Raw genomic sequence first — 42,994 nt, 5'->3', positions numbered from 1 at the left:
CAAAAAATCACTGTCACCATTAACGGCACAGATGATAAAGCGGTGATTGCGGGTACTTCAACAGCACAGCTAACTGAAGATAAAGACGTTCACGGTGGACAACTCCGCGTTGACGGGACGTTAACCGTTACTGATGTCGATTCAGGACAAAACCAATTCCAAGCCACCTCACTACAAGGTCAGTTTGGTACTCTATCAATCAATGAATTAGGTCACTGGACCTATACCGCCGATAACTCGCAGCCGAGTATTCAAGGTCTTAAAACGGGTGGAACCGTTACCGATACAGTATTAGTTCATAGCGTTGATGGCACTGAGCAAAAAATTACAGTCACCATCAATGGTACTGACGACAAAGCCTTGATTGCGGGCACCTCAACCGCCAACTTAACTGAAGATAAAGACGTTCATGGTGGACAGCTTCGCGTCGATGGTGCGCTGACGGTAACGGACCTCGATGCAGGTCAAAGCCAATTTACCGCCACCTCACTACAAGGTCAGTTCGGCACGTTATCGATTAACAATTTAGGCCATTGGACCTATGCCGCCGATAACTCGCAGCCGAACATTCAAGGCCTTAAAACTGGCGAATCATTAACGGATACTCTCATAGTTCATTCAGTCGATGGCACTGAGCAGAAAGTTACCGTCACCATTAATGGCACTGATGATAAAGCCGTGGTTGCAGGAACAAGTACCGCACAATTAACCGAAGACAAAGACGTCCATCAAGGACAACTTCATGTCGATGGTGCCCTCACTGTTACTGATGTCGATACAGGACAAAACCAATTCCAGGCCACTGTGCAACAAGGTCAATTTGGTGCGCTTTCTTTAAATGAATTAGGTTATTGGACTTACACTGCTGATAATTCTCAGCCAGCGATTCAAGGTCTGAAAACTGGCGAGTCGCTCACCGATACGCTAGTTGTTCATAGTGTTGATGGCACAGAGCAAAAAATCACTGTGACCATTAACGGCACTGATGATAAAGCGGTGATTGGCGGTACAAGTTCAGCACAATTAACCGAAGACAAAGACGTCCATCAAGGACAACTGCATGTTGATGGCGCATTAACCGTTACTGATGTTGATAATGGTCAAAATCAATTCCAAGCCACAGTACAACAAGGACAATTTGGCTCACTGGCGTTAAATGAATTAGGTCACTGGACTTATACGGCTGATAATTCACAACCATCTATTCAAAGTTTAAAAACAGGTGAAACGGTAACTGATACCTTAGTCGTTCATTCTATAGATGGCACCGAGCAACAGATCACAGTCACCATCAATGGCACTGACGATAAAGCTGTTATTACTGGAATTTCAACAGGTGACGTTGATGAAGGTCATGGCAGTTTTGGCGATATGTCACCAGATTATGCACAACCTGGTATGGCTAAACTTGGACAAGCTGCATTAACCGCTGATGGCAAGTTAGATATTGTTGACCCTGATACTGGTGAATCACAGTTTGACTCTAAAGGCGGTGCTTGGAACAATTCATACCACGGACAATATGGACATTTATTGTTAAACAGTGATGGAACTTGGCATTATGACGTGACGGTTGGCAGCGTAGATTGGGTCGGCAATAGAAAAACAACTATTGGCTCTACTATAGATAAACTCGGAGAAGGACAAACATTAACTGATACAATCACTATCCAATCAAAAGATGGTACTTCCCACGACATTGTTATTACCATTCATGGTGATAATGACCGCCCTTACTGTTCATCTGAAGTTGTGATTGTAAATGGCAGCGAAGATACCCGCCAAACTCTGACTACCGCACAACTGCTGGCTAATACCGTGGACGTCGATACAAACGATGCTGGATTACTCACAATTGAAAACCTGCATGCCGACCACGGCTCCATTTTGAACAATGCCGATGGTAGCTTCACCTTTACGCCTGAAACAGACTATAACGGCTCGGTGCATTTTAATTACGATGTCAAAGATGCCCACGGCGGTATCACCCATACAGGTGCGTCAACCACGCTCGCGGCAGTGGGTGATGCTGCAATTATCACTGGCGTTGATACTGGTTCAATAACCGAAAACAGCGCGGGTGTCGACATGTCACCTGACTATGCTCACTCAGGCATAGCCACACTTGGCAATACAACACTCTATGCTGATGGTAAGCTGACCATCACAGACCCCGATGTAGGCGAGTCAGGATTTGAACGCCAAGGAAGCAATGGTTACGACTATCACGGCACCTATGGCGATCTAATCTTACTCACCGATGGCACCTGGCATTACCATGCCGATGCTGGGCATCTATCAGGTATAGGTGCTAGACCCACAACTCGCGGCACCGCAATTGACCAACTCGGCGAAGGGCAAAGCCTAACCGATACTATTACGGTTCACTCAAAAGATGGTACAACACACGACATCGTTATCACCATTCACGGCAGTAACGACAAGCCCTATTGTTCATCTGAGGTGGTGCTACAAAGTGGCAGCGAAGATACACGCCAAACCCTGACTACCGCACAACTGCTTACTAATACCGTCGATGTCGATAAAAATGATGCCGGTAAACTAACCATTGAAAACCTACACGCCAACCATGGTTCCATTCTAAACAATGACGATGGCACTTTTACCTTTACACCAGAAAAAGACTACAACGGTCAGGTTCACTTTACCTATGATGTCAAAGATGCCCACGGCGGTATCACCCATACAGGTGCGTCAACCACGCTCGCGGCAGTGGGTGATGCTGCCCAAATTGCTGGCGTTGATACTGGCTCGATATCTGAGAATACCGCGGGCACAGACATGTCACCCGACTATGCCCAACCAGGGATCGCCACACTTGGCAATACAACACTCTATGCGGATGGCAAGCTGACCATTACAGACCCCGATGTAGGCGAGTCAGGATTTGAACGCCAAGGCAGCAATGGTTACGACTATCACGGCACCTATGGCGATCTAATCTTACTCACCGATGGCACCTGGCATTACCATGCCGATGCTGGGCATCTATCAGGTATAGGTGCTAGGCCCACAACGCGTGGCACTGCAATTGACCAGCTTGGTGAAGGACAAAGCTTAACCGATACGATTACAGTCCATTCAAAAGATGGTACAACACACGATATTGTCATCACCATTCACGGCAGTAACGACAGACCTTACTGTTCATCTGAAGTGGTGCTACAAAGTGGCAGCGAAGATACACGCCAAACCTTAACCACCGCGCAACTATTAGCGAATACAGTCGATGTGGATGCCAATGACGCCGGTAAACTAACCATTGAAAACCTACACGCCAACCATGGTTCGATATTAATTAATGCCGATGGCACGTTCACTTTTACCCCAGAAAAAGACTACAACGGCGATGTACACTTCAGCTATGACGTCAAAGATGCCCACGGTGGTGTGACCCACACCAGTGCAACCACCAACTTGGCTGCGGTTAACGACAACCCTGATGTGACGCCTTTAACCGACAGTGTCAGTGAGGGGGCCGATAATCATCACACCCTCAATCTGCTATTAGGTGCCACAGATAAAGAGGGCGACGCTTTAACCATCAGCCACCTTGAATATGCCATCGATGGTCAACCTCAGTCGGGCCAACTTCCAACGGGCATTACCTTAGATACTGATGGTCATACATTAATTGTTGATGCCACCAATCCCGCATTTAACCATTTGGCCAATGGTCAGTCGCAACAAATCGCTATCACTTATCAAGTAGAAGATGGCCATGGTGGAAGTACGCAACAAACCGCCACGCTTACGATTGCCGGGACAGATGATAAAGCCGCACTGGTTTCTAATGTCATTCAGCTCACTGAAACACAAGCGCTGGATAGTGAATTTAAATTCTATAGAGGCCAGCTTCAGCTAATTGACCCTGATAGTGGTGATAACACTCAGTTTGTTTTTAGCGGGAAGTATTTAGGCCAAGGGTTTGAGCCTGGTCACCTTGATGTTTGGCCTAATGGCACTTATCAATTCAGATTAGAAGCTGTTACCAATCGTCATGCGGACGATCTCATTGGTAGCCTACATGCTGGCGAGTCGATGGAGCTCCCCTACGAAATCGAAACCAATGATGGTCAAAAGCTCACCATTATGGTGAAGGTGACCGGTGAAGATAACCAAGCAAAAATTGAAGTAACGCCCTACTCCAGCCTCAATAATCATGTTTACGAAGATCACACTTCCTTTGGCAATACCACTAATCAGCTCAGCAGTGGCGGCACGTTACAGGTCATTGACCCGGATCACGACCAAGCCGTTTTTATCGCACAAACCATCACCACCGCCGAAGGTGGTCGGTTCAATATCAACGCAAAGGGCCATTGGTCATACGATATTGACAATGATAAAGTCCAACATTTAGGCGCAGGGGAAAGCTTCCAGCAAACCTTTACCGTTGAATCTATTGATGGCAGTGCTAAAAAAGATATCACAGTGACCGTTCATGGCACCAATGATGCCCCAGTTGCATCAGCTGAAGTACGTTTAGCGAATGGCTTAGAAGATACCCAGATAGTCCTCACCCCAGCACAGCTACTGGCTAACACAACTGATATCGATGACAACGATATTGGCAAATTATCCATTGAAAACCTACAGGCTGATCATGGCGCTATTGCGTTAAATGCCGATGGCACCTTCACCTTTACCCCAGAAAAAGACTATAACGGCGATGTCCATTTTAGCTATGACGTTAAGGATGCACACGGTGGTGTGACCCATACAGGAGCTAGCACCACGCTCGCAGCGGTGAACGATGCAGCCCTGATCAATGGCCAGTCACAAGCATCATCGAACGTCGATATCTTCGAAGATGGTGCAACGAGTCGTCTGACGGGGCAGTTAACACTGACAGATGTCGACAGTGGCGAAAATCAGTTTGCCACAATCAGCCAGTTAGCGGGGCAGTATGGTTATCTGTCAATGGATCAGCAAGGCAATTGGTCTTATACCTTAGACAATTCACTCGCTACCACTAATGGTTTGGTTGCCGGGCAAGTTGTGACCGAAAGCTTTACCCTTACCTCACCGGACGGCACTGCTAGCCACACCATCAATGTGCAAATTCATGGCCATGATGACACGCCAAGCGTGAGCGTTAATGAAGGTGGTGCGGTTAAATCTCTCGATTTACTCGGTGGACTGAGCAGTGGCACTGTAAGCCACATGCAATTTTCGACCGACGGTGTTCATTACACTAATCAGGTACCCGATGGCTTTATGCTAGCCGGCGACGGCCATACATTACAGGTCGATCCGGCGCACAATAGCTACAACCATTTGGCCAACGGCATCGCCTTAAAAGTTGACATTAAGTATGAGCTACAACAAGGAGCTGGTAGCAATGTGCAGACATCGCAGCAGCAAGCTCAAGTCGTCGTCACAGGCACCAGTGATCGTCCAATCATCCACAGTTTTAACCCACATTCTCAGCAGAATAACGGCCCCGTTACAGGCAACTTACTGCAGGGGGCTACGGATGTTGATGATGGCGCACAGTTAGTGCTTGATGATGTGCAATTTCAAGACCCAGTAACGCATCACTATGTAACGGTTCAAGCTGGGCAAACTCATAACATTACTGGTGTTGGGGTTATCGCAATTTCAGCCAACGGCGACTACACCTTTACCCCAAACAGTCAATTTCGCGGGCAAGTGCCTAATCTTATCTACCGCGTCACAGACACGAATGGTGATTATGCAGACAATAGTCAGAACAACTTAACTATTCATATAGACCCTTATCAAGCCCCGATCATTATTGCGCCATTAGCAGTCTCGCTGGCCCATGATACCGGCAGCTCGGCCACAGACTTGATCACTCAAGATGGGGCGCTTAGCATCTCAGGTCAAACCGCTGGAATGCAGGTGGAGTATTCCACAGATGGTGGTGCCCATTGGAGCAGCCAATTTACTCCTGTCGAGGGACTTAATCAGCTACAGGTAAGGCAAACTGACAACGCTGGGCACACATCAAAAGCCACCAGTATTGATTTTACGCTAGACACTAATGTAGCAGCGCCACACATTAGCCTTGACCCTATCACTGCTGATGACGTGCTCAATCAGGCCGAGCTCAGTGGCAGCGTGCCAGTCACTGGTACTGTGGGGAGTGAAGTCAGCGTTGGCGACAATATCACCCTTACACTAGGCACACACACTTACACTGGCGCCGTGGATGCACAACATAGATTCTCAATCGACATCCCAGCCAATCAACTGAGCAGCCACACCAACATTAGCGCATCAGTCACCATAACGGATACAGCAGGAAACAACGCTACTGCGACGGATAATCATCACTACAGCACCGATACTAACGCGGCCATTAGGGTTAACCCAATCACTAGCGACAATATCATTGAAGCCAGCGAACACCAGCAAGCGGTTGATATAACCGGTACAGTATCTGGCGTTGAAGATGGGCAAACGGTTACAGTAACGATTGCGGGTCAGCAGCATCAAGCCGTGGTAACTCAAGGCGCTTGGCACACTTCATTAACCGCAGCGGAGGTTCAGGCGCTGCCAGGGGGAACGGTTGATGTCACCGCATCTGTTCAAGATTTAGCGGGTAATTTAGCATCAATACACAGCCCTCTGTTTATTAGCGATAGCGCTAACCCTGTACCCACTTTGAGCTTTAAGACCCCCCCCACACCAACAGGTAGTGGTAGCATTGGCTCACATATCTCAGGCGATCTGGTTGCACCTCCAATAATACAACAGCTCAGCCCTAGTTTATCTGGCGCTGGGTGGGCAATCACTGATGGCCACGGTCATACTTCAACCAGTTTGCAAGGCCAATACGGTACCTTAAGCATCGATCCCGTAACTGGCCACGTGGACTATGTTTATAGGCAAGCTCCGACTGCCGGTAATAAGGCGACAGGCGGCAGCCATTGGGCAGGGCAAACCACTTCAGAAGAACATCATGACGTATTTCAAGTTGTGTATCATGATGCACATGCGTCCAATGTTGATGTCAAAGTGAATGTAGATGTGACTTATGTTCATGGCCACAGTGGTCATAACCAAACCTCTACTCACCTTGTTGGCATGACAATCACACCCGATACATCTGCCGCTCCGCCACCTGCAGCGGACATGAACGACGTACCTGACGACATAATGACTTTTAGCGCAAGCATCACTGAAGATGAACCTTCATTTGATGAGGTGCTAGTGCATATTGGCGCTGATGATGAAAGCAGCCCCGAGCATCCCGAAGGTGCTCATTCACTTAACCAGTCCGGGGCGAGTTCTCCTATTGATCACTATCTACAGATGGTAGGCGTTAGTCATGCTGATATGAATCCAACTCCACAAGCAACAGTAGTGAATGATTTAGCTAATGTGGCGGAAACACTAGCGGCACCTGATGCCGATATGTTAGATGCCAATCAGGTCGACGCTTTTGAAAACCCGTTAGATGATGATAACCATCAGCAGCATAAAGATGAGTTATTGGCAGATTTAAATGACCAACCTGATCAAAGTGATACTAATCAGGCTAATGACGATGATTTGCTACATCAAGCATTAAATGACATGCACAATCAGGTCTAAAAAACTTTAGTCATAATAACTCTGTAATAGACTGAAAAGGCGCACCATGATGAATCATGGTGCGCCTTTTAAACATCGTTTTTTATAACCAGAATTAAAGCACTTTAGTGTAACTAATCACCCCATAGCCATGCCAGTCATCGACATCTGATTGATATTCTTTGCTATAAAAATCAAAGCTCCAACTCACAGACCATGTGGGAAATGCCCATATCACCCCTAAACTTGCTTGCGCTTGTTCATGCTTGATTTCAAGCGATGAGTCATAGGGTAAATCACCATCAATGGTTAAATCATTAAACCGATATCCAGCCTGCACCCTTGCATAAGCCGTCCAGCTACCATCAGAGTTAGCGGAATGAGTATAATTTCCTAAGTGACCAGCCTGACTTGAAAGTTGGCCAAAGGTTTGGTCTAAGTCATCACCCCAACGCAAGGTGAGACCGACACTCGATTGAGAACGAAAATTCCCAGCCATCGAATGATTAAATGCGCTTAAATCCCACTGACTATTTTCAAATGCTTGCTGACGAGTGAGTAAAGCTTCGACTTCATAGGCAAGTTGAAATGTCAGCTGATTCTCTATTTGATAATCCCAGCCACCCGGTTTAGTTGATGAGGTAATTTTATGCACCACTGATTGCAGCATTTCAGCCCCTGACGCAGGTCCCATAACACCAACAGACAACCAATTTTTTTGTGCCAGTGATGGGCTAAACACACCGGTATAGCTTTCTAACTCCAATAGACCTGCATAAGGTCTTTCTTCTGATTGTGGATAGTCATAGGCGATTTCAATTGGGGTCCACATTCGGCTATATAACTGAGCCCCACGGTGTGCTTGCTGTGTTTGTTGGGGGAATAAAAGTGCAGACTGCCATTGAAAGACCGATGCTGCCGCTGAAAAATTGTGTTCTGGCTTTGCATGCCAACCTATGACAAAACCATTGGAGTAATCACCATCTGAGCCGGTAACGATATCATTATCGAAGCTAAAATAAATTTGATCTGCTGTTACGCTAATCGGCGCTAAACTCGCTGATAACAGCAATACACCTGCCGCATTTAGGCTTTTTCTGCTCAATATACCCCCCTATCAAATACGTCAGCTCACTACGTTAGCTCGACAACGTAAAGTTATTTCCAAAATCTAAACATTACTGTCATTAAAATGAGTAAGCGATTTTAGTTTACCTCTTTAGCCTCCCCACTCAATGATCATTAATTAAACAGCCTCGGCAACGGCTTTTATAGTCAGCCCGCTCTACAAAGCATTCCAATTTAAGCAATATTTATGCAATTTACATTTCATTTAGCACAATAAAACGTCAAACATTACGAGATGTAACCATTAAATTACTGACAATAAAAAGCCGCGATTCACTCGCGGCTACATACGTTAAAATAAGCACTGGTCGCTAATATCATTCACTGTTAATGGCTGTAACCAGCACAAAAATCATCAAATGATAAAGGTTTAGAGTAAACATAGCCTTGAATAGAGTAAACACCATGCTCACTTAAATAAGCCACTTGCTCATGGCTTTCTACACCTTCTGCAATGATGTTTAAATTGGATTTTTGCGCAAATGAAATAATGGCTTCAATGGTTTTCGCATTAAAGTTATCTTGATGACCTATGGTATCAACAAACATTTTGTCAATTTTGAGGGTACTAATGCCTAAATTTTGCACATAACTAAAACCACCATAACCCGTGCCGGCATCATCTAATTTTAAATCTATGCCGATAGCATAAAACTTATCTAACATTTTACGCGCAGCAACTAAGTCACTAATAGGATGACGCTCAGTGATTTCTAATGAAATGCGATGTTGTTTCAACTCGCCTGATTCAACAACGCCTTTTAGCAATTGATACAAATCATCATTATCTAAATGTTCTGGCACAATATTAACGCTAAAAAATAATGGTTCTCGTGTAACCGCAAGTTGCTTAACATCATTAAAAACATGCGCCAACAACACCTTGGTCATATCAACAATTAAGCCATTGGCTTCTGCGTAAGGAATAAACTGATTCGGTGGCATTAAACTGCCATCTTGCCGTTGCCAACGCATGAGCACTTCTGCGCCAATGACTTTTTGACTGCGAGAATCGACAATAGGCTGATAAAAAGGAATAAACTCAGACCGCTTAATCCCTTGAATAATTTGGCTATGAACAGATTGACTATGGTTAAACCATAAACGGGCGATATACGTGACCCAAGCAGCCAAAATGCTGGCAATGATTAAAACACCCCACCATGAAAAGTAGGTATATTGCTCATAGAAATCACGATTACCAGATAATTCAAACTCCGCCTCAAAATAGGGCGAAGTTAGAGAGACCACTTCGCTAATAAAAGCTTCCTCATCAAAACTTTCAAAATCAAATACTAAAAAAGGTTTAGAGTCGAATGACATTTTATATTCTAAACAAGACTCACAGATCATAGGAACAAAATAACGCGGCGCTAAAGGGATTAAACTCGCGACGTAAAAAATATCCCCCATATTGCGAATAAGGATCAACTCAAGCTGCTCTTCAGTGGCAGACTCCAATACGCCTAAACTATAGGTTTCACTAATTTGATGATGTTTCACATTGTGAATTTCTCGAATAATCTCATTAGATTCACAATATATATTTAACCCTTTCGTTACGCCAACCCAACGAATAAAGTTTGCATCAAATACAGTGCGCTTTAACTGCGCCTCAGCCTGTGGGGTACACTCGAATGAATCAAAAGTGATTTCGGGTAATGTATTTAATTCTGCCGCACTGGTTTTAATTAAGTGCTCAAACTTATCCGTTAAAATTGCTGCGTCACGGGCAATGACTTGCTTGGCCAAGAAATGATCGACACCACGCAATAAACCAACACTGAGAAGTAATGCAACTAAAAAAATCAGGCAATATGTGATTCGTTCCATGACAGCACCTAAATCCTATAAATTAGTCACAATATAACCTGACTGAGTTTGTTACGGTAGTGTAAACATCTATATTAGTTGAAATTTAATTCATCACAGCACCAATCATTACTTTGCTGTGTAATAGGATCAATAAACTGTAATCGTTGTGCCAATAACTTTAGTGGATTAGCAAAGTTATCAGGTCCTTTCGGTTGTAGCACAGGGTAAAACCTGTCGTTAAGCAATGGCATACCAATGCTTTGCATATGCACTCTTAATTGATGAGTTTTACCTGTAATCGGACTAAGCTCAAACAAACCACTAATAGTGAGTCATTGGTCGACAGTCGTTCGTCACAGCTCATAAAATTCATATATTCAGCGCACTAAACAGTTATCGCTGCGCGTGACTCATGCTGATATAGCATTTAATCAAGCAGGTTAAAGAGCAAATTCAGCTTCATAGCCTTCGCAGCTCAGCTGACGCTCAATATGGCTAATCGGGTCAATAAACTGCAGTGATTTAGCAATTAACCGTAACGGTTTTGAAAAATCATCGGCACTCTTTGGCGCTAAAGTAGGATAATTAGTATCGTTTTCTAACGGCATTCCCAACGACATCATGTGTACCCTAAGTTGATGCATTTTCCCGGTTATCGGGCTCAGCTCAAATAAACCTTTATCGCCTTTTATGGCAATAAGGCTAATTTCAGAATGGGTATTGGGCTCACCTTCGGTCACTTTCATTAAAAAGCTTGGGGTTGAGCGCACCATCCTATTTTTAACCGTCCAGTGTATTGGCAAGGTTAATTCACCCGCTTGGGATTGTGCCAATAGTGCCGCTGTTAACTTAGCAATCGCTTGATATTGCTTTGTAATTTTGCCATCACTAAAAAGAGCATGATACGCATGCCTAGACTCAGGGTTAACTGTCATTAGCATGACGCCTGCAGTTGGCCTATCAAGGCGGTGGGCAGGAGTTATAGTGTCAATGCCGGTGGCAATCCTTAGCCTATGGATTAAGCATTCATTAACAAAGTTTCCGCTGGGGGTTACTGGCAAAAAGTGTGGTTTAAACACCAGCATACAATGCTCATCTTGATGCAAAATTTTCTGCACAAAAGGGATCTTGGTTTCCGCTGTCACTTCTCGGTAGTAATACACCCTTGTTGCAGGTCTATAGGCAGTATCGACAGTAATTAAGCTGCCATCTGCCCAATGCACTTTGCCGTCCTCAATCCGCTTTAACCACACTTGCGGTGGGATTTGCGCAAAATGCGACACTAAAAATTCCACCACGGTTTTTGGCGCTGTTGAACTTGCTGCTGCATTTTTCGAAGGATGAGTCAGTTGTGGTAACACCACATAAGAAGGTTGTGCAGCTCTAGCTGAGGTATCAGAAGACATAGTTACAATGATTAGTGACTTACATATCCCGTCAGTATAACGGACATGAGTAATATAAATGAACCTAAGCTTTCCTGTTAACGAGCCACTTGAAGTAAAATCCAGCACAGTTAGCCCAAACTTGGCGAGTTAAATACAATCACAGCGACTTGCTCGTCATTGCTGTAAAGCGGTAACTTAGGCATCTACATGAGACTTTAATAGCTGCAGCACAAAAGCCATAGTCTTGTGGCAATTAGGTTGCTCAACAAGCTGTAATTTATCCTTGTTATACATAGGTAACACTTCTAACCAACGCTGGCTCACCCAGGTGGCATCTTCTAAATGCACCTGATTATATAATTCCAATAAATCAGGGTTTACCTCATAGAATTGCTCTAAAGCGGCACTGATAATTTCAAACTTTTCGCCTATGGGTTCATCTTGCCAATTTTGACAGGCTAATGTGCGCGCAATCCAACTTCCATCCCTTAGTTGCGCCGCAGACAGAATTTTTACCCTTTGGCGACCTTCAATCACAATACTTAATGAGTCATCGTCGAGTTGATGAAAGTCGATAATCTCACACTCTGTTGCTGTGCTATAACATGGCGGACTGCTATTACCTTTACTGCTACTTTTACCGCTACTTTTACCGCTACTTTTGCTCGCAGCTAAGGCTAAGCGGTAGTCTCCTTTCAGCACACTAGCAACCATTAACAGCTGATTTGGCGATACCACTCTGATCTCTTGGCGGCCGCCAGGAAGAATAACCGCCTCTTGAATAACCAAGGCCATTTCTAATGTTTTCATAGCAGCCTCCAGACCATAGAAATGCTGATAAATATTCATTTAGGGCTTACACCACAAGGCGCAGCATATTTATATCGCCGATGACAACTAGCTCGCTTCAGCCTATATAATCAACTAGTTGTCACAGATATGAGCAAATTAAGTTTAGTGCTTGATAGTTTATTTGCTAGTCACCATCCGCTTATCATTCTTTTTAATGATAGCTGTAATTAACAAATAACGCAGACTTAAGCGATTAATTATTAGACAGGGTGTTTTACGAAATAGTTTCAAAAAGCGATCAGATAGCGCTTAAGATAACCCTTAAATAGGAGGTTAAAAACAATCAATAAAGCAGCTTAAAGCCGCTCTAAATGACTCATCACCGACTGGTTTTCAATGATGCCGGCAAACTCAATCGCCAGTTGCTCACTGCGCTTAACTGACTCGCGCCAATAAGCGATACGACTGTCGCTATCAAGCTTTTTAAAGTCTTCACGATCAGGAATTTTCTGGTAAGGCAAAGAAGCAATAAACTCTGGGGTCGGTGCCAGGATCAGCGCATTATGATAATGCTTTTTAGCACGGCGCCATTTTAGTGATTTATCGAACCAGCCAGGGCTCATGTAAGGATAAAAGTGAGGATATAAACTTAAGCCTTCTGCGGCAGGTAAAGGCATATCAAAGTGATAATCAGTAATGCCGCCATCGTAATAATGACCGTCACTAACGCCATTGATTTGGGTCACTGGCGAGAGCAGTAATGGAATAGAGCCAGTGGCTAGCAGCACTTGATTGATATTACTGCGAGTTAATTGAGCATGCTCGGTGGGCAGATCGGATAATTGTGAAAAAGGCGATTTAACTTGCTGATGACTAAATACCAGTCTTTCAAAGTGCCAAGCTAAACTGCGACGGCTAACAGCATTAGACACTGCAGTAGCAGCCAGCCCCATTGCTAATTTTCCCTTGGAACGCCCAGCATTTAAATGCTTGGCCTTACACACCACAAAATGACTTTGAATAATACGGTTATTGACTATATCCATGGCGCCATTAGCACCTAATATGCCAGCAATAATTCGCTCTACCTGCTCAGTCACCTCTTGACGAGAAGGCACAGTCTCGTAGCGCTGATCGATATAATAGTCTTCAAAGCGATGATAGGCCTCTAACGGATTCTTTTGCGCTAAACAGCTTAAACGCCAGGCTCCAGATGAAGCACCCATGGTATAAAGTGGTGCTTGCCTGTCACTAAAAAACTCACTGAACAAGTATTTATCGAGCCCTGCGACGCCAATCCATTTGGGGCCACCTGATGCTGCAAACAATTGAGTAAACATCGACTGCTGTATGCCGTTTTGTTCAATTTGTTCAAATGCCGTTTTGCCTGCTAATAATCGTAATGCTGCCACTTGATATCCTATTCATGTCAACCGCACTATCATCATAACCAACTGATCGCCGCTTTGTCTAAGCTGATTATTTTCACAGCCCTGTATAAATATATCTGTCATGGTGCAGCATGCTAAATTAAGCGATAATGACTTATCTTAACTTTTAGAGACTTATCATGATTGTCGATACCCTAGCAAATCATCAGCTTTATCATGCTATTAGCCCAAGATTAGCCACTGCACTTGCTCACCTCGCAGCCACTGATTTTAGCCAATATGAATTAGGTAATTACCCCATTGAAGGCAAAGATATATTTGCTATCGTCAATGATTACCAAACTAAGCCGAAACACACCGAGTCTTTTGAAAGTCATCAGCGTTATATTGATGTGCAATTTGTGGTTAGCGGTGAAGAAGAATTTGGCTATTTACCACTTGCAGATCAAGCGCCGTTAGCGCCTTATCACAATGAGCATGATTACAGTAAGTACGATTATGAAGCCAATAAAGCTAATGCGGCTTTTATACCCTTAAAGGCGGGTATGTTTGCGATTTTCTTCCCTGAAGATATGCATATGCCCGGCACCAGTGATACAGCCAAAGATGTCAGAAAAGTAGTCATCAAAGTGAGAGTTTGAGTTTCAGTCAGCTGTTGAGTTTACGTCTGCTTCAAAATCTGAAGCAAAACTTAAGCCTAGTCTGCTCATCACAAATAAAAAGGGAATAAGCGCTAACCGCCTTGTTCCTTTTTTTATCGTTCTTAAAATCAATAACAAAACAACTTCAAATCTTAGTTCACTCTAGTGACCTTTGGTTCCATACAAAGTTGCCGCCACACCAATTTAAAAACTCTCTTTACTAAAATGACAATTTATAGCTGTATTTTTTAATCTAAGCAAAAATGTGATCTTGATCGTTGTTATTAAGCTGTTAATATAACCACAAGAAATTAGTTATAACTAAAAGCTATATAACAACTAATCAACATGCGAGTCTTACCCCTATGAAAAGCGCCACTGAACTAAGCCAAATATATCTCGATGCTAATGCCACAACTCCTGTGCTACCCCAAGCTGCAACGGCAGCATTAACTACAATGGAAACCCTATTTGGTAACCCAAGTAGTAGCCATATCAGCGGCCTTAAAGCCAAAAACCTGATGGAGCAAACTCGGGTAAAAGCTAAACAAGTGATTGGCGCTGACACAGGTACCGTAATTTTTACCAGCGGCGCCACAGAAGGGATTCAAACCGCGATCATTTCCGCCTTAGTCGCGGCTAAAGCTGCCGCTAAAACTAGCCTCAAGCAAGATCAAACATACAGCTTGCTATATGGTGCCACTGAGCATAAAGCGGTGCCAGAATCCTTAAAGCATTGGAATGCCCTTCTTGAAATAAACGCAGAAATTAAAGCGATCCCCGTTGATCATATGGGTAATCTTGATCAGGACTTTATTGCTAAAGAAGCGCCCAATGCATTAATGATTTGCACCATGGCAGTAAACAATGAAACCGGGGTTTACCAAGACTTAACTCAGCTTGATCGCATCATCCGCCAAGCTAACCCTGATATTTATTGGTTAGTTGATTGTGTCCAAGCACTGGGTAAAACGGCATTAAACTTAGCCAACACCAGTATCGATTACGCGCCTTTTAGCGGACATAAACTGTATGCCCCTAAAGGCATTGGCTTTGTTTACATCCGCGAAGGTGCTCCATTTACGCCGATTATTGCTGGCGGCGGCCAAGAAAGCGGCCTGCGCTCGGGTACTGAAAACCTGCCGGGAATGGCAGCCATAAGTGTCATTTTCGATATGCTGTTAAATAACTCGCAATCGATGGGTACAAACCAGTTTGCCGATGTCGACACCTTAAGGGCTTATCAACAACAATTAATTGATACCCTTAAAAGTGCTTTTCCTGCTGTAGTGTTTAACCACAGTTTTAGCAATAGCGTGCCAACAACCATCAACTTTGCTATTGCAGGCTTTAGTAGCAAAGAGATTATGGATTTATTTGATGCCGCCAATATTCGCGTCAGTTCAGGCTCGGCTTGTTCATCAAAAGTCACCCGTAGCTTTGTATTAGATGCCATGGGATTACCCAAGTGGCAAAGCGAGTCAGCCATCAGAATGTCTTTTGGCCCCGCCATGACTCAAACGCAGGTGGATGAAGCCTGCATCAGAATTCAATCTGCCGCCAATGCATTAACCCATAGCTGTATGATTTTAGACAGTGGTGAAATAAGCGATAAACAGCCATTAAATGGTTTGGTTCAATTACGCTCAGGCCCGAGCTGTAGTTGGATTTATGCCGATCAACAAAGTAAGCAAGCAATCATCATCGATCCACTGCCAGAACTAAATGAACGCTTAGATACCCTATTGCAGTGTCAGCAACTTGAATTAGTGGCGGTGATCGACACCCATGGTCATGCCGATCATGTCTCTAGTCGCCAATACCTTGCCGACAAACATTTGCCGGATCAATTAAGCGATCATTTAGGCTGGCCGCAAAACTGCAGCAACGTCACCCAAGCGGGCGAGTTGTTTGAGTACATCACTATTGGCAATCAAGCACTGCTGAAAGTTGCCACCCCAGGCCATACCGCCGACAGTATTAGCTTGCTGTTATGTGACCCATTTTCTAATGAATTATCTAATGAATTATCTAATGAATTACCTAATAAATCGACTGATGAATTACCTAAGGCAGTATTAAGCTCTAAACCACTTAGCCAGCAATGCCGCTTTGCCTTTGCTGGCGACACGATTTTAATGGGCAGTCTCGGTAGAACCAACTTTGACAGCAGCTGCGCTAAAGCGATGTTTACCAGCCTTAAGCGACTGCATCAGCTTATCGGTGACAATACCCTGATTTGTGCCAGCCATGACTATAACAATGAGTTCACTACCTCATTAGCAGCAGAATCTAGCCGTAATGCACTGCTGGCCAACACCTTAAATGGCCAATTAAGCCAAAGCCAATTTGAAAGCCTAAAAGCCCAGCTTGATAGTCAGTTGTGTGATGAGTCTGGCAGTGAAATTCTTTGCGGCGCATTGCCAGCTAACGCTGCAGCTAAAGTGAATATTACCGAATACAACACAGAGAGCTTAACCAGCGCTTTATCAGCACAGCAAGTTAGCGTCATCGATATTCGTGAGCCCCATGAATACGCGCTGCAACCCACCAGTAGCACCACTGAGAATGTGCCACTAACCCGCTTAGTGCAGTTTATTCAGCAGCATCAACACCAAAAGCACAAGCCGTGGGTTTTAGTGTGCCGCAGTGGTAGCCGCTCCATGGTGGCCGCCCAAGCCATGCAGCGTTTAGGCTTTGATAATATTGCCCACCTTAAAGGTGGTTATGCTTTAAGTTAACAGCCATTGTGAATGCATTGACCACTGAGTAAATAACTAGTCAATAGCTGACAACTTAAGATGAATATTGCTTGATTTGAATCGCCTCAGGACGTTCTCTGGGGCTTTTTTATTGGTAAAGATTGGTCAGGCGGTTATTTCTTGTTAAAATCGCTGAAAATTTATAGGAGCGTACCAAATGGCAATGTATGTTGTGGGTCATAAGATCCCTGATTCAGATTCAATCTGCGGTGCAATCGCACTTGCTTACTTAAAAAATCAAATTGAAGAGCCTGCTATTGCAGCCCGTCTTGGTGAACTTTCACCTGAGACAGCGTATATCTTAGATAGATTTGGTTTTGAAGCACCAGAGTACAAAACAAGCTACGCTGGCGAAGAAGTGTATATCGTTGATCACTCTGAATTAACTCAAGCACCAGATGATATTGCCGAAGCAACCATCGTAGGTATTGTTGATCACCATAAATTAGGTGACTTAACCACTTCTACTCCGCTTGAGTGTTGGATCCGCCCAGTAGGTTGTAGTAACACAGTGATTAAAATGATGTACGATTTCTACCAAGTAGAAATCCCAGCTAACATTGCTGGCATCATGATGTGCGCTATTTTAAGTGACACTGTGATTTTCAAATCTCCAACCTGTACTACTGCTGATATCCGCTGCGTTGAAGCGCTGGCTGAAATTGCCGGTATTGAAGACTTCAAAGCAGTGGGCATGGAAATGTTTAAAGTTAAATCAGCTGTTGAAGGTACGCCAGCACGTGACTTAGTCATGCGTGATTTTAAAGACTTCAACATGAACGGTAACCTAGTGGGTATCGGTCAATTAGAAGTTATCGACTTATCAGTATTTGACGATATCAAAGCTGATTTAGAAGCTGATATCGCAGCGCTGAAAGCTGAAGGTAACCGTCACAGCGTATTATTATTGCTAACCGATATCATGAAAGAAGGCTCAGAAATGTTAGTGGTTTCAGATGACGCTGACTTAACTGAAAAAGCCTACGGTAAAGCAACCGTTGAAGGCCGAGTCTGGCTAGACGGTGTATTAAGCCGTAAGAAGCAAGTGGTGCCATCGCTACAAGATGTATTTGCTAACGCTTAATATGCGTTTTTAGCAATATAGCGAGTCGCCCAACTAAAAAGCTGAATCAATGATTCAGCTTTTTATTACCCTAAATTCATCAGTAAGCGGCTCTCACATAGCTTAAGGTAATGAGTTAACGATTCAATCGCTCCAGCCATTCAGCAGAGTCAGCCACCATAAATTTATAGGACTGATGGTTTTTAAGTTCCACTTTAATCGCATCTGCGGTAAGGGGTAACACTCCACCACCGGTCCCCCAACATTTTTCAACACTAACAATATCCTCAAGGTCTATCTCATAAGGACCCATTTCAAAGATTTTATTAAAGGCTTCAAAACATAACCGTGTTTCAGTCAAATATAGTTGTCCATCACCGCTAAAGGCACCGTTTTGCGCAGTAGCAAAAGTAGACTTAATCACGGTTTCATTGGCTAAATTGATGCTACCCATGTGTATATCCCTATGTTTACTCTTTCATGAAACAGTGAACGCCAACATGCTGATTGCATAGCGAAGCTTAACCAAGTAAGTTGACTTTAACTCTACTACGCTGCTGATTAAGTATAGACTTGCTATATGAACATGGCGTAATTAACAGCAAATTTTTAAGGCCTATATGAATCCAGTCAATCGCAGTGCCAGATTAATGGGGTTATTAATGATACTCATGCCAATAGGACTCACGGCTTGTATTAACGTCCCTCATTATCAAAGCGAACATGTGCAAATTTTATGGCAAGGACAACAGCTTGATGATTGCCAACTAAAAGGGCCAATAATTGGCTCCCAAGGGCATTGGTATGATTACTTGTTTATTTCGAATAAGGATTTAACTCAAGGGGCGATTAATCAGCTGAGAAATGAAGCATTAACGCTAGGGGCAAATACGGTTTATTTGCTTAAGCCGCAGTCGTTTACCACTTCAGTGACGATATTGGGCAATGCTTATAATTGTTCTAGTACTGTAGATTTGAAGTAAAGATTTAAAACAGATATTTAAAACACGCCTTAAATTCAAAGCTAATTCAATTTAGTAACAATTCATTTGCAGGATAATAAATGATTACCCACGAACCAAACCCTCAGTACATTGCCAGCGCCGAACGCTATCAAAAAATGGCTTATGCCCGTTGTGGTAACAGCGGTATTCGCTTGCCAAAAATTTCATTAGGCTTATGGCAAAACTTTGGCGCATCAGACCCCCAATCGAATGCGAGAAACATCCTGCAAACAGCTTTTGATGCCGGTATTACCCACTTTGATTTAGCCAATAATTATGGTCCCCATTACGGCGCGGCGGAGTCCACCTTTGGTGATATTTTCAAACAAGACTTTAAGCCATATCGAGATGAGTTGATCGTTTCTAGTAAAGCGGGTTACGACATGTGGCCAGGGCCTTATGGTATTGGCGGCTCGAGAAAATATTTGATCGCTAGCTGCGATCAAAGCCTTAAACGTACTGGGCTAGATTACTTTGATATTTTTTATCATCACTGCATGGATCCTGACACTCCCATTGAAGAAACCATGCAAGCGCTAGATTATATTGTCCGCTCAGGCCGGGCGATGTATGTGGGTATTTCAAGTTATCAGCCAGCAGAAACGCTGCAAGCGATCAGTATCTTAAAACAGCTAGGCACGCCATTATTAATCCACCAGCCACGCTACAATATGTTTGATCGCTGGATTGAAGATGGCTTAACCGAGGTATTAAAAGATCAAGGCGTTGGCTCAATTGTATTCTCGCCATTGGATCAAGGTGTGCTCACTGATAAATACCTCCATGGTATTCCCAAAGACTCGCGCGCAGCCCAAGCCCATCAAATCTATTTAGCTGATAACGATCTAACTCCAGAGAAAATCGCCAAAGTGCAGGCATTAAATACCATTGCCCAAACCCGGGATCAATCTTTAGCGCAAATGGCGATCGCATGGAACCTTAACAATGATGCGGTAACCAGTTGCTTGATTGGTGCAAGTCGCCCAGCACAAGTTCTCGATTCGGTGGCCGCACTAGATAACCTTAACTTTAGTGCAGCTGAATTAGCCGCCATTGATGACATTGTTATGTAATTGCTCAAATCCAAGGATTACAGATGAAAGGATTACAGATGAAAAACAGCATCATGGGAGCCGCGTTAATGACAATGGTAACCAGTAGCTTATTAAGCGTTAGTTTAGTCAATCCTGCAGCGGCGCAAATTGACCCAAGCCAGCTTGATAACATCAAAGCGCTCAAGCTCAATAACAGCCAAGTGATAACCGCAGGCTTGCCCACAGCAGAGCAATTTCAGACGCTTAAAAATTCAGGGGTAGAGGTGGTGATCAATTTAATCCCCAAAAACAACTCAAACTATTTGGCGGCTGAAGACAAACTGGTCACAGATGCAGGTATGGTTTACCACAACATTGAAGTCGACTGGCAGCAGCCCACCATGGAAGATGTAGCGCAGTTTATTAGCATCATGGAGCGCAATAACGATAAATCAATTTTAGTCCATTGTGCGTTAAATTATCGCGCCTCAGCTTTTTACTATTTATATCAACTGAGCCAAGGCGCTGATCACTCAGACAATGCCATGAGCCAAGCGTTATCACCTTGGGGCGATTTACCCCAAAGCTTTGCTAAATATCCGCAATGGAAGCGCTTAATCGATGAGGTGCGCGGCAAATATCAGCAATAAATACTGATATTTCAACAGTGAGTTTTTCAGTAGCTAGCTTTCAGTAGTTAGTGATCAGAACTCGCCAATACAGCAGCAATATTTACTTCATATATTGGCGCTGGGCTGCCCTCTGAGGTGATATAAAAACGGCTGGCATCGTGATTAAAGCTCACCGCTTCTGCTTGAAATAGTGTCGGAAAATCAATAATCTTTGGCGTGGTTGATAACAGTGTTAAAGCGCCTGTAGGCTGTTGCTGCTGAAAGTAATAAGCATGGCCATAGGTTAACACCACCGCAGATAAGCCATCCTTTGAAAAGCTCATTGCTGTCGAGTTTCCGGCAAAAAGTGCTAAGCGTATACTCCCGAAATAATCTGAGAATGATTCTGGTAATGCCGGCGGTGCCCCTAAAGGTGTTGCCACTAGCGTGTCCCTTTCTTGCTTAGGTAATGGCATAGGTAATTGCGAAGGAAATTCTGAAGGCAATAACGCCGGTGATTGCGCTAACTGTAACGGTAACGGCAATTGATATAGGGTTTGTGGGGTGTGCCGCTTACTCAGTAATACAATTTGCTGGTTAACCACATCAACAGCAACAGACTCACAATCCTTTGGACCATCTGGGTAATTAAATGCCAATGACACAAGCGGGGTGACCTTGATAGATGCGGCTAACGCAAGTTTACTGACATCAGGCTCTGCAATAATATGAATGAAATATTGACTGCGGTTAGCACTATTATCACCGACATCGGCGATTAACAGATACGCGTTACCATTAATAACAAACGAACTCATATCTTCCCAATCGATATTTTTTACCCCTTCAATGTTCACCGTCGCCAGCAAATCACCAGATAAATTTACCGCATACACTGCGGCGCTATCACCGCCATCATTGTGCAGCCACAGCACATCGTCCTGAATTTTTGAGTAAGCTAAGCCACTGGCTTCATCAATTTTTTTATAGGTAATATTACCCACTTGGCGAATGTTAGCTTGCTCGGTTTTGACCGAACATGCCGTAATAGCAACGGCAAATACTAAATATAAACAGAGACGTAAAAATTGATTTTGAAATTTTGCGGCCATGTGTCAAACCTAATCCATTAGCTGAGATGCGAAATTTGATAATGACACAGTTAGCGTGATATTTAACCACCTTGCTAATATTTAAATCTAGACTGTGCTAGAAAGAGATTAAATTCGATCTAAAAACAAACAAACAGACAGTGATAAATTAATCTTCAATTGGCTAATTTACGGGTTTTTCCCTTGGCCATTTGTTAGAATCCCAGCTTATTTTTTGGCAACTGTATTATTGCCACATTCTTTACCTAGCTCGGGCTGACAATCAGTTTAGTTCAGTGCACTCAAGTTTTACTATTAAAGGCAGGCTATGACCGTTCTTCTAATGACTCCACCTATGACCCAGTTAAATACGCCCTATCCGGCAACAGCCTATTTGACTGGTTTTTTGCGTACGAGAGGCTATGAAGCAGTGCAGCGTGATCCTGCCATTGAGCTTTTCCTAGAAATGATGACTGCGCCTGCGCTGGACATTATTCGTCAACATGTGGAAGCTAATTTCGAGCACTTTGAAGACGATGAATTACCTGATGCTATTCATAATTTTCTGGCTGAATTTGATCGTTATCATTTGACTGTTGAGAGCGCGATTCGGTTTTTACAGGGTAAAGATCCCAGTCTTGCACTGCGGATTAACTCGCGCCGATTTTTACCTGAAGGCCCAGCATTTGAAGCCATTGCGCAAATGGAAGCGGTATCAGGCGATGTACTGCAAGCCGCTTTTGGTAATCTTGGCGTTCAAGATAAAGCCAAATATCTCGCGACCTTATTTATTAACGATCTCTCCAGCGTCATCACTCAAGGGGTTGATCCTTACTTTGAAGTGAGCCGCTATGGCGAGCAGTTAGCTGCGGCTAATCCAAGCTTTGATAACCTTTACGATACCTTGATGGACGAGCCAACCTTTAGCTCAGAAATTTTAGCGCAATTGGTTGAGCACTATTTAGAAGAAACCCAACCTAGCGTTGTAGCCTTAACCGTGCCTTTTCCCGGTAATATGCTCGGCGCGTTACGTATTGCCCAAACCTGTAAAGCCATTAATCCAGAGATCCCCATCATCATCGGCGGTGGTTTTATCAATACCGAACTACGGGCACTCAAAGATCCTCGGGTATTTGAGTTTATCGACTTTATCTGTCTTGATGACGGCGAACGCCCGTTAATCACCCTGCTGGAATACTTTCAAGGCCAACGTGAAGTCGATGATTTAGTGCGAACTTACTTCCTTGCCGAAGATGACAATGGCGAGCCTTACGTTCACTTTAATGAAAACCCAGAACTCCACGATATCCCGCAGGTGGAAGTCGGCGCTCCGATATACGATGGCTTGCCATTGAGCGAATATCTGTCTTTGTGTGAAATGCTCAACCCAATGCACCGTATTTGGAGTGATGGCCGCTGGAATAAACTCACCATCGCCCATGGCTGTTACTGGCGTAAATGTAGCTTTTGTGATGTCAGTTTGGACTATATCGATCGCTACGATACTGCTGGCGCTGATATTCTGGTTGATCGCATTGAGCAACTCATTGAAGAAACCGGACAAACAGGGTTCCATTTTGTCGATGAAGCGCTGCCACCAAAAACCTTATTTGCCTTTGCAAAACGCTTAATTGAGCGCAACGTGGTGATCAGTTGGTGGGGTAATATTCGTTTTGAAAGAACCTTTAGCCAAGCCCGCTGCCAATTATTAGCCGACTCTGGTTGTATCGCGGTCAGCGGCGGCTTAGAAGTGGCCTCAGATCGTTTATTGAAACTGATGAAAAAAGGCGTCAGTGTTGAGCGCGTTGCCCAAGTCACTAAAGCCTTTAGCGATGCCGGTATTATGGTGCACGCATATTTGATGTATGGCTTTCCGACTCAAACCGAGCAAGAAACGGTGGATTCATTGGAAATGGTGCGACAGATGATGCAGCAAGGTTGTTTCCAGTCTGCCTATTGGCACCGTTTTGTGGCCACGATCCACAGCCCTGTTGGTATGAATCCAGAAAAATTTGGTATTACTCTTAGCGATCGCCCTGAAGTTTTATTCGCTGAAAATGATGTCGATTTTAGCGATCCTACCGGTACTGATCATGAGATGTTAGGTGAAGGGCTGCGTAAAGCGATTTACAATTACATGCATGGTATTGGGTTTGATCAGCCGATGAGTTTTTGGTTTGAACAAGGTGTCGCTCGCACTAGCATGAAAAAAGATCTGATCTCAAAAGCGATTAGCAATCTGATCGACAGCAGTGAAGAATGATCTGCTATTAAGGCTCATAGCTAACGAGCTAATTTTATAACTCACAGCGCTTATAACTAATAGCGCTAGCCAATAAAAAGGCCACTTTCTTGTTCCAAAAGAAAGTGGCCTGTTACTTTTACAGCTTATTTTACATACTGCATACAGCCTTTTGCAAAGCTGCCAACTTCTTTGTTAAGTCACGTAGTCTTAAATAACGCTTACTGATAAAGAAGCGTGCGATATTGGCGTGTTCCAAACACCTAGATATCACACTGTGCACTTGGCTTTTAGCATTTAAAGGATGAGGTAAAAATGCTAAAAACCAGTACCTGTTGTCACTCTGTTAATCGCGAACTCATTATCAATATTAGTATTGATAATCAAATTGCAGAGTGAATTCTGTGCCAGGCTCTTTCGCGTATACCACCACATCTTGTTGGTCGTATTCGGTGGTTTCACCTAGGATATTTTTCACTTTAAATTTCACCCCAAAGCTTTCAGTAGGTAAAAAGCTATAGCTAAAATCTAAGCTGTGAAAGGGTTGCTCGTACACATCATCTAAACCACCACGGCCACCATAAGCAATACGCTCACCAAACACGTTATACACTAAGGTGGCACTGTGAGACTCATTAGACGAATCAAAGCTTAACTGCATGTTGGCAACCCACTCAGAATGGCCTGTCATGCGGCGCTTATTATTGGTTGGGTCAATTTCACCATTACTGGCAATTTCAATTTCTGAGTCACTTAGGGTTAAGTTACCCGCTACGAAAAAGTCTTCCCAAACACTACCATTGCTGCCAATAAAGCCTAAGTCATGTAAAAACTCAGTTTCGATACCGTAGATATAACCTGACTCAGCGTTGTAAAACTTAAGCTGACGACCCGCTTCTGAGATACGTTGAATCGCTTCTATGGGTGCTGCAACGTCTTTATAAAAGCCACCAACACTTAAGTTTGCGCCATCTTCTGAGTAGTATTCCCAGCGTACATCTAGGTTATAGATATCTGAGCTTTCAAGTTCTGGGTTACCGAAGAAATCAAAACCGGTAATTGGGTCTTGAAACCGCACTGGCGCCACTTCACGTAAGTCTGGGCGAACCAAGGTTTTACTGGCACCAAAGCGCCATTGGCTTTCATCTGATGATTTCCAGGTTAATGCCAATGAAGGAAACCAGCCGTCTTCTGCGATAGCATAATCTTCAATATCGTAACGACCACCTTCATCTGAAACCTCACCATCTGGGGTTAATGGCAATGTCACGCGGCGAAAATCTTCATAACGCACACCTGCGGTTAAGCGCCATACATCATCAAAATCCACATCAAAATTGACAAAACCGGCGTCTATCATTTCAGCGGCGACATAATCTTCGGTGTCGGTTGAGGCGTCTTTTAATTCTAAATCAAGCGTGTCATTGGCAATGTTGTCATCAGAAAATATATTGTCAAAGTCACCCGCTAGAATATCGCCATTGGGGTCTGTTGGGCTTAAGCCGACATCAAATCCCAATCGCGTGGCATAGCTTTCACGGGTACGTTCAAAGTACTCATAACCACCACTGATTTTTAGCACGTTCATGCCAAACTCAAAGGGTAGGGTTAAATCAAATTTGTAGTTTTCGGTATTATCATCAAGGCGGCTATAAACATATTTAGGCGCATCTTGGGTATTTAAGTTACGGCTAGTAATGCTATCAGCATCATCAAGTATTACATTGTAAGTGTAAGATAATTCGCTCGGTGCATAGCGCTTTGATCTGGCGTTTGAATACATCCAGTTGGCTTCTAAATCCCACAGATATTCAAAGAAATGCTCACCTTGAATTTGATTGCTGATAAGGTTACGTTCTTCATAAGCAATATCATAAACCTGCAACGCATTAGGCTCGGCGATGGTATCAATGGTTTCTTCGATGGCCACTGAAACATCATCAGATGTATCACGTAAATAAGTCGAGAAGGTTTGAATTTTATGGTCGTAACCAATTTCTAAACCTAAGTTAACCATGCCTGACATTTGTACAATTGAATCGGTGCCCATGACGTCTTTTGAGTTTTCGATTTGTACCTTGTTCTCATCACCATCTAGCTCAACTTCGCGCTTGGTGTAGTTTTCAGCTTGTTGTTTATATGAGCCTGCTGCCATCATCCCGAAAATGATGTCATCGCTTAAGTCCCAGCGATCGCCAATGGCGATATTACCGCGAACTCCAGGGTCCGTACTTTCAGTAAATACCGTCATGTCGCGATACATATCATTGGCTAAACCACGGTTAATGGCTTGAGCATTGGCAAAATCAATTGTGCCATTTGAACCAGTAACAATATCAATGGGGCTAATTCCGCCATATTGATTGGTCACCTCGTTAATGCTGTTTGGCATTGCCCGAGTGCCATCATCTTGGCCAGTCCAATCATCACCGCCACCGTTATAGGTATAAGTGTCATCGCTATCATTAGTGTTATAACGGCCACCTATTGACGCTTTAAAGAAAAAGTCTGCAGGAATAGATTTAGTACGAATATCAACATGACCACCGCCAAATGCAGCTGGCGTGCTGGCTGAACTGGATTTTTGTACTGATAAAGATTCAATGATAGAGGCTGGGAACATATCCAGCGGTACCACATTACGGGTAGGGTCTGGCGATGGTACAACCGCACCATTGAGTGAGGTACTTGAATAGCGTTCACCCAAACCGCGTACATAAATGAACTTGCCATCCTTCAGGGTTAATCCGGTAACACGTCGAAGCGCGGCGGCGGCATCACTATCTCCGGTGCGAGAAATCTGGTCTGCGCCCATAATATCAACCACGGCGGGTTGCTCGCGGCGCTCTTCCATCGCTTCTGAGGCTGAGCTACGTAAACGCCCCGTTACCGCAATGACTTCAATAGGGAAATCTTCACCAGGATCATAAGCTGGTGTCTCTTCCGAGTAAGCAGGTAGTGTTGCAAAAAGTGAGGCTGCGGAAATGGCAGTGACAACAGCTAGGCTTAGCTTATTAGCGATAAAACTCGGCTTGGTTTTCATAACGTTTTTCAATCCTGTACACAGTTCAGGTCGCGCCACTAAGATGTGATACACCAGTGACAATTAATGTAAATTTAACTAACTATTTTGATTATCTAATCGGACTTTAAGCAGCATCGAGGAGTACTCACTCCCCGATGCCTAAGGTTTACTACTCGCTTTTATTTAATAAAAGCCCAACCTTCACGCCAATCAGTTTGGCCATCGAATGCACCGATATAATCAGTTGATTCGAAGAAGGTGTCAGTCGTACTCATATCAAGACCCGTACCCAATAACACAGTGTCAGTGCCAGCAGGCATGCCATTAGTTAACGTCACTTCTTGAGCAGAGTTACCTGTTTGAGCTAAGAACCAGGCCTGCGTGTCTACCGCATCGGTTGTATCTGTGTTGTCAGAGCTGTATTTGAATGGCTCGTTACAGTCGATAACAGAGTGAGACATCACTAATGTTTCATCGTTAACGTTGGTAACAAGACCTGCGTAAGTACCGTCTAGTTCTAAACACTCACCTGATTCAGTCTCAGAAGTTGCACCTTTGCGACCTTGAATCAATAGGTTGTGAATTGATGCACGAGTAGCAACACGAAGAATGATGCCTTCGCCTTTATCGCCACTGGCATTTTCAATATCAGCACCAGGAAGAATTGTTACGTTAGAGATAGTTGGGTTTGAAATCGGCGTGTCGTCAGTGCCTTTATGACTATCGCCTTCAATACCACGGTTAGCTTGACCATCTTCATGGGTGATATACACGTACTGTGCTTTACCCTGCCAGCCGTTAGTCCAATCTAAGCTGTCATCAAAGTTATCCGTTAGGTAAACATATTTAAGATTGACTGCACCGCCCCAAAACTCAACACCATCATCGCCATTTGCATGGACTTGAATATGGTCAACTTGGGTTCCACTGCCCACTGCCGCAAATGAGATGCCGTTCATTTCTTGGGTATCATTGACTTTAAAGCCGGCGTATTTGACTACCACATAGCTGATTTGACCGCTGTTATCAGCATTGTCATTACCGCCGTATGGGAAGTCGCCCACTTCAAATGACACATCACAGTTGTCTTTATCAGGACACTTGTTGGTTTCGCCATTACCCAGAATAACTAAACCGCCCCACTGACCACGCTCACCTTCTGCGCCAGCTATTACATCTTGCTGAGAGGTCATAACGATTGGATGCTCAGCACTGCCTTGGGCCATGATTTTAGAGCCACGGCTAATGGCGATGTAGCTGTTGTCGGTCGCAAATAATTGCGTACCCGCTTGAATTGCCAGTGTTGCAGAGTCTGCGTTATCACCACCTACAATCACCGCGCCGCCATCTACTTTGTACATCACGTTTTGACCAGCAAGCAGTGTTGTATTGGTGGTGATGTTACCTTCGATTGAACAGACTAAAGTCACGCTGTCATCTTTATAAAGGCCTGCAACCACATCTTCTGAAGTTGTGCCTACAGGGCAAGATGTTAAAACTGGTAATTCAGTTGGTGCAGGCGCTGCATCTTCATGAATGGCCGTGGTCCAGCCTTCCGTCCAGTCAGTGCTGCCATTAAATGCGCCGATATATTGGGCATCATCTAAACGGTCATCCATGTTAGCTAAATCAGCTGCGCCGCCAGTTAAAGCAACAGAAGATGAATTAGGCATATACCCTGATAAATCTGCAGCACCGGCTAAGTTACCTTCTTGGGCCATAAACCAAGCTTCAACGTCGTAAGCTTTGGTGTAACCTTTATCAGCATCAACCTTGGCACTCTTAAACGGCTCAACACAATCGATTAAGCTGTTTTGCATGTTTAAGTTGCCAGCTTCAGCGGTATCAACTGTATTGTCGTCATTGATTTCTAAACATTCGCCAGAATCAACATCGCCTTTAACCAGCATGTTGTATGCGTTAACAGCCGTGCCTTTGCGCAGTAAAATACCTTCAGCGTCATCACCACCACTGTTAGTGCCGTTAGCCACTTCAATGGTGAAGTTAGCTAATGTAGGCATAGACTGTGGTTCAGCATCAGCGCTGCTGTTGCTGTCACCTTCGATACCACGGTTTGAACCGTTATCCTCTTGACGGATATAAACGTGCTGGGCACTACCTTGCCAACCGTTAGTCCAATCTAGAGAGTCATCAAAGTTTTCAGTTAACACCACATGTGAAAGCGAAACGTTACCGCCCCAAAACTCAACACCGTCATCGTTATTTTTATGAATTTGGATATGATCAACAGTTGTACCTGCGCCAACTGCCGCGAAACTAATACCGTTCATTTCTTGGGTATCGTTGATTTTAAAGCCACCAAACTCAACCCGAACATACTGAATAACACCTGAGTTATCTTCAGTGTTATCACCACCGTAGTTGTGGTTACCCACTTCAAATGCAGCATCACAACTGGTTAAATCAGGGCATGAGTTAACAGGTGCGTTACCTAAAACTACTAAGCCGCCCCATTGACCCGCTTCGCCAGTTTGGCCTAGCGCCGCTTCAAGGGAAGTAAATACGATTGGCGCGTCAGCTGTGCCTTCGGCCATAATTTTTGAATCACGGCTAATGACTAAATAAGACTCGCTACCACCAATAATTTTAGTGCCAGCCATAATTGATAATTCAACCGAGTCAGCTTTATCGCCGCCGGCGATAACTGCGCCATCAAGCATCCACACCACATCATTTCCTAAAATGATGTTCGCGCCATCTTGACCCCCTACCTTTACTGTTGAAGCGCCAGTAGAAGGAGCAAGCGAGCCTGTTAACAGCCACACTTCTTTACCATCGATAGCCGCTATCGTAGTGCTTTTTTCAGCGAAGCCACCATAAGCAAGTTGTTGGTCAGTTTCAGTCGGTGTGGTTGGATCCGTTGGATTTGTTGGGTTAGTCGGCTCTTGTGAACCCGTATCAATATTGATATCGCCACCACAACCCGCAAGTAATAAAGTTGCAGAAAGCGCAGCTGATACAGCACTAAGTTTAAACATTTTTTTCAGTTCCATTGTCATCTCCGAAGACGGATGTAAGCGAGTTAAGTTGTTTCAATGGACGACAAACTAACCCGCAAAAATGACAAAAAGACTGCGTTAAAATGACAGTGAAATTTCACTAATATGATATAAATATTAATAGATAATAAAAACAGAGACTTACTGAGCGGTTTGAGTTACCTTTTATTGTCACATTATTAACAATTATTTTACCTAGGTGTCTTGTGGTGTGTTTTTTGGAGTTGAAAAAGTCTGTTTTTTGAGTTGAATAAGTGACGTTTTATCATTAATAATTGAATTATCAATATAGTCATCATTCAATTAGACAATTGTTACTAGCCTAAGCAGATTTGAGGTTGGAATGAAAATTAAACGCAAGATACACAACAAACCGATTTATTAAAATAGCCTAAAAATACTGCTTAATAACAGTATTTTAGAATAAACTGGTTCGCTATTATTTCGATTTAAGCCGCTACCACAGCACGTGTTTTCCACTGCACGCCAATCAGACCTAAAATCACTAATACGCCCACAAAGCCAGTACTTAACGGGTTAAACAATACCCAAGGTACCACGGCTATTGCCAGCACTCGCTCAATCGGTTTAAGCGGTCGTAATAGATAACCTTCTATCGAAATGGCTATCACGACAATAAAGGTCGCGGTTTGCACTATGGCAAACGTAAACGCCATTAAACCGGCATCAGGGTTAAGTAAATCAGTGTAAGCCATCATGATGGGGATAATAAATAAGCCTTATCTTAACCAACAACCTATATATCACATGCTAATTTATGATCAATTCAGGTTTAGGTGATCAAGCTAAACCTCTCAGTTAATACTCAAAAAAACGAGTATTGCTGACACTTATCATTAGTTCACTTTAATGCGCTCTACATCTGCAGCAGGCTCATGGATGACAAAATCAAGCTGCACTTGTGCATTTTTAACGCCATTTTCTGATTCGTTATAAACCCATTGTGATAAGGCATCTTTAGCTGATTGGTCAAATACACCTGTAGGAGATGACTTAATCACTGCAACATTCGACACTTTACCGGATTGACTAATATCAAACTCCAGTTGCACATAGCCATTGAGCCCTGCAGTTGCCGCTTTAGCAGGATAAATAGGGTCTATACGCATTGTAGGGACAACATGTGTCTCCGCTTGCTTAGCTTGTGAACCGGCATGAACTTGCTGGTTTATTATTAATCCACTGATACCTAATGCTAGGGTGATCCCCATGATGACGAGTGTGTTTTTTCCGTGCTGTTTTTTCATCTGAATAATCCTTTCTTTTAAGATGGTTTTATCTCCATAGTGAGTGTGTAACATGCTCAAAGGAACATGTTGCGAGTAGGCCAATAGCGCATGGCTATAGGCAATTTTATTATTTTTATCCATTTCTGATGTTACTTGAGCATCACACGACAACTCTTGGTCATGTCTAAAACGCCTGTAAGCAAACCACATCAACGGATTAAACCAGAACATCAATAGCACGCTACAACCAATGACATTGCACCATAAGTCTTTACGCTGATGATGGAACGCTTCATGAGCGATGATTGCTTGCTGTTGATTAATATCTAATGATTTGAAATTTAACGGCACCAGAATACAAGGTGACAATAACCCCACCAGCATTGGAGACTGAACGGATTCATGAGCCAATATATCAACCCCCTTATTGGTTTCAGCGACTTTAACCGCTGAGGCCACAATGGGATTAAATTGAGTCTGTTGGTACACCATACTCAATAATAACAAGCTCATAATCGCGATGTATAAGTAGTCGAGATACAGTGAGCTAATGAGCATAGAAGATAGCTTGATAGTATCAGTGGCAAGCACTTGATAATGCTGCATGACTGCAGCAGGCTCAGGCAATGACAACCATGAAAGCTTTAGGTGCATAAAGCCCTCAGGAAACCACAGCTGACCTACTGAAATTAGCAATAGTATCGGCACTGAACTCCATAACACATAAGTATAATGGGCACCGATTTTTGCCAAAATAACCCGATGAAACACCATCATCGGTAAACAAAATAGCGTTAATATTACGGTTTGTTCCATAAACCAATTCAGCATCATTTTTGCTCCTGCTGCCAATCATCAAGTAATGACTTTAATTCAGCAACATCTTCAGCTGATAACTTATTGTTCTTTGCAAAACCCGCCACTAAAGGGGTTAACTTGCCAGAGAACATACGTTCAACAAATGATTCGGACTCTTTAGCTGTGTAGTCATGCTCAACAATCAATGGTGAATAATGGTAAACCCGACCTTGCTTCTCAAAACTAATCGCCTGCTTTTTTACTAAGCGGTTAATTAAGGTTTTAACGGTTTTTTCATGCATGTCATGACTTAATGCCAGAGCATCAACCACTTCAGTTGATGTTAAAGGTGCCCGTTGCCAAAGTTGTTTAAGGACTAATAGTTCGCTATTGCTGATGTCTTTCATCGTTTACTTCCAATGCTATTTGTTTTCGATGCTATTTTTTCAATACTGTTTTTTCAATGCAGTGTTGGATAAAAGATGTTTGAAATACTGCTTCTTTCAATAAAGTTTGCTTCAAACATTAGGATTACGGTTGTAATCTTCAATTAAGATTACAATCGTAATCCTAATTAAGCAACACCTTATTTGCAGTTTTTTTGAACAGCTATATTCGTGAATGGAGACTATGGCCAACATGCCAGTAAGTGAAAATGCAGCTTAAGCGACAATAAAGTGATGTAAATCAAAACAAAAATGCCAGTCGATTTACATCGACTGGCATTGGTTTTAATGGCTACCTGTACTGTGATTGAATTTAAATAAACAGTATGGAAAGTCTATTTCATTTCAATCAACTAGCGAGCTTACTTAAGCTCTGCTGGCCATTCTTTTTTAACGCGCTTATCTAAGAATATTTCTTTAGACGCTTGCATTGCTTCTAAGTCAAGACCCACTAAAGGTTGTACCTTCGCTTTAGTGTCGTACTTAGTCGCATCATACTTGTAGCTAGGTGCGTACTTGGCTAGTAATGCATTAGCTTCAGTCAATGCTGCATCTAAAATGCTATTAGATTTTTCAAGCAAACGTACTGCTTCAGTCGGGTTATGCGCATGAATACCGTGAGATGCTGTTGCACTATCCCAGAACCATTGCGCATTTCTCACTTTAGTCAGTAAGCTATTCATTTCACCGGCTAATGGTGTTTTCGCTTTAAGTGCAGCTTCATAGTTGCCTTTAGCTTGTGGAATAGTTTGACCTGCTTCTAGGCCTTTAATGCCATTAGCAGCCCAAATAGCTTGTGCTTTAAAGTGTACTTCAGTTAAACGTGGGTCGGTGCCATTGGCATCGAAACGTAACTTAGTGAGCTCAGCTTTACGCTCGTCAAGGATCTCTTTAAAGTCACCAGCTTCATGACATGATTGACAGTCTGCTGGCAATTTATCAGCTTCAAAAGTCACTTTATGGTTAGAGAATTCAGCGCCTTTAGCGTTAGTCGCTTTAGGCATATGACAAGTCGTACAACCAAACTCTAAATGGTCATCCATTGCATGTTCTGTTCTATCTAACATGTTTTCAAATTCTGGATGCTGCGCTTTAATCATTGGCGCACCAGATACTGCGTTGGTCCAATCTTTAAAGCCGCGTTGGTCAAAATACGCAAGTTGTGCTTCAGCAGCAAAACCTACATATAAACCGTCAGTACCTGTGTAATTAACAAACTTTTTGTAATCAGTTTCAACGCCTGGTACCCAGTAATCCATTGGGTATTTCACTTTTTTGCTATCAGTGCCATCAAAATAGTATTCAACATGACACTGAGCACATGTTTGGCTAGCTTGCATGATTGAATCTTGCTTAGCGAAATCTTTACCAATTGTTTTCATCGCACGATCGGCATACGGACGGCTCAATCTAAGCTCTTCTTTACCTAACTCATGACAATCAGCACAGCCGATTGTGTTAGACATTTCATGACCCCAAGTTGACCAAGCATTGTCAGAGAATTTACCTTCACCTACTTCGTCATACATGCGAGCAACATCAGGGGTTTTACATGACCAACAACTAGCAGCCATTGCTTCACCAACCACTTTGCCGTCATGACCAACAACAGGGTGGCCTACCCGCAGAGTTTTAATAATATCTGTTAATGCATAATGGTGACCACGAGCACGGTTATAGTCTTTAGCAAAACCATAACCCGCCCAAGCCGAAACAAGGTTTGGGTTAGCCGCTAAAAGATCGTCAAGCTCGCCATTGGCTGGGGTACTTTGCTCAGTTTCAGCCCAAGTTTTATATTGCTCAGGGAAGGTTTGCTGCCAGTTTTCACTCTTGTATAGATCAACATCTTTAGCAACTACAGTACCTGTAAAAACTGCAGATACCATCACCGCTAGCGCTAGCTTTTGTAATTTCATCATCACTCCTAATGGAACTCTATTTATATTTATTAGCATTCATCAATTGCTATAACTTTAATTCTTTCATTAAAGCTTAACAATTAATATCACAGACAATATAAACACACATTTATTTAAACCATTTATGTGACAATGTTCTAATCCAATACAATAACCTTGCTACAGAGCCATACCACTTTAGAGGTATTCGCAACAAAAAGAAATAAAACATAATAATACAAATACCAAATTATAATATAACGAAAGACTAAATAATGTAAAAAACTATTAAAACATAGACATAAGCTAACAATGACAGGAAAGTTAACATAATTAATATTTATTTTAAATACCGAATAACATTAAATGTTTTCTTAAATTAAGCTTAAAAGAAAATTAAACCAGCATTAAAAAATTAACAAGAAGCGATATTGTTAAAATAAAAGTATCTATCTAATACATGTCATAATTTATTAAAAGGCAACTTATTAGAGGTTGATTTATTAGTAATCGGTTTATTACCAGATATCAATAGTCAATAAATTTGATAATATTATTTAGTGCATTGTCAATCGATAAATACTTGGTAATATAATTTATACAAATTAAATTATATTAAAAATATTAATAGTAGAGTTTATCAAAAATATTTTAAAATACACTCATACAAAATCGTTTCAGACCTGCTTATATCGTCTTTATTTCATGTAGTGACACATATTGAAAATACACATAGGCCATAGCTACTAAGCCCAATTATAGGATTGGGCTTAGCTTAGTTAACCTTTATTAAATTACTTCATGACTCATTCTTCGGTTTAGTGACGTTTTCCTCTCGATACAGCCACTGATACATAGTCGGCAGTACCAGCAGCGTCAGTGCTGTAGAGCTAAACAGTCCACCAATAATCACTATTGCTAAGGGTTGCTGAATTTCACTGCCGACACCTGATGAGATTAAGATGGGAATTAAGCCTAAAGCAGAGGTTAGCGCAGTCATTAATACCGGACGTAATCTGCCAACAGTGCCTTCATAGACGCTATCAAATAAGCTTTCTTTACCCCCAGAACTTTCAACAGTTAATCGACGCTGGTTAATCGAATCCACCAGCACCACCCCATTAAGCACCGCAACGCCGAATAAGGTAATAAACCCTATAGAGCTAGGCACAGACAGATAAGTGCCCGTGACATAAAGCGCCACTACACCGCCGATCAAGGCTAACGGCACATTAGCCATAATCAAGGCCACTTGTTTGATAGAACCAAAGGAGAAAAATAATAACAATGCGATTAAACCGATCGAAATTGGCACCACTAACATCAATTTTTGTTGCGCGCGTTGTTGGTTTTCATATTGACCGCCAACGACAACGGTATAGCCTGCAGGCAATTCAGCTTGCGGCACAATGGCATAGATATCATTAACCACTGAACCCATATCACGACCCGAAACGTTTGCTTGTACCACAACACGTCTTTGCACATCATCACGGCGAATATTCGGTGGCGCCATTTCAACGCCCACTTCAGCCACTTCCCCTAATCTCACTTGGGTGCCATTTACGCCCATCATGATCAAATTACCTAATACATCAGGTGAGCTACGGTACTCTTTCGCTAAACGTACGTTAATATCGTAGCGTGCATTACCATCAATCACTTGGCCAGCACTCACACCACCAATACCTTGGCTAACAAGGTTCATCACTTGATCGACACTTAACCCATATCGAGCCAGTTGATCGCGAAGTGGCCTAATAACCAATTGCGCTTCACCACTGACTTGCTCAAGTGATACATCTACAGCGCCAGGAATAGCACTGACAAGCTCAGTAAGTTGTTGACCTTTTTCAGATAGCACATCTAAATCTGGACCAAAAATCTTAATGGCTAATTGCGCTTTAACCCCTGACAATAATTCATCAACGCGGGTGGCAATAGGCTGTGAGAAAGTAAACAATAATCCAGGGAAGATACTCAGCTTTTCTTCCATCAAATGTTGTAGCTCAAAGCGATCGCTGGCGCTTTGCCATTCACTGACGGGCTTTAAGCCAATGTATATTTCAATGTTACTCACTGGTTCAGGATCGCCGCCTAGCTCAGGTGCGCCAATACGACTTAGCGCATATTCCACCTCAGGAAAGTCCATTAGCATGGCTTCAATTTTAGGAGCAATGTCGAGCGATGTCCCTAGACTTGCCGTTGGCGCAAGCGTGACACGTAAGTTGATGGTGCCTTCTTCAAGTTCAGGGACAAACTCTGTGCCTAAACGTGGCACTAACATCATGCTGGCAATAAACAACACCACGGCGGTGCCCATCACTGTCACTGGACGATTCATGATTGATGCGAGTAATTTACGGTAACCTGCTTCAATCGGCGCTAAAACCACGCTTTTTTTGATGGTAACGCCACGATTAAATAGATATACCGCCATCGCGGGTACGGCTATTAATGCCACTAACAAGGCTGAAATCATCGCCAGAATGATACTTACCGCCATTGGCTGGAATAATTTACCTTCTACCCCCTCAAGTGCAAATAACGGAGCAAATACCACAATGATAATCGCAGTAGCAAAGAAGATTGGGCTACATACTTCTTTAGCTGCTTTCATCACTTTGGCAACGGTAGATGTTAAGTCAGTCGTTTTGGAATCAGTATTTGATCCATCCGCTAAGGTGCCTTCCTTTCTGGTTAAATGCTTGAAAATATTCTCAACCATCACCACTGAGCCATCAACTAACATCCCGATGGCAACAGCTAAACCGCCCAAAGACATCAAGTTAGCAGACATGCCGTAATACGACATGATAAGTAGTGCCATACCAATAGAGATCGGGATAGACAGTAATACCAGTAAGGTCGCTCTGATGTTGACTAGAAATAACGCTAAGATGATGACAATAAAGAAAAATGCCATTAATAAAGCATTCACCACGGTCGTCACTGCTTGTTTAACCAGATCAGATTGATCGTAAAACACCTCAAACGATACGCCTTCCGGTAGCGATTGTTCAATTAAGGCCACTCTGTCACTGATATCATCAATGGTCGCTTTAGTATTTGCGCCCATGCGCTTAAGTACGACACCCGCGACCACTTCACCCAAGACTTCGACTTTATCATCTTGCTTTCTAGTCATAGTCACGGCGCCAACACGAATTTCACTGCCATAAGCCACTGTCGCAATATCTGCTACCCGTACAGGCGTGCCGCTGACTTCGGTTAATGAAATTTGGCCAATGGCTTTAAGCCCTGCATCACCAGCAGGCAATAAACCGTAGCCACGAACAACTAGCTGTTCCTGACCTTGATCCATAAACCAGCCGCCCGCATTACGGTTATTGCTTTCTAATGCATCGGTGACTTGCTGCATTGTCAGGCCATAACTGAGCAATTTATTGGGATCAATTTGTACTTGATATTGACGAACATCACCGCCAAAAGATAACACTTCAGTGACACCACTCACTGGCATCATGATCAATTTGACTAAGTAATCATTAAGACTACGAAGCTCTGCAGCGTCGACACCTGACTCTGGTGTTGCACGCAAAATATATTGATATATCTGCCCTAGCCCTGACGTATTAGGGCCAATTTCTGGCACCCCGACGCCGTCTGGGATCATTTCACGGGCAGCTTGCAGTTGTTCAAACACTTGCTGACGAGCAAAGTAAATATCGGTGCCTTCAGCAAATACCACTGTCACTATCGACAAACCGGTGCGAGATAATGACCTCACTTCAGTCACTGCAGGCAAGGCATACATTGCCGATTCAACCGGGTAACTGATCAGTTTTTCAACTTCTTCTGCCGCCAAACCTTCAGCCGCGGTATTGACAGTGACTTGTACATTGGTGACATCCGGAAAAGCATCGAGATTGAGTTTGGGTAACATAAACGCACTGGCTACAGCGATACATAGCAAGGCTAAGCCGACAAGCAATCGGTTACGGATGGCAGACTCTATTAATTTAGCTAACATGGCTTATTCCTTCCTAGTGGTTGTGGATATCAAAACCGGCTTTCGCCAATTCAGATGCCAACAGGAAAGCACCGCTAATCACTACCTGACTGTTTGGTGCCAGTCCGGTAACCATGTTCATGCCACGTTGACGTTCAACGACTTCAACTTCTACCGCTTCAAAGCCATCCTCAACTTGAATAAACACCTGCCAATCTCCATCACCGCCGCGAGTTAGTGCTGCGTCGGGTAACACCACACCGCCATTAAGCGCATTAGGTAAATATAATTCGGCAAATTGCCCTGCATGCAAGCCGTACTCAGTATTATTGATACTGACAAGCACTTGCTCGGTACGTGTAATCGGGTTGAGTTCATGCGAACGACCAATAATCGTGCCTTCAATCGAGACCTTGCCCACCTTTACCATGGCTTTATCGCCAGATTCAATACCATCAGCTTGTATAGCTGACAGTTGCGCTTCAACCCATAAGTGCGACTCATCAGTTAACTGCATTAATGGCGCACCGCCTGCAGATACTTGCCCTAACATGGCGACATCTTGTTGAACACGGCCACTAATGGGTGCCAGTAATTTGAAACTACCTATTTCACTCGGCTTTGAAGTTAACGCCACTATCTGTTCAGGCGACATTTTAATTGCTTCAAGGTTTGCTCGGGTTAACTCGGCTTGAACTTGAGCCAGTAAGCGCCGACTGGCCGTTACGGTATTCTTATTCATGCGATTTACTCGGCTCCACTCAGCGGCCGCTGTAATATAATCAGCCTGAGCTTGCGCAACTGCGACCCCCCCTAAGGTCAACAGTACTTGTCCTAGAGTCACTTCTTGCCCCGGTACGACGTGGCGCTTTAATACTCTGACATCTAATTGCGGCGCTATGGTCATGGTGCGATCGCGATCGACAATCAATGTGGCAGTAGCAACATCATCTAAATTAAACGTGCCAGCACTGAGGCTGACAACATTAATACCAGCAAGTTGTTGTTGCTGTTCGCTTAATACCAGCGCTTCATCACTGTGATCATCGACTGTGTCATTACTTTTTTCGACTAGAGCTGCAGCTGTCTCAGTTACGCCTTTTTCATCTTGGGGTTCATTATTTTCAGGAGCCTGCTCTTCTGTCACATGAGCTTCTGCAGCATGCTCTTCACTGCTGTGGATATTTGCCTGTGCAGCATCCGTATTAGCGTAAACACATCCGCTCATACCAACAGCCATACCAACAGTCACAGCCATCAATAACCCAAAGCTAATACTTCTTAAAAAACCACCTTTGAGACGGTTTGAGTAGGTCGCACTTATGTCATCCGATTTAAATTGATAAATCGCCTGTGTAGAAGGATTTAGTTGCATATTTTTCATCTTTATTACCTATGTGTCCCGCAGTTATTGCGGGGGTTTACTGATATAAAAGCGGTTATTGATAACGCTTTGCGATAGCGTTCATTTGCGACTGTTTATCGGTTCATAAACGTCAATCAACAACATAAGAATGCTTAATATTCAGTAACTAATATAGTGGGTTTAATTGGCTATTTTTAGTGATTGGGTCATATCCCTTGAGGTCAATTGCTCACGCAATATTTGCTCAAGCTGACCACTATTGCCCATCCAAGCAAGCCAATTTTCATACAAGCTTGCCTCCAGCCTTAAGCCGGCAATGTAGCTACTGCTCATTTGCTGCTGACTTTGCAAATAGTCGCTGGTGGCAATATCGCCACTACGCCATTGCGTCGATAAAGCAGAGGATGCAGCCTGACCTGATTTTTGCACCAAATCCTCCCACTGCTGATATCGTTGTAACAACCGCGGCACCGCTCGATTAAATTGCATCCATTGCTGCTGCATGAGTCGCTCTTCCACTAAATAAGCTTGCTCTGCGATGCTAATATCTTCGCTGGCGGTGGCGATTGCATCACTGTAGTTATTGCGAATTTGCAATGGAATTGAGACACCAACAGCAAACTTATTGTCACTGCCTTCGCGCTCAGCACTTAAGCTAATGCTTGGGTCTTCAGCGAGATCAGCTTTCATTTGGTTTACTGTCAGCTTGGTGAGCATCACTTGTTGATAAGCACTTTTTAATGCTGGCAATTGCGGCGATACCGATTGAAAACTCGGAATTTTAGCTAAGGCAAGGTAGTCAATATTCAGTAAATTATGGGTCATGACTTCAGCAGATTGAGATGGGTTTGAAAATAATATTGGCCCTAATAGGCCATAAACGGCAGTTTCTGCGTTGAGCATTTCTTGCTCTGCAATCGCTAAGTCAGCAGCATTATTGGCCACATCCAATTGCATCAGTTGCAGCTCAACCATTGAGATATCGCCCACTTCAGCACGCTGTTTAGCAAGCGCTAATTGCCTTTGGGCTGAATCAAATTGCTGCTGATTAAATGCCAACAATTTCTGATTCTGTTGTAGGTTAGCCAATGCCAGTAACTGCTGCGATAATAACTGACTGCGGTTAAGTTCAATTGACGCTAGCACCATTTCAGATTCTAACTGTGCCACTCGAACCGCTTCACCGCGTTTATCACTCCAATCAATGGTTTGACTCACTGCGATTGAGTAAGTGTCATCACCGGGGGCGTTTTGATAATCCAAGCCAAGCTCTGGATTATAAATGGCATTATCTGCCGAAGTTAACGCCAGCTTAGTTTGCTTCATCAACACTTTCTGGGCTCTCACCTCAGGCAGTTGCTCAAATTGCGTCATTAACTCGGGGAGCCACACATTCACACTTGAATGAACTGCTGTTTGTGATTGCGTTAGTGCCGCGAGACTCCCATTAGAGCCAATATTTTTGTCGACATCAGGTGTCGAACTATGCGCGTTAGCTGCAAATAGCGGTATCGCAATTGCAGTCGCAATGAGGGTTTTTCTCATCATAAATCCTAGATTTCAGTATTAACTGAAACGCTATTGTCAAATTTACGATTAATATTTTTCAGTAAAAAAATTATCTAAGTTCAGTGTGTTAGTACTGCTAAAAGCGACAGACACATACACAGTTTCTCATTTAGCCAATAAAGACTAGATGGCACTACTGAGCTGAATTGATACAAATTAGATAATGGTGAGAAATAATATTAATCACATAAAAATCAAAAAGGATTTATGCGATAGGGGGGCGGTAACTTAGACGAGATTCAGGCGGTAAGTAATCTTCAATGAAGGTTTTTGGTGATTCAGAAAATGGAATACTTGGCAGCAGATTAGCCACAATGCCAATGGCAGTGGCTGAACCACCGTGACACTGACAATCTAAACAAAGCTCATAGCTTTGGTTTTGAGTATTATCATTGGTCGCATGTTGATGGTCTGCTACGGAAAATAAACTATCAACATCATTCTTATCACAAATATCTACTAGGGCAGAAAAAACCAAATGTGAATGATTTACGTCTTCTTGTTCGCTTTCTCCAAGATGCAGTTGATGCCCGCCAAAGTTAGTACTGAAAAACTGCAGTAACATAACGGCGATCATATACTTGGCATATTTTTGAATAACGACCAATGAGTGCAAAGCGTACCTTAGTGGTTCTGAGTGATTAAATCTTAGCGATTAAGTTGTGTAACTGAATCGGTAAATATGACTGCGAGTGTAACTGAAAGTTCACCACTCGCGACCATTAAATTCATCAAGCAATACTTAGATCACAAATTATCATGCTAAAAAATCAATTAAAATACACAATGCTTCGCATAATCAGTCGCTTCATTAGCAGTCCAATCACCGCTAGGTTTTTCTTTCATTTGCTTACACCACGCCTCACTGCCTACTTCTGGTGAACAGGCACTTAGACCGATAATTAATAAACCTGCGCTTAATACTGCCGCTATTTTTGAAGATGATTGAGTTAATGACATACTTTCTAATTCCCTGAATGGTTAATCAAATAAATTATTGTTGTAGCCAAGCTATGGCTTGCTGTTTTTGCTCTAATGGAAACCAAGCCACCTCACCTTGCATGAAAGGACCCAGTAAATTAACCGCATTGCCTACCCAGTCAGGGCCACCGACAAACACT

The 42,994-nt window shown here is 43.2% G+C and carries 27 protein-coding genes and 1 pseudogene (1 of these 28 running past the window's edge); 8 read left to right on the top strand and 20 right to left on the bottom strand.

All coding sequences use genetic code 11. The features are described from left to right. The first annotated feature begins 6 nt into the window (after positions 1 to 6). Positions 7 to 7,587, top strand: coding sequence for a VCBS domain-containing protein (locus tag AB4160_RS13610; RefSeq protein WP_372005046.1), 7,581 nt, complete (start codon positions 7 to 9; stop codon positions 7,585 to 7,587). A 94-nt stretch (positions 7,588 to 7,681) separates the two neighbouring features. On the opposite strand, the gene AB4160_RS13605 is transcribed toward AB4160_RS13610, so the two are convergent. From AB4160_RS13605 to AB4160_RS13580, 6 genes and pseudogenes are all read right to left on the bottom strand, one after another. Next, positions 7,682 to 8,671 carry a lipid A deacylase LpxR family protein gene (locus AB4160_RS13605; protein WP_241904054.1) on the bottom strand — a complete coding sequence of 330 codons (990 nt, stop codon included), beginning with the start codon at positions 8,669 to 8,671 and terminating at the stop codon, positions 7,682 to 7,684. A 350-nt stretch (positions 8,672 to 9,021) separates the two neighbouring features. Continuing rightward, positions 9,022 to 10,527 carry an EAL domain-containing protein gene (locus tag AB4160_RS13600; RefSeq protein WP_372005042.1) on the bottom strand — a complete coding sequence of 502 codons (1,506 nt, stop codon included), beginning with the start codon at positions 10,525 to 10,527 and terminating at the stop codon, positions 9,022 to 9,024. Between the two features lie 74 nt (positions 10,528 to 10,601). Continuing rightward, positions 10,602 to 10,829: pseudogene (locus AB4160_RS13595) on the bottom strand (pseudouridine synthase); the annotation flags it as partial. A 120-nt stretch (positions 10,830 to 10,949) separates the two neighbouring features. Next, a complete protein-coding gene (locus AB4160_RS13590; RefSeq protein ID WP_372005040.1) occupies positions 10,950 to 11,915 on the bottom strand; it encodes a pseudouridine synthase in 966 nt (321 codons plus the stop codon). A 177-nt stretch (positions 11,916 to 12,092) separates the two neighbouring features. Continuing rightward, positions 12,093 to 12,707 carry an LON peptidase substrate-binding domain-containing protein gene (locus AB4160_RS13585; RefSeq protein WP_372005038.1) on the bottom strand — a complete coding sequence of 205 codons (615 nt, stop codon included), beginning with the start codon at positions 12,705 to 12,707 and terminating at the stop codon, positions 12,093 to 12,095. Between the two features lie 338 nt (positions 12,708 to 13,045). Next, positions 13,046 to 14,101 (bottom strand): alpha/beta hydrolase, encoded by a 1,056-nt coding sequence (locus tag AB4160_RS13580; protein ID WP_102476536.1) that lies wholly within the window; start codon positions 14,099 to 14,101, stop codon positions 13,046 to 13,048. A 158-nt stretch (positions 14,102 to 14,259) separates the two neighbouring features. Here AB4160_RS13580 and AB4160_RS13575 point away from each other — a divergent pair, with 158 nt between their 5' ends. The 3 genes from AB4160_RS13575 to AB4160_RS13565 all read left to right on the top strand — a co-directional run bounded on the left by AB4160_RS13575 (position 14,260) and on the right by AB4160_RS13565 (position 18,567). Continuing rightward, on the top strand, positions 14,260 to 14,721 hold the full coding sequence (locus tag AB4160_RS13575) for a YhcH/YjgK/YiaL family protein (protein WP_102436589.1): 462 nt from the start codon (positions 14,260 to 14,262) through the stop codon (positions 14,719 to 14,721). A gap of 365 nt (positions 14,722 to 15,086) precedes the next feature. After that, positions 15,087 to 17,462 carry an aminotransferase class V-fold PLP-dependent enzyme gene (locus AB4160_RS13570; RefSeq protein ID WP_372005035.1) on the top strand — a complete coding sequence of 792 codons (2,376 nt, stop codon included), beginning with the start codon at positions 15,087 to 15,089 and terminating at the stop codon, positions 17,460 to 17,462. A 178-nt stretch (positions 17,463 to 17,640) separates the two neighbouring features. Then, positions 17,641 to 18,567 (top strand): manganese-dependent inorganic pyrophosphatase, encoded by a 927-nt coding sequence (locus AB4160_RS13565; RefSeq protein ID WP_102476533.1) that lies wholly within the window; start codon positions 17,641 to 17,643, stop codon positions 18,565 to 18,567. A 115-nt stretch (positions 18,568 to 18,682) separates the two neighbouring features. On the opposite strand, the gene AB4160_RS13560 is transcribed toward AB4160_RS13565, so the two are convergent. After that, a complete protein-coding gene (locus AB4160_RS13560; protein WP_102436583.1) occupies positions 18,683 to 19,000 on the bottom strand; it encodes a GRAM domain-containing protein in 318 nt (105 codons plus the stop codon). 166 nt (positions 19,001 to 19,166) lie between these two features. On the opposite strand from AB4160_RS13560, the gene AB4160_RS13555 reads away from it, so the two are divergent. The 3 genes from AB4160_RS13555 (at position 19,167) to AB4160_RS13545 (ending at position 21,234) form a co-directional block, all read left to right on the top strand. Continuing rightward, entirely contained in the window at positions 19,167 to 19,529 is a 363-nt protein-coding gene (locus AB4160_RS13555) for a DUF4156 domain-containing protein (protein ID WP_102436581.1), read from the top strand. A gap of 80 nt (positions 19,530 to 19,609) precedes the next feature. Continuing rightward, the gene (locus tag AB4160_RS13550; protein ID WP_372001960.1) at positions 19,610 to 20,623 is read left to right on the top strand and encodes an aldo/keto reductase; all 1,014 of its coding nucleotides are present in this window, start codon (positions 19,610 to 19,612) and stop codon (positions 20,621 to 20,623) included. A 23-nt stretch (positions 20,624 to 20,646) separates the two neighbouring features. Next, positions 20,647 to 21,234: a protein tyrosine phosphatase family protein gene (locus tag AB4160_RS13545; protein WP_241903463.1), complete on the top strand. Its 588-nt coding sequence runs from the start codon at positions 20,647 to 20,649 to the stop codon at positions 21,232 to 21,234. A 47-nt stretch (positions 21,235 to 21,281) separates the two neighbouring features. On the opposite strand, the gene AB4160_RS13540 is transcribed toward AB4160_RS13545, so the two are convergent. Continuing rightward, a complete protein-coding gene (locus AB4160_RS13540) occupies positions 21,282 to 22,307 on the bottom strand; it encodes a hypothetical protein (protein ID WP_372005033.1) in 1,026 nt (341 codons plus the stop codon). 307 nt (positions 22,308 to 22,614) lie between these two features. Between AB4160_RS13540 and AB4160_RS13535 the strand changes: the two genes are divergently transcribed. Then, complete coding sequence (locus AB4160_RS13535) at positions 22,615 to 24,549, top strand: radical SAM protein (RefSeq protein WP_303413909.1); 1,935 nt, start codon at positions 22,615 to 22,617, stop codon at positions 24,547 to 24,549. Between the two features lie 349 nt (positions 24,550 to 24,898). On the opposite strand, the gene AB4160_RS13530 is transcribed toward AB4160_RS13535, so the two are convergent. The 12 genes from AB4160_RS13530 to AB4160_RS13475 all read right to left on the bottom strand — a co-directional run. Further along, positions 24,899 to 27,571 carry a TonB-dependent receptor domain-containing protein gene (locus AB4160_RS13530; protein ID WP_372005031.1) on the bottom strand — a complete coding sequence of 891 codons (2,673 nt, stop codon included), beginning with the start codon at positions 27,569 to 27,571 and terminating at the stop codon, positions 24,899 to 24,901. 161 nt (positions 27,572 to 27,732) lie between these two features. Beyond that, on the bottom strand, positions 27,733 to 30,567 hold the full coding sequence (locus tag AB4160_RS13525) for a hypothetical protein (protein WP_372005027.1): 2,835 nt from the start codon (positions 30,565 to 30,567) through the stop codon (positions 27,733 to 27,735). 455 nt (positions 30,568 to 31,022) lie between these two features. Continuing rightward, a complete protein-coding gene (locus AB4160_RS13520) occupies positions 31,023 to 31,292 on the bottom strand; it encodes a hypothetical protein (protein ID WP_102436567.1) in 270 nt (89 codons plus the stop codon). A 138-nt stretch (positions 31,293 to 31,430) separates the two neighbouring features. Continuing rightward, positions 31,431 to 32,657, bottom strand: a complete 1,227-nt coding sequence (locus AB4160_RS13515) for a TonB family protein (RefSeq protein WP_241903462.1) — start codon at positions 32,655 to 32,657, stop codon at positions 31,431 to 31,433. Then, complete coding sequence (locus tag AB4160_RS13510; protein ID WP_102436565.1) at positions 32,654 to 33,028, bottom strand: BlaI/MecI/CopY family transcriptional regulator; 375 nt, start codon at positions 33,026 to 33,028, stop codon at positions 32,654 to 32,656. The genes AB4160_RS13515 and AB4160_RS13510 overlap by 4 nt, the downstream gene beginning before the upstream one ends. A 401-nt stretch (positions 33,029 to 33,429) precedes the next feature. Continuing rightward, entirely contained in the window at positions 33,430 to 34,986 is a 1,557-nt protein-coding gene (locus tag AB4160_RS13505) for an ammonia-forming cytochrome c nitrite reductase subunit c552 (protein WP_372005025.1), read from the bottom strand. 778 nt (positions 34,987 to 35,764) lie between these two features. Next, a complete protein-coding gene (locus AB4160_RS13500) occupies positions 35,765 to 38,959 on the bottom strand; it encodes an efflux RND transporter permease subunit (RefSeq protein WP_372005022.1) in 3,195 nt (1,064 codons plus the stop codon). Positions 38,960 to 38,972: 13 nt separating this feature from the next. Next, a complete protein-coding gene (locus tag AB4160_RS13495) occupies positions 38,973 to 40,322 on the bottom strand; it encodes an efflux RND transporter periplasmic adaptor subunit (RefSeq protein ID WP_241904994.1) in 1,350 nt (449 codons plus the stop codon). A 162-nt stretch (positions 40,323 to 40,484) separates the two neighbouring features. Beyond that, on the bottom strand, positions 40,485 to 41,852 hold the full coding sequence (locus AB4160_RS13490; RefSeq protein WP_241903495.1) for a TolC family protein: 1,368 nt from the start codon (positions 41,850 to 41,852) through the stop codon (positions 40,485 to 40,487). Between the two features lie 226 nt (positions 41,853 to 42,078). After that, on the bottom strand, positions 42,079 to 42,489 hold the full coding sequence (locus AB4160_RS13485; RefSeq protein ID WP_372005019.1) for a hypothetical protein: 411 nt from the start codon (positions 42,487 to 42,489) through the stop codon (positions 42,079 to 42,081). Between the two features lie 158 nt (positions 42,490 to 42,647). Further along, complete coding sequence (locus tag AB4160_RS13480; protein ID WP_372005017.1) at positions 42,648 to 42,833, bottom strand: DUF3012 domain-containing protein; 186 nt, start codon at positions 42,831 to 42,833, stop codon at positions 42,648 to 42,650. A gap of 34 nt (positions 42,834 to 42,867) precedes the next feature. Beyond that, on the bottom strand, positions 42,868 to 42,994 hold the 3' portion of the coding sequence (locus AB4160_RS13475) for an STAS/SEC14 domain-containing protein (RefSeq protein ID WP_076538841.1). Its footprint extends 227 nt past the window's final position; the window shows 127 of its 354 coding nt (coding positions 228–354); its start codon lies beyond the right edge, outside the window; its stop codon occupies positions 42,868 to 42,870.

The organism is Shewanella sp. 10N.286.51.B8 (genome assembly GCF_041469325.1).
In the GTDB taxonomy this organism is placed as follows: domain Bacteria; phylum Pseudomonadota; class Gammaproteobacteria; order Enterobacterales; family Shewanellaceae; genus Shewanella.
This window is presented reverse-complemented; position numbering and strand designations above follow the sequence as displayed.

Excerpts from the sequence above, each read along its gene's own strand:
- AB4160_RS13600 (WP_372005042.1), bottom strand. The coding sequence starts at position 10,527 with ATGGAACGAATCACATATTGCCTGATTTTTTTAGTTGCATTACTTCTC.
- AB4160_RS13590 (WP_372005040.1), bottom strand. The coding sequence starts at position 11,915 with ATGTCTTCTGATACCTCAGCTAGAGCTGCACAACCTTCTTATGTGGTG.
- AB4160_RS13585 (WP_372005038.1), bottom strand. The coding sequence starts at position 12,707 with ATGAAAACATTAGAAATGGCCTTGGTTATTCAAGAGGCGGTTATTCTT.
- AB4160_RS13575 (WP_102436589.1), top strand. The coding sequence starts at position 14,260 with ATGATTGTCGATACCCTAGCAAATCATCAGCTTTATCATGCTATTAGC.
- AB4160_RS13570 (WP_372005035.1), top strand. The coding sequence starts at position 15,087 with ATGAAAAGCGCCACTGAACTAAGCCAAATATATCTCGATGCTAATGCC.
- AB4160_RS13565 (WP_102476533.1), top strand. The coding sequence starts at position 17,641 with ATGGCAATGTATGTTGTGGGTCATAAGATCCCTGATTCAGATTCAATC.
- AB4160_RS13560 (WP_102436583.1), bottom strand. The coding sequence starts at position 19,000 with ATGGGTAGCATCAATTTAGCCAATGAAACCGTGATTAAGTCTACTTTT.
- AB4160_RS13555 (WP_102436581.1), top strand. The coding sequence starts at position 19,167 with ATGAATCCAGTCAATCGCAGTGCCAGATTAATGGGGTTATTAATGATA.
- AB4160_RS13550 (WP_372001960.1), top strand. The coding sequence starts at position 19,610 with ATGATTACCCACGAACCAAACCCTCAGTACATTGCCAGCGCCGAACGC.
- AB4160_RS13545 (WP_241903463.1), top strand. The coding sequence starts at position 20,647 with ATGAAAGGATTACAGATGAAAAACAGCATCATGGGAGCCGCGTTAATG.
- AB4160_RS13540 (WP_372005033.1), bottom strand. The coding sequence starts at position 22,307 with ATGGCCGCAAAATTTCAAAATCAATTTTTACGTCTCTGTTTATATTTA.
- AB4160_RS13535 (WP_303413909.1), top strand. The coding sequence starts at position 22,615 with ATGACCGTTCTTCTAATGACTCCACCTATGACCCAGTTAAATACGCCC.
- AB4160_RS13530 (WP_372005031.1), bottom strand. The coding sequence starts at position 27,571 with ATGAAAACCAAGCCGAGTTTTATCGCTAATAAGCTAAGCCTAGCTGTT.
- AB4160_RS13525 (WP_372005027.1), bottom strand. The coding sequence starts at position 30,567 with ATGGAACTGAAAAAAATGTTTAAACTTAGTGCTGTATCAGCTGCGCTT.
- AB4160_RS13520 (WP_102436567.1), bottom strand. The coding sequence starts at position 31,292 with ATGATGGCTTACACTGATTTACTTAACCCTGATGCCGGTTTAATGGCG.
- AB4160_RS13515 (WP_241903462.1), bottom strand. The coding sequence starts at position 32,657 with ATGATGCTGAATTGGTTTATGGAACAAACCGTAATATTAACGCTATTT.
- AB4160_RS13510 (WP_102436565.1), bottom strand. The coding sequence starts at position 33,028 with ATGAAAGACATCAGCAATAGCGAACTATTAGTCCTTAAACAACTTTGG.
- AB4160_RS13505 (WP_372005025.1), bottom strand. The coding sequence starts at position 34,986 with ATGATGAAATTACAAAAGCTAGCGCTAGCGGTGATGGTATCTGCAGTT.
- AB4160_RS13500 (WP_372005022.1), bottom strand. The coding sequence starts at position 38,959 with ATGTTAGCTAAATTAATAGAGTCTGCCATCCGTAACCGATTGCTTGTC.
- AB4160_RS13495 (WP_241904994.1), bottom strand. The coding sequence starts at position 40,322 with ATGAAAAATATGCAACTAAATCCTTCTACACAGGCGATTTATCAATTT.
- AB4160_RS13490 (WP_241903495.1), bottom strand. The coding sequence starts at position 41,852 with ATGATGAGAAAAACCCTCATTGCGACTGCAATTGCGATACCGCTATTT.
- AB4160_RS13480 (WP_372005017.1), bottom strand. The coding sequence starts at position 42,833 with ATGTCATTAACTCAATCATCTTCAAAAATAGCGGCAGTATTAAGCGCA.